55 protein-coding genes (1 of these 55 running past the window's edge) are annotated in these 55,147 nt (G+C 59.9%); 25 read left to right on the forward strand and 30 right to left on the reverse strand.

Annotated elements, in window-relative coordinates; genetic code table 11:
- The first annotated feature begins 33 nt into the window (after nucleotides 1-33).
- On the forward strand, nucleotides 34-372 hold the full coding sequence (locus FP026_RS14695) for a hypothetical protein (RefSeq protein ID WP_149635357.1): 339 nt from the start codon (nucleotides 34-36) through the stop codon (nucleotides 370-372).
- Nucleotides 373-476: 104 nt separating this feature from the next.
- Here FP026_RS14695 and FP026_RS14700 read toward each other — a convergent pair whose 3' ends face one another.
- Nucleotides 477-713, reverse strand: coding sequence for a DUF2934 domain-containing protein (locus FP026_RS14700; RefSeq protein ID WP_149635358.1), 237 nt, complete (start codon nucleotides 711-713; stop codon nucleotides 477-479).
- Between the two features lie 141 nt (nucleotides 714-854).
- On the opposite strand from FP026_RS14700, the gene FP026_RS14705 reads away from it, so the two are divergent.
- The gene (locus FP026_RS14705) at nucleotides 855-1,316 is read left to right on the forward strand and encodes a YbhB/YbcL family Raf kinase inhibitor-like protein (protein WP_149635359.1); all 462 of its coding nucleotides are present in this window, start codon (nucleotides 855-857) and stop codon (nucleotides 1,314-1,316) included.
- Nucleotides 1,317-1,634: 318 nt separating this feature from the next.
- Entirely contained in the window at nucleotides 1,635-1,823 is a 189-nt protein-coding gene (locus tag FP026_RS14710; protein WP_149635360.1) for a DUF3008 family protein, read from the forward strand.
- A gap of 39 nt (nucleotides 1,824-1,862) precedes the next feature.
- Here the strand turns inward: FP026_RS14710 and FP026_RS14715 are convergent, their stop codons facing one another.
- The 4 genes from FP026_RS14715 to FP026_RS14735 form a co-directional block, all read right to left on the reverse strand.
- Complete coding sequence (locus FP026_RS14715) at nucleotides 1,863-4,238, reverse strand: phosphoketolase family protein (RefSeq protein ID WP_149635361.1); 2,376 nt, start codon at nucleotides 4,236-4,238, stop codon at nucleotides 1,863-1,865.
- Nucleotides 4,239-4,257: 19 nt separating this feature from the next.
- Nucleotides 4,258-5,430 (reverse strand): acetate/propionate family kinase, encoded by a 1,173-nt coding sequence (locus tag FP026_RS14720; protein ID WP_149635362.1) that lies wholly within the window; start codon nucleotides 5,428-5,430, stop codon nucleotides 4,258-4,260.
- Nucleotides 5,431-5,915: 485 nt separating this feature from the next.
- A complete protein-coding gene (locus FP026_RS14730; RefSeq protein ID WP_149635363.1) occupies nucleotides 5,916-6,884 on the reverse strand; it encodes a DUF72 domain-containing protein in 969 nt (322 codons plus the stop codon).
- 74 nt (nucleotides 6,885-6,958) lie between these two features.
- The gene (locus FP026_RS14735; protein WP_246665347.1) at nucleotides 6,959-7,186 is read right to left on the reverse strand and encodes a hypothetical protein; all 228 of its coding nucleotides are present in this window, start codon (nucleotides 7,184-7,186) and stop codon (nucleotides 6,959-6,961) included.
- 133 nt (nucleotides 7,187-7,319) lie between these two features.
- Between FP026_RS14735 and FP026_RS14740 the strand changes: the two genes are divergently transcribed.
- Together FP026_RS14740 and FP026_RS14745 are read left to right on the forward strand one after the other, a co-directional pair.
- Entirely contained in the window at nucleotides 7,320-7,877 is a 558-nt protein-coding gene (locus FP026_RS14740) for a NuoB/complex I 20 kDa subunit family protein (RefSeq protein ID WP_149635364.1), read from the forward strand.
- Nucleotides 7,878-8,210: 333 nt separating this feature from the next.
- Nucleotides 8,211-8,714 (forward strand): sigma-70 family RNA polymerase sigma factor, encoded by a 504-nt coding sequence (locus FP026_RS14745; protein WP_149635365.1) that lies wholly within the window; start codon nucleotides 8,211-8,213, stop codon nucleotides 8,712-8,714.
- A gap of 39 nt (nucleotides 8,715-8,753) precedes the next feature.
- Here the strand turns inward: FP026_RS14745 and FP026_RS14750 are convergent, their stop codons facing one another.
- Entirely contained in the window at nucleotides 8,754-9,146 is a 393-nt protein-coding gene (locus tag FP026_RS14750) for a response regulator (RefSeq protein WP_149635366.1), read from the reverse strand.
- A 271-nt stretch (nucleotides 9,147-9,417) separates the two neighbouring features.
- Here FP026_RS14750 and FP026_RS14755 point away from each other — a divergent pair, with 271 nt between their 5' ends.
- Nucleotides 9,418-9,666, forward strand: coding sequence for a DUF982 domain-containing protein (locus FP026_RS14755; RefSeq protein ID WP_246665370.1), 249 nt, complete (start codon nucleotides 9,418-9,420; stop codon nucleotides 9,664-9,666).
- The gene (locus FP026_RS14760) at nucleotides 9,663-9,854 is read left to right on the forward strand and encodes a ribosome modulation factor (RefSeq protein ID WP_149635368.1); all 192 of its coding nucleotides are present in this window, start codon (nucleotides 9,663-9,665) and stop codon (nucleotides 9,852-9,854) included. The genes FP026_RS14755 and FP026_RS14760 overlap by 4 nt, the downstream gene beginning before the upstream one ends.
- Before the next feature lie 45 nt (nucleotides 9,855-9,899).
- Here FP026_RS14760 and FP026_RS14765 read toward each other — a convergent pair whose 3' ends face one another.
- A complete protein-coding gene (locus tag FP026_RS14765; RefSeq protein WP_149635369.1) occupies nucleotides 9,900-10,418 on the reverse strand; it encodes a ferritin-like domain-containing protein in 519 nt (172 codons plus the stop codon).
- Nucleotides 10,419-10,504: 86 nt separating this feature from the next.
- Complete coding sequence (locus tag FP026_RS14770; RefSeq protein ID WP_149635370.1) at nucleotides 10,505-10,858, reverse strand: hypothetical protein; 354 nt, start codon at nucleotides 10,856-10,858, stop codon at nucleotides 10,505-10,507.
- Between the two features lie 145 nt (nucleotides 10,859-11,003).
- Here FP026_RS14770 and FP026_RS14775 point away from each other — a divergent pair, with 145 nt between their 5' ends.
- The 3 genes from FP026_RS14775 (at nucleotide 11,004) to FP026_RS14785 (ending at nucleotide 14,468) form a co-directional block, all read left to right on the forward strand.
- Entirely contained in the window at nucleotides 11,004-11,654 is a 651-nt protein-coding gene (locus tag FP026_RS14775) for a UdgX family uracil-DNA binding protein (RefSeq protein WP_149635371.1), read from the forward strand.
- Nucleotides 11,655-11,716: 62 nt separating this feature from the next.
- The gene (locus tag FP026_RS14780; protein WP_149635372.1) at nucleotides 11,717-12,859 is read left to right on the forward strand and encodes an HlyD family secretion protein; all 1,143 of its coding nucleotides are present in this window, start codon (nucleotides 11,717-11,719) and stop codon (nucleotides 12,857-12,859) included.
- Between the two features lies 1 nt (nucleotide 12,860).
- On the forward strand, nucleotides 12,861-14,468 hold the full coding sequence (locus FP026_RS14785; RefSeq protein ID WP_149635373.1) for a DHA2 family efflux MFS transporter permease subunit: 1,608 nt from the start codon (nucleotides 12,861-12,863) through the stop codon (nucleotides 14,466-14,468).
- A 15-nt stretch (nucleotides 14,469-14,483) separates the two neighbouring features.
- Here the strand turns inward: FP026_RS14785 and FP026_RS14790 are convergent, their stop codons facing one another.
- Both FP026_RS14790 and FP026_RS14800 read right to left on the reverse strand, forming a co-directional pair.
- Nucleotides 14,484-15,356 (reverse strand): NAD(P)H-binding protein, encoded by an 873-nt coding sequence (locus FP026_RS14790; protein ID WP_149635374.1) that lies wholly within the window; start codon nucleotides 15,354-15,356, stop codon nucleotides 14,484-14,486.
- Nucleotides 15,357-15,556: 200 nt separating this feature from the next.
- Entirely contained in the window at nucleotides 15,557-16,414 is an 858-nt protein-coding gene (locus FP026_RS14800) for an AraC family transcriptional regulator (protein ID WP_149635376.1), read from the reverse strand.
- A 183-nt stretch (nucleotides 16,415-16,597) separates the two neighbouring features.
- On the opposite strand from FP026_RS14800, the gene FP026_RS14805 reads away from it, so the two are divergent.
- Complete coding sequence (locus tag FP026_RS14805) at nucleotides 16,598-17,404, forward strand: Ku protein (protein ID WP_149635377.1); 807 nt, start codon at nucleotides 16,598-16,600, stop codon at nucleotides 17,402-17,404.
- 40 nt (nucleotides 17,405-17,444) lie between these two features.
- Here the strand turns inward: FP026_RS14805 and ligD are convergent, their stop codons facing one another.
- From ligD to FP026_RS14835, 6 genes are all read right to left on the reverse strand, one after another.
- On the reverse strand, nucleotides 17,445-20,015 hold the full coding sequence (gene ligD / locus FP026_RS14810; RefSeq protein WP_149635378.1) for a DNA ligase D: 2,571 nt from the start codon (nucleotides 20,013-20,015) through the stop codon (nucleotides 17,445-17,447).
- A gap of 2 nt (nucleotides 20,016-20,017) precedes the next feature.
- Nucleotides 20,018-20,902, reverse strand: coding sequence for a Ku protein (locus tag FP026_RS14815; protein ID WP_149635379.1), 885 nt, complete (start codon nucleotides 20,900-20,902; stop codon nucleotides 20,018-20,020).
- 232 nt (nucleotides 20,903-21,134) lie between these two features.
- The gene (locus FP026_RS14820) at nucleotides 21,135-22,190 is read right to left on the reverse strand and encodes a hypothetical protein (protein ID WP_246665348.1); all 1,056 of its coding nucleotides are present in this window, start codon (nucleotides 22,188-22,190) and stop codon (nucleotides 21,135-21,137) included.
- A gap of 330 nt (nucleotides 22,191-22,520) precedes the next feature.
- Entirely contained in the window at nucleotides 22,521-24,149 is a 1,629-nt protein-coding gene (locus FP026_RS14825) for an MFS transporter (protein ID WP_149635381.1), read from the reverse strand.
- Between the two features lie 255 nt (nucleotides 24,150-24,404).
- On the reverse strand, nucleotides 24,405-25,757 hold the full coding sequence (guaD, locus tag FP026_RS14830; RefSeq protein WP_149635382.1) for a guanine deaminase: 1,353 nt from the start codon (nucleotides 25,755-25,757) through the stop codon (nucleotides 24,405-24,407).
- Entirely contained in the window at nucleotides 25,754-26,995 is a 1,242-nt protein-coding gene (locus FP026_RS14835) for a urate hydroxylase PuuD (protein WP_149635383.1), read from the reverse strand. The genes guaD and FP026_RS14835 overlap by 4 nt, the downstream gene beginning before the upstream one ends.
- 141 nt (nucleotides 26,996-27,136) lie before the next feature.
- On the opposite strand from FP026_RS14835, the gene FP026_RS14840 reads away from it, so the two are divergent.
- The 3 genes from FP026_RS14840 to FP026_RS14850 all read left to right on the forward strand — a co-directional run bounded on the left by FP026_RS14840 (nucleotide 27,137) and on the right by FP026_RS14850 (nucleotide 28,852).
- The gene (locus tag FP026_RS14840; protein WP_149635384.1) at nucleotides 27,137-28,075 is read left to right on the forward strand and encodes a LysR family transcriptional regulator; all 939 of its coding nucleotides are present in this window, start codon (nucleotides 27,137-27,139) and stop codon (nucleotides 28,073-28,075) included.
- Between the two features lie 82 nt (nucleotides 28,076-28,157).
- Entirely contained in the window at nucleotides 28,158-28,409 is a 252-nt protein-coding gene (locus FP026_RS14845; RefSeq protein WP_149635385.1) for a type II toxin-antitoxin system Phd/YefM family antitoxin, read from the forward strand.
- Nucleotides 28,410-28,411: 2 nt separating this feature from the next.
- Nucleotides 28,412-28,852, forward strand: a complete 441-nt coding sequence (locus tag FP026_RS14850; protein WP_149635386.1) for a PIN domain-containing protein — start codon at nucleotides 28,412-28,414, stop codon at nucleotides 28,850-28,852.
- Nucleotides 28,853-28,954: 102 nt separating this feature from the next.
- On the opposite strand, the gene xdhC is transcribed toward FP026_RS14850, so the two are convergent.
- Genes xdhC through uraH form a run of 4 tightly spaced genes read right to left on the reverse strand, consistent with a single transcriptional unit; the run spans nucleotide 28,955 to nucleotide 34,019 of the window.
- On the reverse strand, nucleotides 28,955-29,803 hold the full coding sequence (xdhC, locus tag FP026_RS14855; protein ID WP_149635387.1) for a xanthine dehydrogenase accessory protein XdhC: 849 nt from the start codon (nucleotides 29,801-29,803) through the stop codon (nucleotides 28,955-28,957).
- A 4-nt stretch (nucleotides 29,804-29,807) separates the two neighbouring features.
- Nucleotides 29,808-32,162, reverse strand: a complete 2,355-nt coding sequence (xdhB, locus tag FP026_RS14860; RefSeq protein WP_149635388.1) for a xanthine dehydrogenase molybdopterin binding subunit — start codon at nucleotides 32,160-32,162, stop codon at nucleotides 29,808-29,810.
- A 3-nt stretch (nucleotides 32,163-32,165) separates the two neighbouring features.
- The gene (gene xdhA / locus FP026_RS14865; RefSeq protein ID WP_149635389.1) at nucleotides 32,166-33,650 is read right to left on the reverse strand and encodes a xanthine dehydrogenase small subunit; all 1,485 of its coding nucleotides are present in this window, start codon (nucleotides 33,648-33,650) and stop codon (nucleotides 32,166-32,168) included.
- A 3-nt stretch (nucleotides 33,651-33,653) separates the two neighbouring features.
- Entirely contained in the window at nucleotides 33,654-34,019 is a 366-nt protein-coding gene (uraH, locus tag FP026_RS14870) for a hydroxyisourate hydrolase (RefSeq protein ID WP_149635390.1), read from the reverse strand.
- A 160-nt stretch (nucleotides 34,020-34,179) separates the two neighbouring features.
- Here uraH and puuE point away from each other — a divergent pair, with 160 nt between their 5' ends.
- Together puuE and FP026_RS14880 are read left to right on the forward strand one after the other, a co-directional pair.
- Nucleotides 34,180-35,637, forward strand: coding sequence for an allantoinase PuuE (puuE, locus tag FP026_RS14875; protein WP_149635391.1), 1,458 nt, complete (start codon nucleotides 34,180-34,182; stop codon nucleotides 35,635-35,637).
- A gap of 43 nt (nucleotides 35,638-35,680) precedes the next feature.
- Entirely contained in the window at nucleotides 35,681-36,166 is a 486-nt protein-coding gene (locus FP026_RS14880; RefSeq protein WP_149635392.1) for an ureidoglycolate lyase, read from the forward strand.
- Between the two features lie 253 nt (nucleotides 36,167-36,419).
- Here the strand turns inward: FP026_RS14880 and FP026_RS14885 are convergent, their stop codons facing one another.
- The 4 genes from FP026_RS14885 to bhcR form a co-directional block, all read right to left on the reverse strand.
- Nucleotides 36,420-37,712: an NCS2 family permease gene (locus tag FP026_RS14885; RefSeq protein ID WP_149635393.1), complete on the reverse strand. Its 1,293-nt coding sequence runs from the start codon at nucleotides 37,710-37,712 to the stop codon at nucleotides 36,420-36,422.
- Nucleotides 37,713-38,128: 416 nt separating this feature from the next.
- A complete protein-coding gene (locus tag FP026_RS14890; protein ID WP_149635394.1) occupies nucleotides 38,129-38,422 on the reverse strand; it encodes an addiction module antidote protein in 294 nt (97 codons plus the stop codon).
- Nucleotides 38,415-38,720, reverse strand: coding sequence for a type II toxin-antitoxin system RelE/ParE family toxin (locus tag FP026_RS14895; RefSeq protein WP_149635395.1), 306 nt, complete (start codon nucleotides 38,718-38,720; stop codon nucleotides 38,415-38,417). Before FP026_RS14895 ends, FP026_RS14890 begins: the two co-directional genes overlap by 8 nt.
- 137 nt (nucleotides 38,721-38,857) lie before the next feature.
- Nucleotides 38,858-39,667 (reverse strand): HTH-type transcriptional regulator BhcR, encoded by an 810-nt coding sequence (gene bhcR, locus FP026_RS14900; protein ID WP_149635396.1) that lies wholly within the window; start codon nucleotides 39,665-39,667, stop codon nucleotides 38,858-38,860.
- Between the two features lie 197 nt (nucleotides 39,668-39,864).
- On the opposite strand from bhcR, the gene bhcA reads away from it, so the two are divergent.
- The 5 genes from bhcA to FP026_RS14925 all read left to right on the forward strand — a co-directional run bounded on the left by bhcA (nucleotide 39,865) and on the right by FP026_RS14925 (nucleotide 45,276).
- Nucleotides 39,865-41,055, forward strand: coding sequence for an L-aspartate--glyoxylate aminotransferase BhcA (bhcA, locus tag FP026_RS14905; RefSeq protein WP_149635397.1), 1,191 nt, complete (start codon nucleotides 39,865-39,867; stop codon nucleotides 41,053-41,055).
- Between the two features lie 11 nt (nucleotides 41,056-41,066).
- Complete coding sequence (gene bhcB / locus FP026_RS14910; protein WP_149635398.1) at nucleotides 41,067-42,014, forward strand: beta-hydroxyaspartate dehydratase BhcB; 948 nt, start codon at nucleotides 41,067-41,069, stop codon at nucleotides 42,012-42,014.
- A gap of 13 nt (nucleotides 42,015-42,027) precedes the next feature.
- Nucleotides 42,028-43,191, forward strand: a complete 1,164-nt coding sequence (gene bhcC / locus FP026_RS14915; protein WP_149635399.1) for a 3-hydroxy-D-aspartate aldolase BhcC — start codon at nucleotides 42,028-42,030, stop codon at nucleotides 43,189-43,191.
- A gap of 44 nt (nucleotides 43,192-43,235) precedes the next feature.
- The gene (gene bhcD, locus FP026_RS14920) at nucleotides 43,236-44,201 is read left to right on the forward strand and encodes an iminosuccinate reductase BhcD (RefSeq protein ID WP_149635400.1); all 966 of its coding nucleotides are present in this window, start codon (nucleotides 43,236-43,238) and stop codon (nucleotides 44,199-44,201) included.
- A 76-nt stretch (nucleotides 44,202-44,277) separates the two neighbouring features.
- Nucleotides 44,278-45,276, forward strand: coding sequence for a type I glyceraldehyde-3-phosphate dehydrogenase (locus FP026_RS14925; protein ID WP_149635401.1), 999 nt, complete (start codon nucleotides 44,278-44,280; stop codon nucleotides 45,274-45,276).
- A 133-nt stretch (nucleotides 45,277-45,409) separates the two neighbouring features.
- Here the strand turns inward: FP026_RS14925 and FP026_RS14930 are convergent, their stop codons facing one another.
- The 6 genes from FP026_RS14930 to FP026_RS14955 form a co-directional block, all read right to left on the reverse strand.
- Entirely contained in the window at nucleotides 45,410-46,135 is a 726-nt protein-coding gene (locus tag FP026_RS14930; protein ID WP_149635402.1) for an SDR family oxidoreductase, read from the reverse strand.
- A gap of 12 nt (nucleotides 46,136-46,147) precedes the next feature.
- Nucleotides 46,148-47,209 carry an ABC transporter ATP-binding protein gene (locus FP026_RS14935; protein WP_149635403.1) on the reverse strand — a complete coding sequence of 354 codons (1,062 nt, stop codon included), beginning with the start codon at nucleotides 47,207-47,209 and terminating at the stop codon, nucleotides 46,148-46,150.
- A 63-nt stretch (nucleotides 47,210-47,272) separates the two neighbouring features.
- A complete protein-coding gene (locus FP026_RS14940; RefSeq protein ID WP_149635404.1) occupies nucleotides 47,273-47,479 on the reverse strand; it encodes a DUF2160 family membrane protein in 207 nt (68 codons plus the stop codon).
- Nucleotides 47,480-47,483: 4 nt separating this feature from the next.
- Nucleotides 47,484-48,320, reverse strand: coding sequence for a carbohydrate ABC transporter permease (locus tag FP026_RS14945; protein WP_149635405.1), 837 nt, complete (start codon nucleotides 48,318-48,320; stop codon nucleotides 47,484-47,486).
- 4 nt (nucleotides 48,321-48,324) lie between these two features.
- Nucleotides 48,325-49,200, reverse strand: coding sequence for a carbohydrate ABC transporter permease (locus FP026_RS14950; protein ID WP_149635406.1), 876 nt, complete (start codon nucleotides 49,198-49,200; stop codon nucleotides 48,325-48,327).
- 97 nt (nucleotides 49,201-49,297) lie between these two features.
- Nucleotides 49,298-50,731: an extracellular solute-binding protein gene (locus FP026_RS14955; protein WP_149635407.1), complete on the reverse strand. Its 1,434-nt coding sequence runs from the start codon at nucleotides 50,729-50,731 to the stop codon at nucleotides 49,298-49,300.
- 284 nt (nucleotides 50,732-51,015) lie between these two features.
- On the opposite strand from FP026_RS14955, the gene FP026_RS14960 reads away from it, so the two are divergent.
- The 4 genes from FP026_RS14960 to FP026_RS14975 all read left to right on the forward strand — a co-directional run.
- Nucleotides 51,016-51,900, forward strand: a complete 885-nt coding sequence (locus FP026_RS14960) for a sugar phosphate isomerase/epimerase family protein (protein ID WP_149635408.1) — start codon at nucleotides 51,016-51,018, stop codon at nucleotides 51,898-51,900.
- A 65-nt stretch (nucleotides 51,901-51,965) separates the two neighbouring features.
- Nucleotides 51,966-53,174: an ROK family transcriptional regulator gene (locus FP026_RS14965; protein WP_149635409.1), complete on the forward strand. Its 1,209-nt coding sequence runs from the start codon at nucleotides 51,966-51,968 to the stop codon at nucleotides 53,172-53,174.
- Nucleotides 53,175-53,203: 29 nt separating this feature from the next.
- On the forward strand, nucleotides 53,204-54,181 hold the full coding sequence (locus FP026_RS14970) for a tagatose kinase (RefSeq protein WP_149635765.1): 978 nt from the start codon (nucleotides 53,204-53,206) through the stop codon (nucleotides 54,179-54,181).
- A protein-coding gene (locus FP026_RS14975; RefSeq protein ID WP_149635410.1) for a D-tagatose-bisphosphate aldolase, class II, non-catalytic subunit crosses the window boundary here: on the forward strand, nucleotides 54,181-55,147 show its 5' portion. The gene runs 311 nt beyond the window's last position; the window shows 967 of its 1,278 coding nt (coding positions 1-967); it begins with the start codon at nucleotides 54,181-54,183; its stop codon lies off the right edge, out of view. The genes FP026_RS14970 and FP026_RS14975 overlap by 1 nt, the downstream gene beginning before the upstream one ends.

The raw sequence follows: 55,147 nt of genomic DNA on the forward strand, positions 1-55,147 counted from the left end.
CGCTATGGCAGTTGCAACGAACGAAGGCTTACAATGGCATCTGAGGAACCAAAGAGGCCGATATCCGCAACCGAGGCTCGTCAGGGCGTGCGCGGCGTGCGTCTTTTCACCGTGTTGGTCACGGCGTTGGTTCTGGCCGCAATCGTGTGGGCCGGCGTTGAACTATGGGGCCGTTACATCGAGCCGAATAAATCGGAGAATACGGCGCCGACCATAAGCTCCTCCGGTGGACAGCCGCAGGGTGGCACGATCGACAATACTACGCCTGCCGGACAAGCGGCCCAGCCTGCGCCAACCGACCGGCCGGAAAACAATCAGCAGGGCACCAAGAGCACGCCGGCCCAGCCGGGCCGCGACGGAACGCAGAATTAGGTGAAAAGCTTGCGAAGCGACGGTGATTGCGCTCTGCGCCAGCCGTTCGCCAACCAATACAAGCCAGGAAATTGCCTCTGCGGGAAATTTCCTGCGTATAGAAACTATCCGACGTTACGGTCCTTCGGAGAGGCATCATTCTCGGCTTCGAGCGTCGCAACTTTCCGCCGAAGCCTTATCAGCACTTCTTCGCCATCGGTGGATGCTCGCGTTCGCTCCATGTGCTCGCGTTCCGCGGCCGCCTGTTCCCAGTGGAGGTGGTTGCATCCCCAGGGGCGTCCCGCGGCCTCCCAAATGGCGTAGGCTCGCTTGCTGATCCATTCGAACCGTTCATCCGTCATTCTTTCTCCTCCGTTTTGGATGCACAGAACCGCGCTTGAGCATGAATGTTCCGCGCGGGGAACAAACATAGCGCTGATGGGTTGCACCTTATGTCCAGAACTTCACAAACGCATGAATCCACGACAGAAAGGAGCATCCTGATGGCTTTGACGTTGATCAGCAAGGCCTTTGCTGAAGACGAGCCGATGCCGAGCAAATACGCGCTAGAAGGCGAGAATCTATTTCCTCCGCTCTCTTGGGGCGGCGCTCCCGATAAAACCCAGAGCTTTGCTCTGATCGTCGAGGATCCGGACGCGCCGAGCGGCACGTTTTGCCATTGCGGCATTGCCAACATTCCGGCCGAATGGACTGGGCTGGCCGAAAGCGTCGATACGATGCAGGAGCAGGCGCTCCGCTTTTACAGGAACGATTTCGGCAATGCCCGCTATGACGGTCCGCGGCCGCCGCGCGGCGATCCCCCTCATCGCTATATTTTTCGGCTCGCCGCCCTTGATGTGCCGAGGGTTACGCTTCCGGATGCCGTCGGGGCAGAGGCAATGTGGCAGAAGGTGAAGAAACACACGCTGGCAGAGGCGAGTCTCGTCGGCACCTATCAATCATAGGCGCTGTCAGTCTTCCGCGGCCGGCGTTTCAGCGCCGGCCGTGCCCAGCACGAGATGAATGGGCACGAGACGAATGGCCGCCGAAATCAGGCGCCCGCCGGATGGTTGCTATGAACGGAAAAGACCAAGACGATTTGGATAAGGACGAACCGCGCACCTTCGCGCCGAGGATGTTCGCCAAGGCGAGATCATCCTGAAACGGCGGTGGCAGCGCGTCATATTCATCGGCGGCCTCGCCGCGGTGGTGCTGGTCATCCTGCTGGTGCGCTTCGCCGGATAGGAAAACGAGATCGGAAACAAGTCGAAGGAGGGCTCATCATGCCCGCAAAGTCGAAATCGCAACAAATGGCAGCCGGTGCGGCGCTCGCCGCCAAACGCGGCGAGAGGAAGAAGAGCGAGTTGAAAGGCGCATCGAAGAGCATGGTCGACTCCATGAGCGAAAAGGAACTTCGCGACATGGCATCGACCAAGCGAAAGGGAAAACCGGAGCACGCGGCCAAATCCTGATGGTCCGGTGGTTCCCTGAAACGCTGGGCCGTTCCAGCCTTACCGCTTCCACCGCCAGTCGCGAACTTCCGGCATATCCTCGCCATGACGCCGGACATAGTCGTGGTGCTTGATGAGCTTTGCCTTCAGGCCATCCACGACATCCGGAACTTTTTCGGCCAGACCCGGCACGCGGTTGATCGCTTCAAGCGCAAGATGATAGCGATCCAGCTCATTCAGCACTGTCATGTCGAAGGGCGTGGTCGTCGTGCCTTCCTCGATGAACCCGCGCACATGGATATTGTCGTGATTGGTCCGTCTGTAGGTCAGCCGATGGATCAGATAGGGGTAGCCGTGATAGGCGAAGATCACCGGCTTGTCGGTGGTGAAGATCTCGTCGAATGCCTGATGCTCGAGGCCATGTGGATGCTGTTCGGGATCCTGCAGGGCAAGAAGATCGACCACGTTGACGGTGCGGATCTTCAAGTCCGGGATCGCCTCATGCAATAGCATGACAGCGGCAAGCGTCTCCATGGTTGGCACATCGCCGGCACAGGCCATGACGAGGTCGGGAGCGATTGTATTATCCTCATAGCTCGCCCAATCCCAGACGCCGGCGCCGGCCTTACAGTGGGTGCTCGCCTCGTCCATGCTCAGCCATTGCGATTCAGGCTGCTTGCCGGCGACGATGACATTGATCCGGTCGTATGTATGCAGGCAATGATCGCCAACCCAGAGCAGCGTATTGGCATCCGGTGGCAGATAGATGCGCACCACGTCGGCCTTCTTGTTGGCGACGAGATCGACGAAGCCGGGATCCTGATGGGAAAAGCCGTTGTGATCCTGCCGCCAGACATGCGACGTCAGCAGGTAGTTCAGCGATGAGATCGGCTTGCGCCACGGCAGCTCGCGCGAGACCTTCAGCCATTTGGCATGCTGGTTGAACATGGAATCGACGATATGGATGAAGGCCTCGTAGCATGAGAAGAGCCCATGCCGGCCGGTCAGCAGGTATCCCTCCAGCCAGCCCTGGCAGAGATGCTCGCTCAGAACCTCCATCACCCGGCCATCCGGGGCGAGGTGGACGTCATAGTCTTCGATGGCCTCCATCCAGACACGATCGGTGGCTTCGAAGACGCTGCCGAGGCGGTTCGATTCCGTCTCGTCCGGGCCGAAGACGCGGAAGTTTTGCGAGGCGTCGTTGAGTTTCAGTATGTCGCGCAAGTAGTGGCCGAGGACCTCCGTCGATTGCACCTGCTTGCTGCCGCGCTCGCCGATCTTGATGGCGTAGTCCTCTATGGGGGGAACCAGAAGCTCCTTGCGAAGCAGCCCGCCATTGGCGTGAGGGTTGGCGCCCATGCGCCTTTCGCCTTCCGGCGCCAGCGCCTGCAGCTCGGCCTTCAGCCGCCCTTCGCGGTCGAAGAGATCGTCGGGATCATAGCCGCGCATCCAGTCTTCGAGGATTTTGCGATGGCCCTCGTCGCCGCGGCAATTGGCGACGGGCACCTGGTGCGCCCGCCAGAAGCCTTCGACCTTCTTGCCGTCGACTTCCTTGGGGCCTGTCCAGCCTTTCGGGCTGCGCAGCACGATCATCGGCCAACGCGGCATTCCTTCGGGCGATGCCTTTTCGCGCGCGTTTCTCTGTATGCCGCGGATGCGGTCGAACGCCTGATCGAATGTAGCGGCCATCGCCTGATGCATTGCAGCGGGCTCGTGCCCCTCGACGAAAAACGGCTGGTAACCATAACCTGAAAACAGGTCGCGCAGGTCCTTATCGCTTGCCCGGCCGAGGATCGTCGGATTGGCGATCTTGTAGCCGTTGAGATGGAGGATGGGCAGCACTGCACCATCGTGCGCCGGATTGAGGAATTTGTTGGAATGCCAGCTTGCCGCCAGCGGCCCGGTTTCGGCTTCGCCATCGCCGACGACACAGGCAACGACAAGGTCGGGATTGTCGAAAGCCGCGCCGTAGGCATGGACGAGCGCATAGCCGAGCTCGCCGCCTTCATGGATGGAGCCCGGCGTCTCCGGTGCCGCATGGCTTGGAATGCCGCCGGGGAAGGAGAACTGCTTGAACAGCTTTTGCATTCCATCCGCAGTCTCGGAGATATCCGGATATATCTCGCTGTAGGTGCCCTCAAGATAGGTATTGGCGACCATGCCGGGGCCGCCGTGACCCGGTCCGCATATGTAGATGACATCGAGATCACGCGCCTTGATGACGCGGTTCAGGTGGGCGTAGATGAAGTTCAGCCCAGGCGTCGTGCCCCAGTGGCCGAGCAGTCGCGGCTTGATGTGCTCGGGCCTCAGCGGCTCGCGCAGCAGCGGATTGTCCATCAGGTAGATCTGGCCGACGGAGAGATAGTTGGCGGCCCGCCAGTAGCGGTCGATCAGAGAAAGTTCTTTGGGCGAGAGCGGCGTGGTGACTGCATTCATTTCCGTCTCCTCGTTTTCGTCACGCGATAAGGGCGACGGCCTCATCGGCGATCACCTGTTCCTCATCGGTCGGGATCACGAATAGCTTCACTTGGCTGGAGGCCGTACTGATCGAGGTCGAGTTGCGCCGGTTCGCGTCGTCTTCGATCTCAATACCCAACCATTGCAACCTCCGTGCGACGCCGGCCCTGATCTGCGGCTGGTTTTCGCCGATGCCCGCGGTGAAGACGAGAGCATCGAGGCCGCCGATCGTCGCGCACATCCGGCCGACTTCGCCCGATATGCGCAAGCAGAACAGATCTATGGCTTCAGCGGCTTCCGGACCGTTGTCTTCGAGCAGAACGCGCGTGTCGCCGCTGATGCCGGAAACGCCGAGCAGGCCGCATTCATGGTAGAGAAAGTCCTCGATCCGTTCCGGCTGCCGCATCCCGCTCCTCATCAGATAGAGCAGGGCGCCCGGGTCGAGCCAGCCGGGACGTGTCGCCATCGGGATCCCGTCCAGTGCCGAAAACCCCATGCTGGTATCGCGGCTGATACCGTCCTCCATGGCGCAGAGGCTGGCACCGCTGCCGAGATGGCATGCGATGACCTTGCCCCCGGCGCGTGCCGGATCGATCTGCCGAAGCTGTGAAGCAATGTATTTGTAGGAAAGGCCGTGAAAGCCATACCGGCGCACGCCATTATCATGCATCGCGCGGGGGATTGCCAGCCGCCGGACAAGGTCGGCCTGCGACGAATGGAAGGCCGTGTCGAACGAAGCGACTTGTCGAACCTCCGGTCGAAGCTTTTCGATCGACCGGATGACACCGAGCGCCTGCGGTTGATGCAGGGGGGCAAGGGGGATGAGTTTCTCGATCCGGTCGATCGCGGCATCGTCGAGCAGCGTTGCCTCCCGAAACATCATGCCGCCATGGACGACGCGATGGGATACCGCGCGCAACCCGCCCGGAAGGTGAGCGAGCATATGCTCCAGGGTTTCGGCGACGACGGAGACGAAGTTTGCATCGTTATCGCCCTTGACCGGCTTCTCATATTTACCGTCTCCGATGGAATAGCGAAGCATCAATGAGCTTTGATCGAAGTCGATCTTTCCCCGGCCGACATTGCGCGCCTGCAGGCCCGCAAGCTCGAAGATCCCGATTTTCAAGGTCGAGGATCCGGCATTGAATGTCAGCAAGACATCGTCGGTCATGTCAGCCTCGGATGAAGGGTGTCGACTACCGCTAGTTAGGGCATTCGCGCCCGGAAGCAACCGGGCATACGGTCGCAGATCTGATCGGGCAAAGGCTTCGGGAACCAAGCCGAGGCCGGATAGTTCGGATCATGGTCAATTCGACAATTGCCCACCGATGTGAGGAGGTGCAAGATGGAAACCTACCGGCGATATCGCAAGAATGAGGTGCCGCCGGCTCCATTATCGTCAAATTCTATCATTCCGGCGATTAGATCAGGGGCTTCCTACCCAAGGAAACACTGCCCGGCGAAGACGATGTCGTTTTCCCCGGTGAAGAACTGGAACCCAATGACGCTTTTATGGCGGCGCGCAACAAGATGAGCGGCGAAACGCTCAGGCCCATTTATGTGGAACTGTCCGAGGGTGTGCAGTGGGACCCGGCATGGGGCCGACTGGAGTGATCCGAACCGAGCCGGCGCCTTTCTCCTGTGGTGAAGAGAACGTCATCGGCCCGGCCAATGCTGGCGGGGCCCTTCTGTAACCTCGGGCTTGCGCGGCCGCTTCCGTGTAAGGGGCGACATGGCTTCGACGGGTGAGGCAAGCCCGAGCCGCTCGCCCAGCCGTCGGGCATCGATCGGTGCCCTGACTTTCACGTCGTTGTCGAAATAGACATAGACGTCGCGACCCCTAGCAGACGGCTTCAGTGGCTTCAATACGCGGTTGGCATCGGCGGGCTCGCGCCCGTGCGCCCAGGCATTGATCCGTTTTGCCCATATATCCAAGGCTTTGTCATCGTAGCCGCTGACGTAGAGCTCTTTCGAGCCGTGGAGGCGGCAATAGACAAAGTCGGCCGTGAGATCCATCAGCAACGGCCATTCGACCGTATCGGCACAAACGAGTCCCATCTTGTTTTCCCTCAGCAGCCCGATGAAATCGGCATGCGCAAAGCTCTCGTTGCGGATTTCGAATGCATGGCGCAGCGGCCTGTTTTCGTCCGTCTCCAGCCAGTCGCGGCCGTCCATCCATGCATCGCGTCGCCTGGCAAGTCTGGCCGCGGCATGGGTGTCCTTCGGCAGCACTGCCATGAAGGCGGAAAAGAGGTCCGGGTCGAACCGCAGTCGCGGCGGAAACTGCCAGAGAATAGGGCCAAGCTTCGGTCCGAGGCGCAGCAAACCCGAGGCCATGAAATTGGCGAGCGGCGTCTCGACATCGCGCAGCTTGCGCATATGGGTTATGTAGCGAGAGCCCTTGACGGCAAAGACGAAGCCATCCGGCGTCTCGTCCCGCCATTTCGCAAAGGCCTCGGGACGTTGGAGCCCGTAGAATGTTCCATTGATTTCGATGGAAGGAAACTGCCGGGAGGCATAGGCCAATTCGCGCTTCTGCGTCGTGCCCTGCGGATAGAAAACGCCACGCCAGGGAGCGTAGGTCCAGCCTGAAATACCGATACGGATCGCACCTGTCTTTGTCATCTATTCATAGCCATGCCTGGGTCGACGTGTTTTCGTCTTCAGCGTCGGCTGTCGCAAAGCCGGTGAACCTTCCATTAGGTGACGTTGATGGAAGGGAGGAACGACATGACCTCGCTGCGCTGCCTTGGCTCGAGTATCTCGATCTCCCGTTTCCAGAAGGTCTCGGCCTCCGGGGGATCCGCTTCCCAGCTGTTGGTCGACAGGATATTGTCATCCATGACCAGAAGCCTGCGTCCGCCGAGCCGCAGATATTCCTTCGCAAGTTCCTGAGCACCGTTTCTCATGGAGTCTGGGCTTTTCATGGGCTCTGCTCCTCGATTGCTGCATTGTCGCCTTCAAACTCAACAGCAGCGCAATTGTTTCCAAGTTTTTGGATTTCTGCGCCCGGAACAAGCCGGCCCCAAGGAAGTTAGGGGTATCTATGGAGAACGGATCATGTCTTCCTTCAAAGACCGTCCTGTGATCAGCGATTTTCAATATCCCGGCGAGGCTCCAGGCGGCGATCCATTCCTGGGGACGATCAATAACGAGCTTGCCGACAAGGGCTTTCTTGTCACCAGCACGGACGAGTTCGTCACCTGGGCGCGCACGGGATCGCTGATGTGGATGACGTTCGGGCTCGCCTGCTGCGCGATCGAAATGATGCAGATGTCGATGCCGCGCTATGACGTCGAACGCATCGGTGCGGCGCCAAGGGCCAGTCCGAGACAGTCGGACTTAATGATTGTCGCAGGCACGCTTTGCAACAAGATGGCTCCGGCGCTGCGCAAGGTCTACGATCAGATGCCCGAGCCGCGCTACGTTATCTCGATGGGCTCCTGCGCCAATGGCGGCGGCTATTATCACTATTCCTACTCGGTCGTGCGCGGGTGCGATCGGGTTGTTCCCGTCGATATCTACGTGCCGGGCTGTCCACCGACCGCGGAAGCCTTGCTCTATGGCATCTTGCTTCTTCAACGCAAGATTCGCCGCAACGGGACAATCGAACGGTGATCGAATTCCGCATCGGCTCGCTTCTTTTCCGATCTCTTCCCTAGCGACATCCAGCGATTTTTTGAAATCGGATGGAACAAGCTCGGAATACAACCGTTTCCCAGCAAGATGCAAACGGCCTAAAGCCCGAGAGTCAATTCAAAGCATCCCGAAGACGCATCGCGACGTACAGCGAAAAGCAAAGACTATTCAAATCAAGACCAATGGCGATTGGGCCGGCACCCGCATGGATGCCGATTTTCGTCGCGCATGGCAGGCGTTGAACGAGATCGGGTGCTGCATGCAATGCGGGCGAGGAGGCGTTCTCATCGGAACCTGCCAAGGAGGAAAGTTGTGACCGACCTGTCTCGACCAACCGGTCTGCAAACCGAAATAGTCGAACTCATTCCAGCCCTTCGCGCGTTTGCGCGGACCTTTCACAGAAATACCAGTGATGCCGATGATCTGGTTCAGGAGACGCTGGCGAAGGCATTGGCCAATCTCAATCAGTTCGATCGCGGCACCCGACTGAAATCATGGCTGTTCACCATCATGCGCAATACGTTTTGCACGAAGTTCCGTATTGCGAAGCGGGAGGCTCCGGGTAGCAGGAAATGTGTTTCCGGCGATGGCATCGCCCCACCGTCACAAGAATGGACCATCCGGGCAAAGGAGCTGGAGGAGGCTTGCAATCACCTGCCTGAGCCTTATCGGGCGGTACTTGAATATGTTGTCATAGAAGGTCGATCCTATGATGCCGCGGCGGAAAAATTCGGCTGCGCGATCGGCACGGTGAAAAGCAGGATCAATCGGGCACGGCAGCAATTGGCCGCCCGCCTTGATGAGGATAGGCGCTAACGGCGTTCGCGCTCCCATCGCGTAATCCAGGGAATAGCGTTAGATGTCCCGTTTTCCGTTGCCGAACAGAGCCTTGGCGATGTGCTCCATGGCAACTGATTTCTTGCATAATACGAAGCCGGTAAAATCCGCCATTGCGCCCGCCGGCTCGTGGCCAAGGGCGAAGACATAGCGAAGCCTCTGTTTCTCAAGCCGCTCAACAAGAGAAAAGGCGCGTTCCGTAACCAGATGCAAATCCAGGATTGCCACATCCGCGGCGCCTACCTCAATGAGTTCGACGGCGTGTTCGATGTCATCGACCGGTCCGACTATGATCGCGCCGAGCTCTTGCAGTTTTTGCCGTGCCTCGTCGGCGAGGAAATAACTGTCCTCCACGATCAAAAGCCGTTTGCCCCTGAACATCTGGCTATAGGGGGCCGTCAAATTGTCCATCCATCAATCCAGAATGCGTTAATCGCTTATAGGTGGTTTCGCGTGAACCGCAAGGCGGGACAAGAACTGGCGTTCGCCTCACGGGACCTGGCGTCCAGAACATTCTAGGCCGATAAAAGTTTCCAAATCGCAGCGAAAGAATCTCGTGAAAGCATCCCGGATCGCGGCGGCCTTCAGGAACAAACGGCCGCGTCTGCGGTTCTTACAAAGGAGAGGGACCTCCGTGAAATGGGAGGATCAAATGCACGAAGTCATTGATGTCGAATTTAAAATGCTTTGGAACGCGCCAGTCCGCCTTGCTGCCGGAGATAAGGGTTGCCAGACCGTCCAAGGGCCGGAAGACGCAATCCATTTCCTGTCACGACGATGGCCGTGCGAAAGAGGCTCCTCCTACGCCCATGCGAGGGAGCGCTGCGTCGCAGCCGTTTCGCATCGGATTCCGGTCGAGGCATCCAGACCAGCCTTCGTGATCGCCTGCCTTGATGCGCGTTTGATGACAACTGGCGGATATCGGCCATGAGCAACGACGATAAGATTTCCGAAACGGACGCTTATGAACTCGGCAGGAAGGCCTTTCAAAAGGGCGCGACCGGCGACAATAACCCATTTCCGGAAGGCGACCACCGCCGAGACAAGTGGGCGCACGGGTTCATGGACGCGCAGAAGATCCCAAGCGATGAGCACCTGCCGGGCCGCCCGTCGAGTTGATAAGCAAGGCCTTGCAAATTCCTATGGGTTAAATTCGGCCGGAGATCACCTCTGCGTCCCAAGAGGCCCATCGCCTTCCCACATCAGCAGGAATTTCTGCGTGACCAAAGGCAGATTGTCGTCCAGCCATCTGGCCATCGACTGTTCTTCCGCGAGGCTTGCCTGCAATGCATCCTTCGCTTCACTGAAGTTTCCGGCATCCGCGATCGTCAGCAGCGATTTATATGCGGCGATTTCATAGTTTTCGAAGGCGAAATCGGCAAAGGCGTCTCTCAACACCGCGTCACCCAAGCCTGCATGGCTCATGACGGCTGTCGCACCGATGAACGAAAGGATCATGTCCTTGACGCTCAAGTAATTCTCATCCATTTCCTCAAGGATATGCTCAAGGCGGATGATCTGATCTTCGGTCTCGCCGATATGCTGTTCGAGCTTTGCCGCCACTGCGGGATAGCGCTCCATGCGCGGCAGCTGTGGCCTCATCATGCGCAAGGCTTCGTTTTCCATCGCATGGGCGTTTCGCAGGCCGATGACAAACATGTCGTGGATTTCTGTTTCCGTCATGGCTTTCTCCTTTGGCTTGCCGCCGTCTATAGGCGGTCGCGAACCGTAGCGGGTGCCGGTTGGTCCCGCACGGCGAGGTGGACGGATCAGCCGTCACCCTCTCGTTCGTTGAGGTTGATCTGACCCTTCTCGGCGAGGATCGGCAGGGCGATATTGTGCTGCGCCTCGTTCATTTCCTGCACGGTAACCAGCGTGCCGCCTTTTTCGAGAGCTGCCGCATAGGCGGCCCGCTGTTCCTCGTGGAAGAAGATGCCAGTCAGTGCGTCGAGAAAGCCCATGTGATCGATCGGCGATGTATCCGGTCGATTGCCCGGTGTCATAGTGATTGCGTCCTTGGGTATGCCGGCATCCATGAGTGCCTGGGCTGCTGCCTCCGCATCGTATTCGTCGTTGAAAAATGCGCTCAGCGCAAAGGAGCCTATTTTGCTGTCGCTGTTCATGACGAGTACCTCCGTTCTTTACGGTTTCATTGTCCTAACGAGCGGCGGAGACGTGGGTTCCCCTGCGGAGGACAGCTGGAGATGGAACAAAGAGAACGGCGATTAGTTGATCGTCGTAGAATCTGGAACCATTGCGAGCCCCCCAATGCTCGATAGATTTCCTTTGACCGGTACAGGTCCCTCGCTGGCATATGAACATGCGGACGCAGAAACTCTCGATGAACTGCGTGACGATGCTCGCTCATGCACGCGATGCGATCTCTATCGCAACGCCACCCATCTCGTCTTTGGCGAAGGCCCTGATACGGCCGATATCGTGCTTGTCGGTGAACAGCCCGGCGACAAGGAGGATCTGGCCGCGCGGCCTTTCGTCGGACCGGCGGGCCGGCTTCTCGATCAGTGCCTCGAGGAGGCGGGCGTGGACCGGGATCGCTGCTACGTCACCAACGCCGTCAAACATTTCAAATATCAGATGCGCGGCAAGAAGCGCCTGCATGCAAGGCCCAATGCCGGAGAGGTGCAGCGTTGCGCCTGGTGGCTCGGGGCCGAGCTCGAGCTCCTGAAGCCCAAACTGGTCGTCGCACTCGGTGCGACAGCGGTCTCCTCACTGCTCGGTTCGAAGGTCAAGGTCATGCGCGACCGTGGCCATATCCTGCATTCCCCGGGAAAGCCCGATGTTCTCGTGACCATTCATCCCTCGGCACTTTTGCGGATCAGGGAACAGGATGAAAAGGAAAAGAGCCGGCTCGCCTTCGTCCGGGATCTGAAAAAGATCCGACGCTTTTTGCGGCTTTGACCATCGTTTCAACCGATTGACCGGGAGCTGAACCCCGCACGACAACAAGCAAAGGTCATGTCATGGCTGACAATCAACCCAATATCATGGAAACCAAGCCGGATCGGCCAAAACAGCAGCCGGTTGACGATGCGGACCGTCGAAACGGTTCCTCGGAGGGAAAGCGGCCTTCATTCGTCCGTCGTCATCCTTTCTGGATTCTCTCCGGCATTGTGGTGCTGGCGGCTCTGATCGTTGGCGCATGGTTCGGCTGGAAGATCTATTTCTATCCTTACGAGTCGACGGACGACGCTTTCGTCGGCGCGCGCAGCTTTTCCGTGGCTGCCAAGGTTTCCGGTTATGTCGCGGAAGTTCCCGTGACCGACAACCAGCACGTCGAGGCCGGCGATGTCATTTTGCGGATCGAGCCGCGCGACTATCAGATCGCACTCGATCAGGCGAATGGCCAGGTGGAGGTGGCCAAGGCGGCCGTTGATAGCGCCGGTGCGCAGATCGAAGCGGCCAATGCTTCCGTCGACGTTGCCAGGGCGCAACAGAATTCCGCCACCGCTGCCCTCCAGTATGCGCAGCAGGAATCCAATCGCCAGCAGCAATTGGTCAAGACCGGTTCCGGCAGCGTGCAGGCCGTTCAACAGGCAACTTCGACCCTGCAGCAGGATCAAGCAAGCCTTGCGCAGATGCAGGCGAACGTGACCTCCGCATTGAAGAGCAAGACCGTGTCGGAAGCCCAGAAATCCAGCGCACTCGCCAGCCTGAAACAGGCGCAAGCGCAGGCGGAGGAGGCACAGCAGAACCTGAGCTATACGACGATCACCGCGGCCCAGCCGGGCCGCGTCGTGCGCCTCACCGGCGCCAAGGGCCAGTATATCGATGCGGGGCAGGCGATCTCGACATTCGTTCCCGACGAAATCTGGATTACGGCCAACTTCAAGGAGACGCAGCTGACGGACATGCGGCCGGGCCAGCCTGTGGAGCTTACGATCGATGCCTATCCGGATCATAAGCTCCACGGCAAGGTGGCATCCGTCCAGCCGGGCTCCGGAACGGCCTTCTCGTTGCTGCCGGCCGAGAATGCGACCGGCAACTATGTCAAGGTCACACAACGCGTGCCGGTCAAGATCATCGTCGACAAATGGCCCGCAGATGTCGCCATCGGCCCCGGCATGTCCGTGGTGCCGACGGTGACGGTGCGCCCGAGGAGCTGAGATGAGCGGCGCAAGCGCAACGGCAGGCGAGGCAGGGGCGTCTTCAGCGCGTGCCACGAATCCCTGGCTGATTGCCATCGTGGTATCGCTCGCGACCTTCATGGAGGTCCTCGATACCACGATCGCCAACGTCGCCTTGCGCTATATTTCCGGCGGTCTCGCCGTCAGCTCCGACGAGGCGTCCTGGGTTGTCACGACCTACCTCGTCTCGAACGCGATCGTGCTTGTCGCCAGCAGCTATTTTGCCGAGCGGTTCGGCCGTCGCAGGTTCTATCTCCTGTGCCTGGCGACCTTCACGATCGCTTCCGTCCTGTGCGGCCTATCCTGGAATCTGGAAACATTGCTGGTGTTCCGCATGATCCAGGGCTTTGCCGGCGGCGGCATGGTGCCGACCTCGCAGGCGATCCTTGCGGATGCCTTTCCGCCGGCAAAGCGCGGACAGGCATTCGCTCTCTTCGGCGTCGCGGTGGTCGTTGCACCGGTCATCGGGCCGACATTGGGCGGCTATCTCTCCGACAATCTTTCCTGGCACTGGTGTTTTCTCATCAACGGCCCCGTCGGCATCTTCGCCTTCGCCCTTGTCTATGCCCTGTTGAAGGAGACCCCTCAAACGCAGCGCATGCGCGAGGAGTTTCGCCGAAAAGGAGTCCGCTTCGATCTTGTCGGCTTTCTGCTGGTAGCGACCTTTCTCGGCTCGTTGGAACTCGTGCTGGATCGAGGCCAGACCGATGACTGGTTCGGCTCGGGCTTTATAATCGTGATGATTGCCATATGCGTTCTTGCGTTTCTCCTCGCGATCCCATGGGTTCTGACCAAGGCCAACCCGATCATCGATGGATGGTTGCTTGGCACCCGGCAATTCGGGTCCTGCTTCATCGTCATGATGGCGACCGGCGCCATACTGATCGCGACGACGCAGTTCATTCCTCAAGTCGTGCAGCAGAACTATGGGTATACGGCGACCTGGGCCGGGCTCGCTCTGTCGCCGGGCGGGCTTGTCACCATGGTCATGATGTTCGTCGCTGGGCGCGTGAATTCGCTGGTTCAGCCGAAATATCTGATTGCCATCGGCGCAGCGATCATTGCCGTGTCGATGTGGCAATTGACGCGGCTCTATCCCGGCCTGAACTTCGGTTTCTTCGTCTGGTCGCGCCTCTATATCGGACTTGGCCTGCCGCTGATCTTCATCCCGATCACCTCCGCCTCCTATTACGGCCTGAAGCCGGAGCAAACCAACCAGGCGTCCGCCATGATCAATGCAGCCCGCAATATCGGCGGTTCGATCGGTGTGTGCGTCGCGTCGAATGTGCTCGCTCATCGCGAGCAATGGCATCAGAGCCGCCTTGTGGAGCATGTCGTGCCATCCTCACCGGCTTATCAGGAGACGCTGCAGACCATGTCGCGCTATTTTGCCGAGAAGGGCGCGACAGTGGCGGATGCGCGGGCGCAGGCGACCGCCTGGATCGGGCAGCAGGTGCAGACCCAGGCGAGTTATCTCGCCTATATCGACGTGTTCCATGTGCTGATGCTGATTGTGCTTTGTGCCATTCCACTTGCATTGATCCTTAGCAATGTGGATCTGAAGGAGGGCAGCGGTGGCACGCATTGACAGCGATATGCGCTCTCAGCTCTTGAGAAGTCGCCGCAACACGTCGATCATTCCGGTCGTCCCTCGACGGATTTCGCCGACGCCGCTTTCCGCGTCGATCCGGCCGGCATTGTGGGCGATATAGAGTTCGGCCAGCAATCGTGCGTATTCCTCGGACAGGCCGGCTCTCTGCCAAACCATTTGCCAATCGGCCTCGGGTAGCGGTTGAGCGATAACGTCGCGGCCGGTCAAAGATGCTATGGCAGCGGCAACGCCCTCCGGCGTATAGCGTTGCGGCCCCTCGACATGAACAATTCTCTCAATTGCATCCGTCCGCTCCAGAAGAAGATCGGCAGCGATGGCGCCCACGTCGAAGGCGGAGACGGTCGGGAGAGCCTTGGTCAGCGGATGGTAGAAGCTCGGCAATCGGCCGCTCTCGGCCGCGGCCTTTGCCAGACGAGCCCAATTCTCCATATGCTCGGCCGAACGCAAGAGGATAAGCCTGGAATCCAGCTTTCGCAGACGCTTTTCCAAAGCGTGGAAGATCAAGGTGACGCCTGTTCCGGAATCGTGTTGTGCGCCGTAGTCGGAAATGGCGAGAACGGTTTGTGGTTTGGCTGTAGCCAAGGCCGTAGCGAGTGATCCGATCAATTGCATCATGCTCGTGCGGGGCTGCTCCGCGCGAACGTCGACGGGGCAGATGACCTGGACGGCGCTGGCGCCATGAAGCGCTCCGGTCAGAGCTTGATGATCGCTTATCTCGGCGATGGCGATCTCACAGCCGAGTTCGGCAAATTCCTTTGCTTTCGAGGGATCTCGCAGTATGGCCCGAACCGGAACGCCGGCCTCGCGCAGGGAGGCGATGGTCGTGCGGCCAACTTTTCCGCTGGCGCCTAGAATTGCATGCATGGGGTCTTCTCCTGTCGATACCTCTCCAGCCTATCCGTCTGTGCTCGTCGGATCGCACATGTTCGGATGGTCAGTTGCAGGTTCGGACGACAATCGAAGCATGTCGCGCAAAAGTGTGTCGCGGCTTTGCGAGGACGACATGCGCAAATTCAAGGACCTAAAGCGCGAGAAGCGAATCTGAAAGATCGCGACGGCACGCTTTAGGAATGCAGCCGGTTTATCATTCCCGGGGTGAGGCCTAGAATGCGCCGCATCCAATGGGTCATATGACTCTGATGGGCAAAGCCGCTCGCCGACGCGATCTGGGCAAGGGGCATGTCGCCGGACAGGATGAGCAATCTTGCACGCTCGACCCGGCGTGCCAGAACATATTGATGAACCGGCATTGCGAATGCGGCGCGAAAGAGCGGCTTCAGATGCGATACGCTCAGCCCGGCAACCTCTGCCAGGTCGGCAAGAGACAGCGACCGGTCGATATGCTCTTCGATGAACTCCGCCAAACAGCGTTTTTGCCTGTTCGTCAACACCGCGCCGGTCGCAGTGATGTCCGCCGCTTCCTGCCCGCTGCCTTCCACCAGGCGGATCGCCAAGGCCAGCCCTAACGCTTCGGCATAGGTCCGGTCTGACGGTACGGGTGCCTCGATTTCGGTCTTGATGGCCCAGGCGATCGATTCCAGCCGGGCATCTCGAAGCTGGAACTTTGGTGTCAGCGAAACCGTATCAGGGTTTCGGCCAAGCGTGAGAGCGGCGGATTGAAGAAGCTCCGGATGAATATTCAGACGCAGAATGGTGCAATCGCGGTCATCTTCCCACCAGCCATCCAGTTCCGCCGGAACGACGTCGATATCGCCATGTTTCTGCCGGCGGCGATGCTGCAGGCCGTCGCATTGACAAAAAGCACTCACGGCTCGCCCGAAGTGAATGCCCAGCCGATGCGTCTGCGATCCCGGCACATGGGTGCGCCCGGCCTGAAGATGAAGGAAATTCGCCTCCAATCCCGTCCAGCCGCGATCCCTGCTGGAAAAGAGCATCGTGGCGGTACTGTTGAGCTGATCCATGATTTGCTGTTCCCGCCAAATCCCTCGCTCGCGGTTTGAAGCGATCCGGAGCAGTCTCGGATTATAGGCAAACCTGCCGATCCGGTCGAGTTGCCTTTTGGACGCGGCGGGAGCCATGGACCGGCCGGGCGGAACCATGCGGGGCAAAGACCGTTCCTCCTTCTCGTATTGGAGGAAAAATTCATGGCTCCGCGCTCGTTCTGGAAGGGCTATCTCAAGCTGTCGCTCGTGACTTGCCCGGTCGCTATGGCGCCGGCAATCAGCGACAACGAGAAGGTTCGCTTCCATACGCTCAACAGGAAGACAGGCAATCGCATCGTCAGCCGATATGTGGATTCCGTCACCGGCACAGCAGTGGATGAGGACGACGAGGTCAAGGGATATGAGCGTGGCGAGGATGACTATGTTCTGCTCGAGGACGAGGAGCTCGATGCTGTCGCCCTGGAAAGCACGCGGACGATCGATATCGAGATGTTCGTGCCGCGCGACGGCATCGAATGGATATGGTTCGATACGCCGCATTATCTGACGCCGGACGATCCCGTCGGCGAGGAGGCCTACTGCGTCATCCGCGACGCGATGGCGGCGAGCGGCATGGTCGGCATATCCCGGCTCGTCATGTACCGCCGCGAACGCGCCGTCATGCTGGAGCCTCGAGACAAGGGCATCGTGCTTTGGACCCTGCGCTTCGGCGACGAGGTTCGCGACGATCGGGATTACTTCGGCGATATCGCATCAAAATCGGTGGACACCAAGTTGATGCCGCTGGTCGAGGAGCTCATAGAAGAGCGAATGAAGCCGTGGGATCCCGCCATGGTCTCAGACCCCGTCCAGGAAAAGTTGCTTGAGATTATCGCCTCCAAGAAGAAGGGCCGCAAGCGTCCCGCCAAGGCGAAGATGGAGGAGGAAGCCGCGCCGAGCAATGTCATCAGCATCATGGATGCGCTTCGAAAGAGCCTCTCGCAGGAGAAGGGCGCAAAGAAGCGATAGTCCGAGCAATTTCTCCCGTCCGCAGGACAAATGCCCTTCCTCATGAGGCACGTTTTGCCTGAGATTGGCGCAGCGGCTCGGCGGCCGCTCTGAAGTTTGCCCAGGGATCCGACCGAAGCGCGGCAAGCCGCGTTGCCACGTTGGGCACGGTGAAGTAGTCCGGACCGATGGCGGGACTTAGTTCCTCCCACAATAGAGGCATGGAGACGGCGGCTCCCGGGCGAGCGCGGGTCGAATAAGGTGCGACCGCCGTCGAACCGCGCTGGTTTCTGAGATAATCGACGAGGATCTTGCCGCGTCGTTTCGATTTGGTGATGGTCGAAACGTAGCGCTCGGGGCTGTCGGCCGCCATCGCATCGGCGATATCCTTTGTGAAGGCCTTGATGGCAGGCCATTCGGCCTTGGCGACCAGCGGGCAGACGATATGCAGCCCCTTGCCACCCGAAGTCTTGATGAAGGGGACCAAGCCGGCCCGCTTCAGCCGCTCGCCGGTTTCTTCCGCGGCGGCGATGACCTCAGTCCAGGCGACGCCCGGCCCCGGATCAAGGTCCATGATGATCGTATCCGGCTTTTCCCAGTTGCCGACCATCGATCCCCAGGGATGGATCTCGAGAACGGCCGCCTGCACGAGGCCGATCAGGCCGTTCAGATCGCTGATACTCACATAGGGCTCTTCATCCTGCGGATCCTTCGCCAGGGCGATGTTCCGGTTCATGCCCTTCCAGGCGTGCTTCTGGAAAAAGTGCTGGCCGCTGATGCCGTTCGGGCAGCGTACAAGTGCGAGAGGCCGGCCGACGACGAAGGGACCCATGTAACGCCAAACCTCGCTGTAATAATCCGCAAGTCCTGCCTTGGTCACGCCCTCGTCCGGCCAATAGAGGCGGTCGCCATGCGTCAAGGATACGCTGCTGCGGACAGGCTTTTCGGCTGAAGTTCCGGTGGTGGTTTTCGGTGTTTCCCGAACGATATCGAGCGGGTTCTTATCCTCTCTCAAGCCACGGAAGGAGGCGTGACGCAGATGGCCATCGGCCGTCCATGCACGGAACTCGATCTCCGCCACCAGTTCGGGCCGCACGAAGCGGACGCCGCGATTTTCTTCCGCCGTCAGCTTCGTTGCAAAGGGATTTTTCTCCGCTTTCAGGCGGCCGAGCGTTTTGAAAAGCTGCTCGGCAACGACGTGCGTGTAGCCCGTTCCGACGCGACCGACATGTTCGAGCCTGCCTTTGTCATAGACGCCGAGAACCAGTGAGCCGATCGCCTTTCTCAATATTGTGGAGGGAACCCAGCCGCCGATAACGAATTCCTGCTTCGACGAACATTTCGATTTGACCCAGGTCTTTCCGCGACCGGGGCGATAGGGATCGTTGGCGATCTTCGAGACGATCCCTTCCAGGCTCAGCCGGCAGGCGTGGCTCAGCAGCAACTCGCCATTTTCGTCAAAATGGCTGCTGAAGCGAAGTATGCCGGTCTCGGATGGAATGATCTTCTGCAGCAGTTCCTTGCGGCTGACCAATGGACAAGAGCCGAGATCATAGCCATCCAGATGGAGGAGATCGAAGGCATAGAAGACAAAGCGATCGCTGCGGCCTTCGCTGAGGTCCGCCTGAAGTGCTGAAAAGTCCGAGGCGCCGGCCGTCGGCTCGACGACCAGTTCGCCATCGACGATCGCCGTACCGACGGGCAGGTCCTTGAAGGCGGCGATGATCTCCTTGCCGAACCTCCCGGTCCAGTCGAGTCCGCTGCGGGTGAGCAGCTTGATGCGCCCGGCCTCTATGCGGACCTGGAGCCGATAGCCGTCGAATTTGATTTCGTGCAGCCAGCGCGCGCCCGAGGGTGGCTTTGCCACGAGCGTTGCCAGGGCCGGCTCGATGAAGGCCGGCAAGTGAGCCTTCCTGGCTCCCTTCAAGGACGATGGATCGACAGTCTTCGCATCCGCTTCCGGTTCGGCTTTGCCCGTTTTTTCCTCAGCGGCGCCATTCGCCGTCCGGCTCCTCCTGCGATCGATCTTGCCGGTCTTCGAGGACCAGCCCGGTTTTTCGCCTTGGACCTCGTCGATGACGCGCCCCGTTTTCGCCGATTCCGGCCGCTCATCGAGGATGTCGGGTGCCCCTTCCGGGCGAGCCGCATCGTCTTCCCCCTTGATCAGCAGCCAGTTTTCCCGCTTTTCGCGTGGCTTTCCCGCCATACGGATCAGGTGCCAGCGGCCGCCGAGCTTTTTTCCATGGAGCTCGAATTCGAGATGTCCCTTGTTCAGGCCCTTATGGGGATCGCCAAGCGGCGTCCAGGAGCCCTTGTCCCAGACGAGGACGGTGCCTCCGCCATATTCGCCTTTCGGGATCGTGCCTTCGAAATCGCCGTAATCCAGCGGATGGTCCTCGGTCTGCACGGCGAGCCGTTTCTCGCCCGGCACGAGGCTCGGCCCCTTGGTCACGGCCCAGCTCTTCAGGACGCCATCGAGTTCGAGGCGGAAATCATAATGGAGCCGGCGCGCATCATGTTTCTGGATGACGAAGCTGTCTCCTGAGGCTCTCCGCTTTCCCTTGTTTGCCAGCCCTTTCGGCTCGGTCGTTCTCGTGAAATCACGTTTGCGGTTATAGGTTTCCAATGCCATCGTCAGCCCGCCTTGCGTTGCGACCGGGACGAGGATGCGGTGTGCGATTTCTCTGCCTTGCGAGAGGTCGAGCCGGCCTTCTGTGAGGCGTGCTTCGGACTTGCCTTGCGGCTATCCGCACCGGCGCTCTGGCGCAGGGCCTCCATGAGGTCCGTGACTTTGGCGACCTTTGCCGGCTTGCGTTGCGGGATCGCCCTGCCTTCGATCTTGGCTTTGACGAGCTCCGTCAGAGCTGCTTCGTAACGATCGTCGAATTCGCTGGCGTCGAAGCTGCCTTCCTTCGTGGTAATGATATGCTTGGCAAGATCGAGCATCTCGCCCTTGATCTTCATGTCGGGCACATCCTCGAAAGCGTCTCTTGCCGAGCGAACCTCATAATCGAAGTTCAAGGTGGTAGCGATCAGCCCCTTGCCGTGCGGGCGGATCATGAGGGTTCGCAGGCGGCGAAACAGGACAGCCTGGGCAATGGCGGCTACTTTCTTTCTGCGCATGCCCTCGCGGATCAGCGCAAAGGCTTCCTCGCTGGCCGACGCGGAAGGAGCGAGGTAATAGGGCCGGTCAAAATAAACATCGTCGATATCCGAGCACGCCAGGAAAGCCTTGACGTGCAGGACCTTGTCGCTTTCCGGCACGGCGGCGGCGACCTCCTCTGGCTCCAGCACGATGAAATCGTCCTTGTTGAGCTCATAGCCCTTGACCTGGTCGTCACGCGGCACCGGCTTTTCGGTCTGGCTGTCGATAAACTCGCGCCTGACGCGATTGCCGGTTTCCCGGTTCAGCGTATGGAAGGAAATCCGCTCCGAGGTCGAGACCGCCGCGTAAAGGGCGACGGCGCAGCTGACCTCTCCGAATTTCAGATACCCTTTCCATTGCGCACGCGGGCTCATATGCGGCTCCAAGTCGTCTAAGTTCCAACTCGACAATGGAAGTCAAACGACATTCGCCGATCATTGTTCCCAGCCTGCCCGGAAGCGGCGCACCATCAGCATGCTTGAAGCCATCGAGTAACGCCCGAGGCACCGTGTATGGACGCGGCTCCTTAAGGAAACCGCATCCATCGATGCCGTCCCGATCGAAACCGGCCCATCGAGACCAGGCGCCATCGATATCGGCTCAACGTCACTTCCAGCTGGTATAGTCCGATGCGACGCAGCCGAAGGGTGCGCGTTGATCGCCGAAGCGCTTCTTCAGCTGATCGCAGCCCCAGCGGTTGAGGGGAGCAGGCATCATATTGTTGAGATCCATGGCTGGCGACGTGAATTGCGAACTGGCGCTGGTCACATACCAGAGCCAGTAGCCGAGCACGCCGCCGATGATCAGGAGTATGACGAGGAGGAACCTTGCGAGCCGCGCCAGGATGGACGGGCCTTTTTTCCTTTGTGCGATGAGCTCCGGCGGATGGCCGCCCAGCTCGTCCGCCAGTGGCGCGAGAGTGCTGGCGCGCTCGTCTGCCGTCATGTCAATTCGCTCCAGGCGCTGATCGAGAAGCACGGGGAGCGCCGCATTTCCATGCCAGACGGCCAGGCCCACGGCTTTGCCGCCCTTTTCGCCGACGAGAAGAGGTTCCTGTCCCGGTTCGAAACGTGTATGTGCCGCTCTTCCAGTCCGTCTATCGGCTACCTTATCCGCATAGGTCACCATCAATCGCTTGCCTTTGCGCTGAAACGTGGTGATCTCCACGGGAACCGGCACCAATTGAGCGGGTTGGCGCAACTGTCCGCGAACTCGCCAGAGGCGCAAGAGCTGGAAGATCATGGCGATGCAGGCGCCGCCGAGCAGGGCAACGAACACGGCTAGCGTGATGATCCGGTTCCAGAGCTTTTCAAGCCCGAGGCTGAGGGTCGCCAATTCCGGGTGATCCGCGGAGATCACCAGGTCCGTTTCATAGTCGCCGGCATGGATGTCGACGAACATGATCTCGACATCCTTGTTGTAGTTCTGGCCCTTATAAGCATAATTGAGATGCGCGGAACACCCGGTGAAGAAGCCCTTCTGGGTCGAGCATTTTCCATCGCGGATATCGCCACTATCGAGCACGACGGGATTTTGGTTGATCGTCCAATCCCTCAATATGCCGGGTGTTTCGGAAACCGCCATGAAAACGGTCAGGCCGATCAATATCGGCAGTGAGAAGTAGACGGCTCTCGGCATTGAAATCACGCCCTGAGCCAGCATGAGAGCTCTCTGGGGAAGCTTAATCGTCGGGAATGTCATTGTCTGCCTGAAACTCCGAATGGTTGCGTAGGCATCCGCAAACCAAGGGCGAGGCGGCGACCTCGCAAAATCCTGGGGTCCGACTTTGCGCCTACGATTGCAGCGCGGAAAAATAGACGATTTGCGTGACAGCTCAATATGCGGCTGTGGAACATCCGCAACTTAAAGGCGGCGTTGTCGGTAAACGCTCGCACGGTGTGACCTTTTTGTCCCGCAAGGTTGACCTACCCCGTCGATATTCCCGTCGACCGTGATGTCAACGATCGGGCTGGCGCCCAGCCGTAAGCGTCATCAAGTTGCGTCGAGATAGGGCTTCAAGGGCATGTCATCACGCCTCGGCACCGTCTGCCGTTCGATCATATGGTGGATGATCGGCGGCTGATCGCCGCGATGCAGAGCATCGAGGTGTTCGGCGACCTCGACATCGGCATGCGTCTGGCGCTGGCTGTGGCGGACATAGTCTATCCAGGTCGGCAGATGGTAGCTTTCCGTCCAGGTGTTCGGCTTTTCCAGATCGCGCAGCAGCGACCATTGCTTTGCCCCATCCCGGATTCTCATCCGGCGTCGTTGCGCCATGACGGCCAGAAATTCCGGCACGTCTTCCTGATCGATGCTGTAATCCACCATCACCAGAATAGGGCCGCTTCGGGAGCGCAGGTCGAGCTGGAGCTGCGGTTCGCTGAAGGTGTTGGTCGGATCGAGGTTCAAGGATTCGAAGTCCGGCTGGCGCAGCAGGATACCAAGCAGGCCGCCTACGGCAAGAGCGGCGCTGGCGATGAAGAGCGCGCCGGTAACACCATGGGCGTCGGCCAGTTCGCCCCAGAGCCAGCTTCCCATGGCCATGCCGCCGAAGGTGGCGGTCTGGTAGAGCGAAAGCGCACGGCCGACGACCCAGCGCGGGGTCGAAAGCTGGACGGTGACGTTGAACAGCGAGAAGGCCTGCACCCAGGCGACACCTGCCGGCATGAGGAGAAGGCAGCTCAGCCACACCTGATTGCTCAACGCCAGAAAGATGCAGCTGACTGCCAGCGTGAAGAAGGCGCCGCGGATCACCCATTCATTGCTCAGGAGATCGCGAATGCGGCCGATCAGCAATGCCCCGCAAATGGCACCGAAGCCGAAGAAGCCGAGCATGATGCCATAGGTGATGGCAGTACCATGCACATGGTCGCGCGCGACGAGCGGCAGCAGCGCGAGAATGACGATCGCCGTCAGGCCGAAGGCGAAGCCGCGGCACATCACCTTGAGCAGATTCGGCGACATCAGGACATAGCGAAATCCGGCCGACATAGCACTGCCGAAGGGTTCTCGCGGCAGGGCGTTGCGGTCAGGCGCCTTTTCCCAGCGCCACAATGTAAAGATCAGGGCGAAATAACAGAAGACATTGAAAAGAAATGCGAAAGCAGCACCTGCCGCCGCCACGATGACGCCGCCGATTGCCGGCCCGATGCTGCGCATCAGATTGTAACTCATGCTGTTGAGTGCGACAGCACCCGGCAGGTGGTCGCGCGGCACGACATCGCCCATGGAGGCCTGCCAGGACGGATTGTGCAAGGCGCCGCCGCAGCCGATCAGGAATGTGAGGCTAAGCAGCAGCCAGGGCGTCAAGGCATTGGTGTAGGAAAGTACGGCCAGCGTCGCGGATACGCACAGCATCAGCATCTGCGCGATCAGCATGATCCGTCTTCGGTCGTAATTATCGGCCAGCGCCCCGGCTGCGAGCGAAAAGATCATGACAGGCAGCGTGGTGGAGGACTGGACCAGCGCCACCATGCCGTGAGACGTCGCAAGGCTGGTCATGAGCCAGGCGGCGCCGACACCTTCGACCAGCCCGCCGAGATTGGAGATGAGCGTTGCCGACCAGAGCGAACGGAATGTCCTGGACTGGAACGCGACGAGCGGCGAGGTTCTGTTGGGCATGTCGGCTTTTCTTCATCGGATTGTCTTGCTCGGCGGCGCGGCAAACTCTCCCAAAGCGCATGCACAGCCGAGTCGAACCCAGCCTATAGTGATTTGCTAAATTCCGAAATGATTTTGGAATAATATTCTCACTGGTGAAAATGCGCGCCGCGCCGGGCTGATCCGCAGATCCGTGGCCAGGCGAAGGCGCGCTCTATTTATCCATCGGGCCTGATGCCCATTTTTCCCAGAGAGATTGAAGTCGCATGGAAATCCCTATGCGAACAGGGCGGCTTCCGATCTTTGACTCACCGTCGCCTGCTGCTTTGCATCTTTCGCTTTCATCGGCTTGCCGGCGACATAGACCTCTCTGATGTTGCGGTCGTCGCCCATCGTCTGAAGGATGAAGAGCTCCTCGGCCAGCGAGGTTGCGGTGCGCATGCGGAATTCCATGGCCGACTTGGCGCTGGAATCAAGCACGACGATATCGGCATCCGCGCCCGCCTGCAGCGAGCCGATCTGCTTTTCGAGGCCAAGCGCCAACGCATTGCCGCGCGTCATGCGGTAAAAGGAGTTGAACGGCGTCAACCGCTGTCCCTGCAGATGCAGCACCTTGTAGGCCTCGTCCATCGTCTCCAGCATGGAGAAGCTGGTGCCGGCGCCGACGTCGGTCGCAACCGACCAGCGCGCGCCACGCTTGTCGAACTGTGCGGCGTTGAAAAGCCCGGAGCCAAGGAAGAGGTTCGAGGTCGGGCAGAAGACACCGACCGCGCCGGTTTCCGCCAGCACGGTAACCTCCCGTTCGCTCATATGGATGCAGTGGCCGAGCAGCGTGCGGCTATTGAGCAGACCATAGCGGGCGTAGATATCCGTATAGTCCTTCGCCTCGGGATAAAGGGAGGTGGCAAAGGCGATCTCGTCGCGATTTTCGGAGAGATGCGTCTGAACATAGCAGTCCGGATGCTCGGTGACGAGGGCTCCGCTCATCTCCATCTGCTCGGGCGTCGAGGTGATGGCAAAGCGCGGGCTGATCGCATAATGCGCGCGGCCGCGGCCATGCCATTTCGCAATCAGCCGCTTCGTCTCGTCGTAGCCGCGCTGCGGCGTATCGCGCAGCGCATCCGGTGCGTTGCGGTCCATCATCACCTTGCCGCCGATCAGGCACATGCCGCGTGCTTCGGCAGCCGTGAAGTACGCATCAACGCTTTCCGGGTGTACCGAACAGTAGGCGACCGCCGTCGTCGTGCCATTCGACAGGAGCTCGTCCATGAAGCGGTCTGCCACTTCAGCCGCGTGGGCGGCGCGAGCGAACTTCTGCTCCTCGACGAAAATATAGGTATTCAGCCATTCGAGCAGCTGCGCGCCATAGGAAGCGATCGCCTGCGTCTGCGGGAAATGCAGATGCGTGTCGATGAAGCCGGGCAGGATAAGGTTCGGGCGATGGTCCGCGATCCTGATGCCGGCATCGGCCAGCTTGCGAATGTCGCCATAGGAGCCGACTTCCACGATCTTTCCATCACGAACGTAGACGGCGCCGTCCTCGATATAACGGTAGGAGGCGGCATCATCGATGCCTTGCGGCTCGGCAAGGAAGGTCAGCACACGGCCACGGATCAGGATTTCATTCATTGGGTCTTCTCCCCATTGATGGCACTTTCGTACCAGGAAACGAGCAGGCGGCGCTCCTCGTCGGTAATATGCGAGGCGTTGGCCGGCGGCATTGCGTGGCTGCGCCCGGCCTGCAGATAGATCTCGCGGGCGTGGGCGGCGATGTCGCGGTCGGTCTCGAAGACGACGCCCTTTGGCGGCGCGATGATGCCCTCCCAGCTCGGCTCCTTCGCATGGCACATGGAGCAGCGCCCCATGATCGTATCGCGAACTTTCGGGAAGGCCTCGGCCGTGACGAAGGGCTGCTGGGTAGCCGAAATCTTGATGGCGGTTCCTTCGCCCGTGAGTATCTTCGGCACCGTGGAGAGCCACATAATGATGATGAACAGGACAACGGTGACGATCCACGTCCAGGTCGGGTTGCCGGCATTGGCGTGACGGGTGTTGAACCAGTGGCGGATCGTGACGCCCATCAGGAAGACGAGCGAGGCGATGATCCAGTTGAACTGCGTGCCGAAAGCCAGCGGATAGTGGTTCGACAGCATGAGGAACAGCACCGGCAGCGTCAGGTAGTTGTTGTGCGTCGAGCGCTGCTTGGCGATGCGGCCATATTTCGGGTCGGGCGTGCGGCCGGCGATCAGGTCGGCGACGACGATCTTCTGGTTCGGGATGATGATGAAGAAGACGTTGGCCGACATGATCGTCGCCGTGAAGGCGCCGAGATGCAGGAAGGCCGCACGACCGGTGAACAGATGTGTGTAGCCCCATGCCACCCCAACCAGAATGAAATAGAGCGCCACCATCAGCCGCGTATTGTCGTTGCCGAAGGGCGACTTGCAGATCAGGTCGTATAGGAGCCAGCCGCCAGCAATCGAGCAGAGCGAAATGGCGATTGCTACCGGCTTCGAGACGTCGAGCACGGCAGGGTCGATCATGTAGAGGTCTGCGCCGGCATAGTAGACGAGACAGAGCATGCCGAAGCCCGAAAGCCAGGTGACGTAGCTCTCCCATTTGAACCAGACGAGATGGTTCGGCATATTGGCCGGCGCCACCAGATATTTCTGGATATGATAGAAGCCGCCGCCATGAACCTGCCATTCCTCGCCATAGGCTCCAGGCGGCAAGGCCGGATGCTTTTTCAGGCCGAGGTCGAGCGCGACGAAATAGAATGACGAGCCGATCCAGGCAATCGCGGTAATGACGTGCAACCAGCGGACGGCAAAGGTTAGCCAGTCCCAGGCGATGGCATATTCATACATGGGAACTCCTCCCGATCTTTACGGGACTGTTTGCCATCGCTCGATTTTCTCGAAAATCCCGGTTAATCCGCCAACACTTTCAAAAAAATCTATAAGATGACCCCTGCTTCGCTCCGCACGCCGATGTGGTAGAAAGGTGCCATGTCCTATCTTGATAATGTGCGTGTCTTCGTTCGCGTGGTCGAACTCGGTACCCTTTCAGCGGCAGGGCGCGACCAGCGCGTTACGCCTGCGGTCGCGAGCAATCGCATCAAGGAACTCGAGCGTCATCTCGGCGTGCGCCTGTTCAACCGCACGACGCGCAAACTGTCGCCGACCGAGCATGGCCGCGTCTTCTATGAAAAGGCCGTAAAGATCATCGAGGCTGTCAATGAGGCCGAGGCGGCAATCGCCGATCTCTCGCGCAATCCGAAGGGGTCGTTGAGGATCACCGCGCCGCTCGGCATCGGCCGGCGGCTGATCGCCTCAGGCATTCCGGAATTCCACGATAAGTACCCGGATATCGAGGTGCGCGTGCGCCTGTCGGACCATAATGTCGATATCCTGGCCGAAGGCGTCGACGTCGCCTTCAAGCTTGGCGTGCTGGAGGATTCGAACCTGCGCATGCGCGGCATCCTCAATTGCGAACGGGTGCTATGCGCGTCGCCGGCCTATCTCGCGCAGCGCGGCGTGCCGCCGACCGCCGATTCTCTGATTGCCGACAAGCATGACTGTCTTCTCCTGCGCTATCCCGGCTCGAAGGAGTATTATTGGACACTGGTGACAGCGGAAGGTCCCCGTAAATTCGAAATCGCTGGTCCTTATGATAGCGACGATGGCGACGTGCTTACCCAATGGGCGCTGGAAGACCGCGGCATCATCAACAAGCCGCTGTTCGAGGTGAAGGCCTATCTGAAGGAAGGTCGACTCGTCGAGATCCTGAAGGAGAGCCCTCCGGCTCCGGTTCAGCTCGCCGCCATCTACCCGCATAAGCGCTTTCAGGATCCGAAGGTGCGCCTGATGATCGATTTCATGGCGGAGCGCTGTCAGCGGCTCATTGGCAAGCTGCTCGAGGACGAGCCGGCGGCTGCGGCCTCCTGATCCGAAGGCGACAGATTGATCTCCGCTTGAATCAAACCAGCGAAATCATATATGACTACCAGTAGTCATATGGAGAAAGGCCATGAAGGAAATCCAGTTCAAGGATGCAAAGGCGACGCTTTCCGCTGTGGTCGATCAAGCCGTGGCCGGTGAGCCGATCGTTATTACCCGCCATGGCCGAAAGGAAGCAGTGCTGGTTTCCTTCGAAGAATGGCAGCGGGTTTCCAAGGTGCCTGATTTCGCCGATCTGCTTTTGGCCTTTCCCGGCGAGCCGGCAGATATTCCCGAGCGATCGCGAAAGCCCGCCCGCGCATTGCGTGAAAACGGCTTCTGATCTTGTATCTGCTGGACACCAATATCGTGTCGGCCAATGCGCCGAACAAGCGCAACGTAGGCGCTGACGCATTTGCGAGCTGGATGCGTGCCAATAGCGACCGGCTTTATCTTTCGGCAATCACCATCGCCGAGATCGAAGCCGGCATCGCTAGAGCGGTCAGAATCGGGGCGACGACGAAAGCGGAGCACCTGCGCCGCTGGCTCGCAGCGGTCGAACATTTCTATGCCGGCCGCATCTTGCCGTTCGGAGTTGAGGAAGCGAGACATGCTGGCCTGATGCTTGACCGGGCGCGTGCTCACGACCCCGGCTTCGAGGACATCGCCATTGCCGCAACTGCTGCTGCGCACGGCCTTACGGTTTTGACGGCCAATGAGCGCCATTTCGAACCGCTTGGCGCGCCGTTCGCGAATCCCTTGAAGCAGTTACCCATTATCCAATGATGGGCAATGCCTGGATTAGTTGCCCTCGACCAGCCCAAATTTGGGGAGCCACGTGGGTCTACGATACCGCACGCAAAGATATTGAGGTCATTTCGGAAATTTCTAGCGGCTGACGCTGCCCGCAAGCCTTGCGTGATCGGCGGCCCAGGTCAGCGCTGCCGTCATGATCTCGGCAGCGGCCAGCGTCGCGATGACCGTGGGACGCTTGTCCTTCACCGCCGTACCGCCGATCGGGCAGATGAGGCGATCGAAAAGTTCCGCCTGGCCGGTTTCGCGCGACAGCCAGTTGCGGAAGGTGGCGCGTTTCGTCTTCGAGCCGATCATGCCGACATAGGCGGCATCGTTACGTTTGAGCGCCTCGGCGGCAATCAGGAAATCGAGCGCGTGATCATGGGTGAGGATGACGAAGCTGCTGCCTGCAGGTGCGTCGCGCACCACGGCTTCCGGCATGGCCGTGAGACAAGTCTCAATGCGCGGCACGTTGGAGGCGGTCAGTTCATCTTCCCGCGTATCGACAAGCACGACACGCAGCGGCGCGAGTGAAAGTGCCGCGGCGAGGGCATCACCGACATGGCCGGCTCCGAAAACATAGACATGCGGACGCGCGGCCATTTCCCGGTCGCTGCGGGCGATAAGGTCGTTTGCAAGTTCAGGATTGAGCGCGGTGAAGGCAAGTCCAACCCGGCCGCCGCAGCATTGGCCGATCTCCGGGCCGAGCGGCACGTTTATCGGCTCGGCGGTAAGGCCGGAGCGCAAGGCTCGGCGCGCCTGGTCGATCGCCATATATTCGAGGGTCCCGCCGCCGATCGTCGCGAAGATCGCCCGTTCCGACACGAGCATCCAGGCATCGGTATCGCGCGGTGCCGAGCCCGCGACGCCAGTCACCTCGACCAGGATCGACGCCGATTCACGGCGCAGAAAATCCCGGATATCTTCGTAGGCGACGGACATTACCTCACTCCTTTTGCGCGGCCTTCAGACGCTCGATCGCCATCAGCACCCGCTCGGGCGTTGCCGGCGCATCGAGGCGCGGGCAGATCCTGTGGTCGGCCACACTCGCCACCGCGTCCGAAAGAGCATGCAACACCGACAGGCCGAGCGGCAGCGGCGGCTCGCCCACTGCCTTCGCCCGATGGATCGTCGGTTCATAGGCCTCCGACCAGTCGGTCAGTGCTACATTGAAAATCTTCGGGCGGTCGGATGCAAGCGGGATCTTATAGGTGGAGGGCGCATGGGTGCGTAGTCGGCCCTTGCCATCCCACCAGAGCTCCTCCGTCGTCAGCCAGCCCATGCCCTGGATGAAGCCACCCTCGACCTGGCCGATATCGATCGCCTTGTTCAGCGAGCGGCCGGTATCATGGAGAATATCGGTGCGTTCGACGACGTATTCGCCGGTCAGCGTGTCGATGGAAACCTCTGAGCAGGCCGCGCCATAGGCATAATAGTAGAAGGCATGGCCACGGCCGGCCTTGCGGTCCCAATGGATCTTCGGTGTCTTGTAGAAGCCAGCCGCCGAGAGCTGGACGCGGGCCATATAGGCCTTCTTGATAAGTTCGGGGAAGGATATCTCGATATCGCCGATCCGCACGCGATTGGGCAGAAACACCACCTGCTCGCGGGGCACTTGATGGCTTTCCGCCGCGAAGGCGATCAGCCGATCCTTGATCTGGCGCGCGGCGTTTTGCGCCGCCATGCCGTTCAGATCCGCGCCCGAGGAGGCGGCGGTCGGCGAGGTGTTCGGTACCTTGGCTGTCGTCGTCGCTGTGATCTTCACCCGGTCGAGATCGATCTGGAACTCTTCCGCCACGACCTGCGCCACCTTCAGGTGCAGGCCCTGTCCCATCTCCGTGCCGCCATGGTTCATGTGCACGGAACCGTCGCTGTAGACATGCACCAGCGCGCCGGCCTGGTTCGATTCCGTCTTGGTAAAGGAGATGCCGAATTTCACCGGGGTCAGCGCGATGCCGCGCTTGACGATGCGGCTCTTCGCATTGAATTCGGCGATGGCCTTACGGCGCCCGGCATAATCGGCACTTTCCTCCAGCTCCGCGACGATGCGCTGGACGATGCAATCCTCAACGGTCTGGTGATAGGGGGTTAGGTTGCGTTCGCCATCGACGCCCATCGCGTCATAGAAATTCAGCTTGCGGATGTCGAGCGGGTCCTTGTCGACGGCGAAGGCCACCTCGTCGATAACGCGCTCGGCTCCCACCATGCCCTGCGGGCCGCCGAAGCCGCGAAAGGCGGTGTTGGAGACGGTATTGGTATAAAGCGGCGCCGACTTCGCATGAACATGCGGGAAGAAATAGGCGTTGTCGCAGTGGAACAGTGCACGGTCGCCGACCGGGCCTGAGAGATCGGCGGAAAAGCCGGCCCGGAGCGCGAACGTATAATCGACGGCGAGGATGCGGCCGTCGTGGTCGAAGCCGACATCGTAGTCGATGGCAAAATCATGCCGCTTGCCGGTCGCCACCATGTCTTCGTCGCGGTCGAGCCGGACCTTGACGGCGCGCTTCAGCCTCTTGGCGGCGATTGCTGCAATCGCGGCGCATTGGTTTGCTTGCGTTTCCTTGCCGCCGAAGCCGCCGCCCATGCGGCGAACCTCGATCGTAACAGCATTGCTCGGGACGCCCAGCGCATGGGCGACCATATGCTGCGTCTCGCTCGGGCCTTGGGTGGAGCAATAGACGACGACTTCGTCATCTTCGCCAGGCACGGCAAGCGAGACCTGGCCTTCGAGATAGAAATGATCCTGGCCGCCGAGCCGCATGCGGCCCGTCACCCGCCTCGGTGCGCTTTCAAGCGCGGCTGCCGCATCGCCGCGCTTCAGCGTCAGCGGCGTGACGACCTGGCAGTGGGTCGAAACGTCGAGATCCCAAATATCGATATCGGCCGGCAGTTCCTCGTATTCGATCTTGGCCAGCCGCGGGGCGCGGCGGGCTTGCTCGCGCGTTTCCGCGATCACGCAGAAGATCGGCTGCCCGTGGAACTCGACCTTGCCGGTGGCAAGCACCGGGTCGTCGTTCATGTAGGAGGGCGAGATATCGTTGACGCCGGGCACGTCCTCATGGGTCAGTACGGCAACGACGCCGGGCGCTGCACGCACCGCGGAGAGATCGACCGATTTTAGGATGCCGTGCGCGACGGTTGACAGGCCAAGGCCGGCATGCAGCGTGCCTGTCGGTTCGGGAATGTCGTCGATATAGACGGCCGTACCGGAGACATGTTTGTGGGCGGAGTCGTGGCGCGGGCTGGTGTGAACCCCGCCGACGATGGTTTCGGCCTTGATATCGGAAGCATGCTTGTTCATGGCCTATGCAGCCTCATATCTGGACACCTGAGCCGGTGCCGCACGGGAGGTCGTTTCCAGGTAGAAACGCAATAGAAGATTCTTCGCCGCGAGCGACCGGTATTCCGCGGTGGCGCGCATATCGGTCAGCGGCGCGTAATCCTCGGCGTATTTTTCCATCGCCGCTTCCACCGTCGCCTCGTTCCAGGGCTGTCCGAGCAGTGCTTTCTCAACGGCGAAGGCCCGTTTCGGCGTCGCCGCCATGCCGCCATAGGCGATCCGGATTTCTGCGACCGTACCATCTTCGGCAAGCGCCAGGCGGAAGGCGCCGAGCGTTGCGGTAATGTCCTCATCTCGCCGCTTCGTCACCTTGTAAACCGCGAATTTTTCGTCCGCTGCCGGAACCGGAACATGCACGGCTTCGACGAATTCGCCCGGCTGGCGGTCCTGCTTGCCATAGGCGATGAAAAAGTCCTCGAGTGCTGTGGTGCGGCGGGTCTTGCCCCGACGCAAGGTCAGCGATGCGTTAAGTGCGATCAAGGCCGGCGGCGTGTCGCCGATCGGCGAGCCGTTGGCGATGTTGCCGCCGATCGTTCCCATATTGCGCACCTGCTGGCCGCCGATACGGGCGATCAGCGGACCGAGTGCAGGAATGTGCTGGGAGAGCGTCGCGATCGCTTCGGAATAGGTGACGCCCGCACCGATCGAGATGATGCCATCCTGCACGGTGATCGACTTCAATTCCTGAAGCCCGGCGATGAAGATCACGGGTGAAATATCGCGCATGTGCTTGGTGACCCAAAGGCCGACATCAGTGGAGCCGGCAATCACCGTCGCGGTCAGCGACGCTTCGAGAACCTCTGCGAAATCATCGAGGCCAGCCGGCACGATCAGCCGATGGCGGCCTTCGCCGATCTGGACACGCGCACCATCGGCAAGAGCCTTCAGCCGCGCGGTCATGGTTTCACGCTCGATAAGCAGGGGATCGTTCTCGGTCCCGCCATAACTGGAAACGGCCCGCGCGGCGCGCAGGATCGGCTCGTAGCCGGTGCAGCGACAGAGATTGCCTTGGAGTGCCGTTTCGATCTGCTGATCCGTCGGGTTCGGCGTCTGCATCCAGAGCCCGTAGAGCGACATGACGAAGCCCGGTGTGCAGAAGCCGCATTGCGAACCGTGAAAATCGACCATCGCCTGCTGCACCGGATGCAGATGGTCGTCGCTGGCTGCCAGATGCTCGATGGTGACGACATGGCAGCCGTCGAGCGAGCCAAGAAAGCGAATGCAGGCGTTGACGCTTTCATAGGCGAGGCCGCCCGCCGGCGTCAGCCGTCCCACAAGCACCGTGCAGGCGCCGCAGTCGCCCTCGGCGCAACCTTCCTTCGTGCCCTTCAGCGAGCGGGAAAGCCGCAGCCAGTCGAGCAGGGTCTGGTCCGGCGCAACGTTGTTAAGGGCAATGTCCTGGCCATTGAGGATGAAACGCAGTTCGGAACGGATTTTTGCTGCCGTCATCGTTCAGCTCCCGCGGTAGGTGGAATAGCTGTAGGGCGAAAGGAGCAGCGGCACATGGTAGTGCGCGCCTTCGTCTGCGAGACCGAAGCGGATCGGAATGACGTCCAGAAACATCGGGCCATCGGCAGAACGGCCAAGATAGTCACCGGCATGAAAGCGCAGCTCGTAGGTGCCAGCCTTCATGTTTTCGCCTGATAGCAAAGGCGCATCGCAGCGGCCATCATCATTGGTCTCGGCGGATTTGAGATGGCGATGCGTGTCGCCCTCGACCCGGTAGAGATCGATGCGTAGACCCATTGCGGGCCTGCCGAGCGCGGTATCCAGCACGTGGGTCGTGAGCTGGCCGGCTTCTGGCGAATGAGACTGCATGTTTTTCTCCCGAACGTAGCGCTCCTGCCTCCACTATCCGACAGGCCTATTCCCCTGAAAAGCAGCCGTAACGTTCGAGACTTTCAAAATTTCCAAGGGGAATAGCGCGTGCGATTTGCGGTTAGACATTTGCCGTCGACGACATTTGGAGGAGTGTTTCATGCGATATTGCCGTGACATGCACGGATATGGCCGGACGCCGCCGGCGGCTCAGTGGCCGGGCGAGGCGCGCATCGCCGTGCAGTTCGTCCTGAATTATGAAGAGGGCGGCGAGAACTGCGTGCTGCATGGCGATGCGGCGTCCGAAGCCTTTTTGTCTGAAATCGTCGGCGCTGCTCCATGGCCGGGACAGCGCCATTGGAACATGGAATCGATTTATGAATATGGCGCCCGCGCCGGCTTCTGGCGCCTGCATCGGCTTTTCATCGAGAAGCAGCTGCCCGTTACCGTCTACGGCGTTGCAACCGCGCTAAAGCGCTCGCCGGCGCAGGTCGCCGCCATGCAAGAGGCTGGCTGGGAAATCGCCTCGCATGGCCTCAAATGGGTCGAGCATAAGGATATGGGGCCTGAAGAGGAGCGTGCGGCGATCGCCGAGGCGATCCGCCAGCATACGATCGTTACCGGCGAGCGGCCGCGCGGCTGGTATACCGGCCGCTGCTCGGTCAACACTGTCGATCTGGTGACGGAAGCGGGCGGTTTCGATTACATCTCCGACACCTACGCCGATGACCTTCCCTATTGGCATGAGCATGGCGGTCGCTACCAGCTCATCATTCCCTATACGCTCGATGCCAACGACATGCGCTTTGCGACGCCGCAGGGCTTCAATAGCGGTGATCAGTTCTTCAACTACCTGAAGGATTCCTTCGACGCGCTGTACGCCGAAGGTGCTGCCGGTAGCCCGAAGATGATGAGCATCGGCTTGCATTGCCGTCTGATCGGGCGGCCCGGCCGCATCATGGCACTCGCTCGCTTCATCGACTACGTCCAGAGCCACGAAAAGGTCTGGATCGCGCGCCGCGTGGATATCGCCGAGCACTGGGCGAAGACGCATCCGCCAAGGCCGGTCTCGGAGCGGCCCTCGCAAATGCCGGAGGGCGCCTTCGTCGAGCGCTTCGGCGGCGTCTTCGAGCATTCGGCCTGGATCGCACGCCGCGCCTTCGCTGATGAACTTTCGCCGGCAAACGATACGGCGATCGGGCTCCATGCCGCGCTCGCCTTCCAGTTCCGGGCGGCAAGCGAGGAGGAACGGCTGGGCGTACTGGTCGCCCACCCGGATCTTGCCGGCAAGCTGGCGCAGGCGAAGCGTCTGACGACGAGCTCTACGGAAGAGCAGGCTTCCGCTGGGCTCGATGCGTTGACGGACGAGGAGCGGGCGCGTTTCACCGATCTCAATAACCGCTATGTCGCCAAGTTCGGGTTTCCATTCATCATCGCCGTGCGGGATCACACGAAATCCGGGATCCTCGCTGCGTTTGAAGCTCGGATCGAGAACGATCGCGACGCCGAATTCGCCGCCGCCTGCCGGCAAGTGGAGCGGATCGCGTTCCTGCGGCTTGTCGCCATGCTTCCCGATGGAGAAGGGCTGGATCGGAGCACGCAGCGGAGCGCCGCATGAGGTCGGCCATTGCACTTCAAGAGCACAAATGAGGAGAGCGTGTATGAAAGTGATCGAGATTCAGCCGTTAACGCGTGTCGCCTTCTTTCCCTTCGGCGAGGTGATAGAGATGGAAGGGGCCTATAACTACCCCATCAATGCCGGGAAATGTGTGCGATACCATGATCTGGCAAAAGTCGAGACGACCGGGGAGAAAGCGCGTGCGATGATCAGTCTGCTGCGTGGCGAGCCTTACAAGCTGCCGCTGGAACTGCAGATGGTGGAGCGGCATCCGCTCGGCAGCCAGGCCTTCATACCGCTGAGCGACAATCCCTTCCTGGTCGTCGTCGCGCGGGAAACCGCAAATGGACCGGGCGAGCCATTGGCCTTCCGGACGAAGCCGGGGCAGGGCGTCAATATCGGCCGCAATGTCTGGCATGGCATCCTCACACCTCTCGACGGCGTCTCGGATTTTGCCGTCGTCGACCGGGGCGGCGAGGGTGTCAATCTGGAAGAGCATTTCTTCGGGGAGCCGTTTCTGATCCGCTGATCGCGGAACGGGTTTAAATGAAGCAAGGGGCGCCGCAATTCCGGCGCCCCTTTACCATTTGAATATCTCGCTTCTCATCCTGCCTGCGACGTACAGCCGCCCGCCGGTCGTTTCAGGCAATTGCCCATCCGTGAGATGCGCGGCATTTCAGGCCCTAGCTATCTTGCCGGATAAGCAGGCAGATCTTGCAAACAGATTGGGAGCCGGACCATCGCAACGGGCGATCCGGCTCCCTTGACATGCACCGTTTTGGCTAGTTCGCGAAGAAGGCGAAGCGGACGATGAACAGGGCGGCAACGATCTGCGTCGCCAGATGAAGCGTCTTCCAACGCCCGGTGCAGACCTTCAGGACGACATAGCTGATGAACCCGAAGGCAAGGCCGTTGGCGATCGAGTAGGTGAACGGCATTGCGAGTGCCGTCAGCGCTGCCGGTGCCGCCTCGGTCAGGTCGTCCCATTCGATCTCGGTCAGCTCGCGCATCATCAGGCCGGCGACATAGAGCAGGGCCGGTGCGGTTGCATAGGCGGGAACGGAGCCAGCGAGCGGTGAGAAGAACAGCGACGCCAGGAAAAGCACGGCGATCGTGAATGCCGTCAGGCCGGTGCGGCCGCCCGCCTGGACGCCCGAGGCGCTTTCGACATAGGCTGTCGTACTGCTGGTGCCCATCAGCGAGCCGGCGACGATGGCCGCACTGTCGGCAAGCAGCGCCCTGCTCAAGCGGTTTGGTTTTCCTTCCTCGAGAAGCTTCGCGCGCTTGGCGACACCGATCAGCGTTCCGGTGGCGTCGAAGACCTCGACGAGCACGAAGACGAGGATGATGTGGATCAGGCCGCCATGGAGGGCGCCCACGATGTCGAGCTGCAGAAAGGTCGGCATCATCGATGGCGGAGCTGAAACGATGCCGTGGAACTGGCTGACGCCGAGGATCCAGGAGAGGACGGTGACGGCAAGAATGCCGATCAGGATCGAGCCTCTGACTCTCATCGCGTCGAGAACGGCAATGACGAAGAAGCCGAAGATCGCAAGAAGCGGGCCTGTCTGTTTCAGATCTCCAAGGCCGATGAGCGTCGCCTTGTTGGCAACGACGATGCCGGCGCTCTTGAGCGCGATGATCGCCAGGAAGAGACCGATACCGGCGGCGATCGCGCTTCTGAGCGAGCGAGGGATGCCGGCGATCAGCCAGCTGCGCACGCCGGTGACCGTCAGCAAGACGAAGATGGCGCCCGAGATGAAGACCGCGCCGAGTGCCTGCTGCCAGCTAAATCCGAGTGTGGCGACGACGGTAAAGGCAAAGAAGGCATTGAGCCCCATGCCCGGCGCCATGCCGATCGGCCAATTGGCAACAAGCCCCATGACGATGGAACCCAGTGCCGCGGCAAGACAGGTGGCGACGAATATCGCATTGCGGTCCATGCCGGTGGTCGACAGGATGTCCGGATTGACGAAGATGATATAGGACATCGTCAAGAACGTCGTCACGCCCGCGATGAGTTCGGTGCGCACGGACGTGCCGTGCTCACTCAATTTGAAAAGTCGTTCAAGCATCGTTCCTCCCTAAGCGTTTCAGGCGCTCATGAATGTCATGGGGCTTGCCCGCATCTCCTCCGATGCGGGCGCGAGAAGCGCCTGTGACCGGCGTTTCGTGGCGAGGGAGATTGTGCGCTTTTAAAGGCTCCGGGCGCTAGAGCCGGATTTCCCTGCAATTTGCGAAAGACATTCTAGTTTTTCAGACTATTTCCAAGCGAGTCGAGTTGCGCTCTGGAGATGGACTTGCGGAAAAGACTGCCAAATGTCCACAACGACATCGATCGGACAACATGACGTTGCATCCAATCTATAGCGCTCGCGGTGGCAAAGCCAACTTATTTTGCGCCGGGCCTTGATCTACAAGAGGCTCATCGTTGTCCCAAGCAGCCTTTAGCGCAAATGGGACAATGACGACCTGGGGCCATAGGATAAGGTCAATGTGCGGTATGGGCCTTGGCAGTGATGTCAACGCCAAGTGCGCGCATCACTGCAAGTGTTGTCTTGAGTGTTGGGTTTCCGCGTTCGCTAAACGAGCGGTAGAGCTGTTCTCGGGATAGCCCGGTTTTGCGTGATATTTCGGTCATGCCTTTGGCGCGGGCGACAACGCCAAGTGCCTTGGCAATGTAGGCCGCATCGCCAGTTTCAAAAGCATCCGCCATGAAAGCGGCGATTTCTTCGTCGTCCACCAGTGCGGCGGCAGGGTCGTAAGTGGATAGTTTTTCAGTCATTTTGTGCACTCCATTCTTTAGCCAGTTTCTTGGCGGTGGCAATGTCGCGGGCTTGCGATCCTTTGTTTCCGCCGCATAGCAACACGATCAGGAGATTTCCGCGTTGCTGGAAGTAGATGCGATATCCGGAACCGTAGTGAATCCGCAGTTCGCTAACGCCTTCACCTACCGGTTCGACGTCGCCCGGCAGGCCTTCGGCCAACCGCATCAGTCGCGCCGCGATGATGGTTTTTGCTCGCTTGTCCTTAAGGCGAGATTCCCATTTTGCGAAGGTCGCCGTTTGCTTTAACTCAATCATGAAGTGAGTTGTAGTCTAAAAACTACATCTGCACAACATCCTTCCTTTCGGGTCTAGCGATGGAACAGACGTCTCCACCCGGAACGGCTCACCCGCCAACTAGTTGCCTGTGGATTCCATGGTGGGGATGCTCGATCTTACGGAGCGCCGAGACGGCGGGATACCATTGCGGCAGCGCTCCTCACACGTTCGCCGATCCGGTGGATGTCTGCGTCCTGAAGGCGATGCTTCGGTCCGGAGATGGAAATGCCCGCTATGGCTTCTCCATGCACGTTCAGGATAGGCGCAGCGACGCAGCGCATTCCCTTGGTTCGCTCCTCGTCGTCGAAGGAGTAGCCGCGGTCCCGCGTCTTCTGCAGCTCCTCGCGCAGCTGCTCGAAGGAACGCATGGTGTTCTCGGTAAAGCGCTCCAGTTCCTTTTTTCTGAAAAGCGTGGCGAGGCGATCGTCGTCATAGGTGCTCAGCAACGCCTTGCCGATGCCGGAGGCATGCAGCGGCGACAGCGTTCCTGGGGGAAAAAACGCCCGGATCGACTCGTGGGTCTCCACCTGGCTGATGAACAGGACATTTCCGTCCTTCTCGATACCCAGATTGGAGGTCTCGCCCGTTTCCAGCATGAGCTCCCGCATGATCGGACGGCTTCGCTCGACGACGTTGGTGCGCCGGAGAAACGCGGAGCCGAGCCGATATGCCTCCGGGCCGATATACCATACCTGGCGATCGGGGCTGATCTCGACGAATTCGCGTCGCTCCAGGGTCGCGAGCACGCGATGCATGGTCGCTGCGGACTGGCCGAGCTTCCCGGCGAGCTCCGAGAGCGTCATCCCCTCGGGCGCCGAAAGCGCATCAAGCACGTCCAATGCGCGATCGAGCGCCTGGATCGTATTTTGTGTCTGAGGACCGTTGAAGGCCTTTGGACGTCCTCGCCGGCGCATTTCGGCTACCATCGGTCATCGTCTCCTTGAGAAGTCTCTTTGCAGAGAAAATTCTGCTCTGAAAAACTAAATTGGCCAATGGAAAAAGTCAAATTACTGTTTTTCATATATAATATCGATATTTAATGTGTTTTGAAAAATGATTTCAAAAAAATTTATCTCCTGTGTCGGACATGCTATCCATCTCTCAACGTTAGGAGGACACCCAGATGTATATGCAAAATCCGGTTTTCATCCCCGGTCCGACGAATATGCCCGAAGTCCTTCGCAAGGCTGCGGACATGCCCACGCTCGATCACCGTTCCCCGCTCTTCGGCGAAATTCTGCGGCCGGCGCTTGCCGGCGTAAAGAAAGTCATCAAAACCGAAAAGGCCTCCATATTCGTATTTCCGTCTACGGGAACCGGTGGATGGGAAACGGCCATCACCAATACGCTCAGCCCGGGTGACCGCGTATTGGCCGCACGCTACGGCATGTTCAGCCATCGCTGGATCGATATGTGCCAGCGTCATGGCCTCGAGGTCGATATCATCGAGGCCGAGTGGGGCGGCGGCGCTCCTACAGATCGCTATGAGGAAGTTCTCGCAGCCGATACCGCGCATGAAATCAAGGCTGTCCTGGTCACGCACAACGAGACGGCAACCGGCGTCAAATCCGATATCGCAGCCATCCGCCGAGCGATCGACGCCGCCGGCCATCCCGCCTTATTATTCGTCGATGGTGTCAGCTCCATCGCCTCGATGGATTTCCGCATGGACGAATGGTCCGTCGACATCGCCGTGACCGGTTCGCAAAAGGGCTTCATGCTGCCCGCCGGCCTGGCGATCACGGCTTTTTCCCCGAAGGCCCTGGCAGCCGTCGACCATGCAAAACTTCCGCGCACCTTCTTCGACATTCGCGATATGGCGAAGAGCTATGCGAACAACGCCTATCCCTATACTCCGGCGGTCGGCCTTCTGAACGGGCTGAAACTGTCGACGGAACTATTGCTCGCCGAAGGACTGGAGAATGTATTTGCAAGACACCGGCGTATTGCCGGCGGTATTCGAGCCGCCGTTCGGGCATGGGGTCTCGATCTGTGCGCCAGAAGCGAAGAACTCTATTCCGACACAGTGAGTGCGATCCGCACGCCGCAGGGTTTCGACGCCACCTCGATCGTTGCCCATGCTGCGAAAAGGTACGATGTCGCTTTCGGAACCGGGTTGGGCGAGGTCGCCGGCAAGGTATTCCGCATCGGACATCTCGGCAGTTTGACTGACGTCATGGCTCTGGCGGGCATAGCGGCGGCTGAGATGGCCATGGTCGATCTTGGTCTTGACGTCAAACTCGGCTCGGGCGTTGCGGCCGCTCAGGAACATTATCGCAACGACCACCAATCCAAGATTCAGGCTGCAGCCTGAGGAGCTATATGATGTACATACCGACATTGGCCGATGTGGTGACTGCACATACGCGCATCAAGCCCCACATCCATCGCACACCGGTCCTCACCTCGAGCTTCATCAACTCGCTCGTTGGCGCCGAACTGTTCTTCAAATGCGAGAACTTCCAGAAAGCCGGCGCATTCAAAGCCCGTGGCGCATCCAACGCCGTCTTCGGCCTGAGTGATGAGCAGGCGGCCCGCGGCGTGGCAACGCATTCATCTGGCAACCACGGAACGTGCCTTTCCTACGCCGCCGGGCGGCGGGGCATTCCCTGCACCGTTGTCATGCCGCGCACAGCGCCGCAGGCAAAGAAGGATGCCGTCAGGGGATATGGCGGCAGGGTGGTCGAATGCGAACCTTCGACGTCCTCGCGCGAGGCTGTTTTTGCTGAGGTCGTCGCTGAGACCGGTGCCGAATTCGTGCATCCTTACAACGATCCTCGCGTCATTGCAGGCCAGGCGACCTGCTCGATGGAGCTGATCGAGCAGGTGGACGGGCTCGATGCGGTGGTGGCGCCGATCGGCGGCGGCGGCATGGTGTCGGGGACCTGCCTCACTTTGTCGAACCTCGCGCCGAACATCAGGATCTATGCGGCCGAACCCGAGCAGGCCGATGATGCCTGCCGCAGCTTCAAAGCAGGCTACATCATTGCCGACGACGCGCCGAATACAGTGGCCGACGGTCTGAAGGTGCCGCTCAAGGAGCTGACTTGGCATTTCGTCAGAAACCACGTGGCCGATATCCTGACGGAATCCGAAGAGGACATCGTCGACGCCATGAAGCTCATCTGGAAGCGGATGAAGATCGTCATGGAACCCTCAAGCGCTGTCCCGCTAGCGACGATCATCACGAACAGGAAGATTTTCGCCGGTCAGCGCATTGGCGTCATCATCACCGGCGGAAACGTCGACCTCGACACATTGCCTTGGCAGTAAGGGAGAAAGAGCAATGAACATGGAACCGAAATTCGCCGGCATGGACGTCGGCTACGACGTACCGGCTCTTCCCGGCATGAGCGTCGACGAAATCCAGACGCCATGCCTAATCCTCGATCTCGATGCGCTCGAGCACAACATCCGCAAAATGGGCGACTATGCCAAGGCACACAACATGCGGCACAGGGCGCATGGCAAGATGCATAAATCCGTCGACGTCCTCAGGCTCCAGCAGGAGCTTGGCGGTGCAATCGGCGTCTGCTGCCAGAAGGTTTCCGAAGCTGAAGTCTTCGTGCGCGGCGGCATCAAGGATGTCCTGGTCTCGAACCAGGTTCGCGATCCGGCAAAGATCGACCGTCTTGCGCTTCTGCCCCAGCACGGCGCACGCATCATCGTCTGCCTCGATGACCTCGCGAATGTCGAGGAGCTATCGAGCGCGACGCAGAAATACGGTACAACGCTGGAATGTTTCGTGGAGATCGATTGCGGCGCCGGACGCTGCGGCGTCACGACGACGTCGGCCGTCGTCGAGCTCGCCAATGCCATCCATGCGGCGCCAGGTCTCAAGTTCACCGGCATCCAGGCCTATCAGGGCGCGATGCAGCACATCGACAAATATGAAGACCGAAAGGCGAAGCTCGATGCGGCCATTGCTCAGGTCAAGGATGCTGTCGAAGCGCTGAAGGCCGAGGGCTTAGAACCCGAATTGGTCAGCGGCGGTGGCACGGGAAGCTACTATTTCGAGAGCAATTCGGGCGTCTACAATGAGCTGCAGTGCGGCAGCTATGCGTTCATGGATGCCGATTACGGCCGCATTCAGGACAAGGATGGCAAGAGGATCGACCACGGCGAATGGGAAAATGCCCTCTTCATCCTGACGAGCATCATGAGCCATGCAAAGCCCGACAAGGCAATCTGCGATGCCGGTCTCAAGGCGCAATCGGTCGACTCAGGCCTGCCCTTTGTCTACGGCCGCAATGACGTGAAATACATCAAATGCTCCGACGAGCACGGCGTTATCGAAGATCCGGACGGCGTTCTCAAGATCAACGAAAAGCTCCGCCTGGTTCCGGGCCATTGCGATCCGACCTGCAATGTTCACGACTGGTATGTCGGCGTGCGCAACGGCAAGGTGGAAACGCTTTGGCCGGTGTCGGCCCGCGGCAAGGCTTACTGATGCAATAGGGGGCTTCGGCCCCCGACAAACCAAGCGGAAGCGCCATGATCATCATTCCCGAAAGTGCCATTGCCGAACTGGTCACGCCCTCCGATTGCCTCAAGGCGGTCGAAGAAGTCTTCGCCTCGATGGCGAACAGATCTGCCTATAATTTCCCTGTGATCCGGGAGGCGATCGGGCACGCCGATGCGCTATATGGCTTCAAGTCCGGCTTCGATCGCAAGAGCCTGGCGCTTGGCCTCAAGTCCGGCGGGTTCTGGCCAAACAATGCAAGCAGAGGCCTCACCAATCATCAGTCCACCATCCTCCTGTTCGACGCCGATACCGGAAAATGCCGTGCCGTGGTGGGCGGCAACTTGCTGACTGCGCTGCGGACGGCTGCCGCATCGGCAATCTCGATCAAATATCTCGCCCGAAAAGACGCGAAGGTCCTCGGCATGATCGGTGCGGGTCACCAGTCGACGTTTCAGTTACGCGCAGCCCTCGAGCAGCGCGCATTCGAGAAGATCCTCGCCTGGAACCCGCATCCCGACATGCTGAGCCGTCTGGAGGAGGTTGCCAAGGAGGAGGGCCTTCCCTTCGAGGCAGTCGATCGTGATCGGCTGGGAGCTGAATCGGATGTCATCATCTCGATCACCTCGTCCTTCGCTCCGCTTCTCAAAGCTTCGCAGGTCCGCGCCGGCACGCATCTCGCCTGTATGGGCACGGACACGAAAGGCAAGCAGGAGGTCGAGGCTGAGCTCCTCGCTGCTGCAACCGTCTTCACCGATGAAGTCGCTCAGGCCATAACGATCGGCGAGACGCAGCACGCGATCGAAAGGGGGTTGATCCGGAAAGAGGCCATCGTCGAAATCGGCGCCGTGATCAACGGAACGCATCCCGGTCGAACCTCCGAGGATCAGGTCACGCTGTTCGATGGTACGGGTGTCGGCCTTCAGGATCTTGCCGTTGCTTCAGCCGCCGTCGAGCTCGCTTTGGCGAAAGGCGTGGCAATCGAAGTCGACTTCTGACTTGGCGCATTTGGGGGAGGCCTGAGGCGGTGATGTCGTCTACACTTTCCGCTCGATCGAGTAGGTGGAGATTCGCATGTCAGGCCGACCATTAAGAATTGCAATCAACGGATTTGGCAGGATCGGGCGTTCCGTCCTGCGCCTTCTCCTGCGGGATCGTCGCGATATCGAAGTCGCGCTGATCAACGACATCGCCGATTTGGAGACATGCGCTTATCTCTTTGAATTTGACAGCGTGTACGGCCCGTGGACCGAGCCGATCTCCTTCGAAGACCAGCTTCTTGTCGTCGGCGGGGTGTCGATACCGTTTCACAATGCTCCCGACATCAGCAAACTCGATCTTCGCGGCATCGACGTTGTTCTGGAGTGTACCGGTCATGCCAAATCACGGGTGGTGACACAGCGAGGAATTACAGCCGGAGCAAGGAAAGTTCTCATTTCCGGCCCTTCCGCAGCAGCCGATGTGACGCTGGTGCTGGGGGCGAATGAGGAAGCCTTCCGCGACCAGGCCGTGATTTCAAACGCATCATGCACGACGAATGCGCTTGCGCCGCTTCTGCGCGTCATCGACCGGGAATTCGGTATCATCGGTGGTCAGATGACCACGGTCCATTGCTACACGGCAAGCCAGCCGACAATCGATCAGCCGCGCTCGGAGCTGTCGCGCAGTCGCGCGGCCGCCCTTTCGATGGTGCCCACCACCACGAGTGCACATGCGATCGTCGGCGACGTGCTGCCTCACCTCGCCGGTCTCATCGAAGCCCGCGCCCTTCGCGTGCCGACCGCCAGCGTCTCGGCGATCGATCTGACGGTTGCTGTTCGGAACGTGTCGGACCTGGACACCATGCGCGTAAGGTTGAAGCATGTCGCCCAGGGATCGCCGGTGCTGGGCTGGATCGAGAAGCCATTGGTTTCGGTCGATCTGCGCGGCCGCCCGGAATCCTTCGTCATAAGCGGACCGGAAATGTCGCTTTCCGCCGGCGGCCTCCTCAGGGTGTTCGGCTGGTACGACAACGAATGGGGTTTTTCCAACCGCTTGATCGAGATGGCTCAATATATCGGGCGCGTGCAGTAAGAAGACCGCGATCGCTTGACCGTGCAGAAAGATGCGACGCGTGTCGGGCTGACCTTGCAGCATGAGGATCGTCGTTGATGGTGAGCCGAAACATTCCCTCGTGAATGTTTGCTGCTGTCCGCGGCACGCGATCTCAGGCGATCATATAGCCGCCGTCGACCGGCATCGAAATGCCGTTGACCATGGCCGCCTCATCCGAAAGCAGGAACAGGATCACCTCGGCGACATCAGCAGGTTCGGCAAATCGGCCGAGCGGGATCCGTTCGCGCATCGGCGCTGCCTTTTCGGGGTCGCTCCATGCCTTGATGGCCATCGGTGTCAGCGTGACTGTCGGATGGACGCCATTGACGCGAATGCCCTTTGGCGCCAGCTCTTTCGCCATCACACGCGTCAGGCCGTCCAGCCCACCTTTCGAGGCGCAATAGGCCGCATGGTCCGGTATGCCGACGAAGGCGGCGACGGAGGATACATTGACGATTGCGCCGGAAAGGCCTCTTTCGATCAACGAGCGGGCGAATTCCTGCGCCACGATCATCGGGGCGCGGGTATTGACCGCAAACAGGTGGTCGAAGGCTTCGACCGTGGTGTCGAGAAATGACTGCAGCTCGGTCGTCCCAGCGCAGTTGACCAGATAATCCGCCGGAAGTGCAGCCAGTGCCGCCTGCCGCGTCTTTTCGGCGTCGGCAAGATCGATCTGGATCGCCTCGCAGCCCAGTTCGTCGCGCAGCGAGGCGACATCAGCCGCACTTCTGGTCAAGGCCACGACGCGAGCCCCGCGCTTCACAAGTATTTCCGCCGTCACGCGGCCAATGCCCTTGCCTGCGCCGGTGACAATCACCCTCTTCCCTTCGAAATTCATCAGAACGTCCTCTTACAATCTCTTGCCGTTTTCCTGATCGAAGATATGAACATGGCGCGGGTCAATACGGAAATGCATTGTTCGCCCCGGCGCGATTTCGATCCGCTCGCGAATGAGTGCATCGATCGGCACTCCGCCGACGCGGCCGAAGATCAGCGTCTCGGAGCCGGTGGGTTCGAATACGGACACCTCGACCGGGATTCCGCCATCGCCGATAGTAATGTGTTCGGGCCGAATTCCATAGGTCACCGGCCTGCCGTCCTCGGCGTTGACCGTTTCCACCGGCAGAATGACGCCTTGCTCCGTAATGACGACCTGCCGGCCGTCGCGATTGCCGATCCGGCCTTTCAGGAAGTTCATCGAGGGGCTGCCGATAAAGCCTGCAACGAAAATATTCGCGGGAAAATCATATAGCTCCAGCGGCTTGCCGACCTGCTCCACCCGCCCGTCGCGCATCACGACGATCTTGCTGGCCATCGTCATGGCCTCGATCTGGTCGTGCGTGACGTAGATGGTGGTTGTTTTCAGCCGCTGATGCAATTCCTTGATCTCGACCCGCATGGTCACGCGAAGTTTGGCATCGAGGTTCGAAAGAGGCTCGTCGAAGAGGAAGACCTGCGGATCGCGGACGATGGCGCGGCCCATGGCGACGCGCTGGCGCTGGCCGCCGGACAGCTGCTTCGGATAACGATCGAGGTAACGGGAGAGATCGAGGATTTCGGCGGCGCGGCGCACCTTCTCGTCGATTTCCGCCTTGGGGCGTTTCGCCATCTTCAGGGGAAAGCCCATGTTCTCGGCGACCGTCTTGTGCGGATAGAGCGCGTAGGATTGAAAAACCATGGCGATGTCGCGCTCCTTCGGCGGAGCGTTGGTGACGATACGGCCTCCAATCCTGATATCGCCGCCGCTCACCGTCTCAAGGCCCGCGACCATGCGCAGCAGCGTCGATTTTCCGCATCCGGAGGGGCCTACAAGAACGACGAATTCGCCATCATCGATATCGACGCTGACGCCGTGCATGACCTGAAGGGCGCCATATTTCTTCGTGACGTCGCTAATCTGTACGTTTGCCAATGTCTTCCTCCCGGATGCCGCAGTGCATGCCGTGTTTCGTCGCCGTTGCCGGCATTCATTGCCTCACCCGCGCCGGATGATGTAGGCGCCGAGCACGGCGGAAATCGCCGTCGCTATCCAGACCGAAAGTCCCAATGGTTCAATAAAGCGCATCCAGAGCAGCGACAACGCCACCCAGATGACGACCGAGATGAACAGCCGGTCGAACCAATTCGTCTCAATCGGCAGGAACCCCGCCTTGCGCTCGTCGCTTCCGGATTCCGAAGACATGGCGTTATCCTTTCACGGCACCGAAGGTCAGGCCCGCAACGATGTGGCGCTGCACGACAGTGAAGACGATGAGAGCGGGAATGAGGGTGAAGACCGATATTGCCGCCATGATCCCCCATTGGGTGCCCGTCGTCGTGACATATTCCGAAAGGCCGGTCGTCAAGGTGCGCGCCCTGAAATTGGTCAGGGTCGCCGCGAGCAGATACTCGTTCCATGCGAATACCCAGGTCAGGATCAGCGTCACCGCCAGGCCCGGCCGTGCCAGCGGGAATATGATGTCCGATAGAACGGTCCATGTGCTTGCGCCGTCGACATAGGCTGCCTCGTCAAGCTCTTTCGGAATGCCTTCAACGGTCGGGCGAAGCGTCCAGATCGCGAAGGGAAGGTTGAACGAGCAATAGACGAGGATCATGCCGATCCGCGAATCCGCAAAGGAAAAGCTGCCGATCTTGTAGACCTGCGTCAGCAGCAGGAAGAGCGGCAGCAGGAATACGGCAGGCGGCGCCATTCTGTTGGTGATCGTCCAGAAGAAGATGCTTTCCTTGCCGGCAAGGTCGAACCGCGAAAGCGCGTAGCAGGCCAGAAAGCCGAGCGTCGTCACCAGCAGCGCATTGCCCGAGGAAATGAGCAGCGAATTCAGCATATAGCCGCGCAGCGTCGGATTGTTCAGCACGTCTGTATAGTTCTTCCAGAACAGGCTTCTCAGGATGACTTCTGGCGTCGAGAACAGCTCGACTGTCGGCTTTACCGAGATGACGAAGAGCCAGTAGATCGGAAAGAGGGTCGCAAAGCTGATAGCGATCCACATGATGACCAGAAGCCAGGGATTGCGGGTCTTCATCGCTTCAACCTTTCCTGGCGCGCGGCGCAATCAGGCTGACATAGAGCAGCCAGCAGACGACGATGGTCAGATACAGCACGACGACCGAGATGGCCGAACCATAGCCGTAGTTCGTCTTGGGAAAGACTTCCCTGAAGATGTGCACGCCGATGTAGCGCGTCGCGGAGCCGGGGCCGCCGCCGGTCAGCATCAGCACCTCGTCCACGGTTCGCAGCGCATCCATGAGCCGGATGAAGACGGTGGCAATCAGGGCCGGTCGGATCATCGGAAGCGTGATGTGCCAGAAGATCTGGCTCTTGCCCGCGCCGTCGATCTGCGCCTGCTCGAACGGGTCCGGCGGCAATGAAACCAGAGCGGCGATCAGCGAAAGCGTCACCAGGGGCGTCCAATGCCAGATGTCCATGATCACCGTAACGATGAAAGCCGCAAGCGCGCTTTGGCCGATGTTGAGATCGAAGCCGAACCAGCTGTGCAGCAAATATGGGATGATGCCGATGGAGGGTGTCGTCATCAGCTTCCAAACCGATCCGACGATGATCGGCGCCATGATCAACGGCAGGGTATGGATGGTGCGGAACACCGCTTTGCCGGGGAAATCCTTCAGGAGTGCCTGCGCGAGCACATAGCCGAGCACGATTTCCGAGGTTACGGCGAAGAAAACGAACGCCGCCGTGATGCCCAGGGACGCCAGGAATTGCTGATCGAAAACGACCTTGCGGTAATTTTCCGCCCAGTTGAAGACCATGTGGGGATTGGCTGCAAAGGGATTCCACGCATGAAAGGAAACCCAGACGACATAGACGAACGGAAAAATGCCGAAGAGCCCGAGGATCACTATGGTTGGTGACAGCAAGAGCCAGCCGAGCTTCTGTGAATGCATCGCCCTATCCCCCTGTGGCGGTTGCTAAGGTGCCCGTTTTGCAGCGACGGGAAGACAGGCCGCTATCCACCGCGGCCTGCTCGTTCGGAAGGGAAGGCTATTTGCGATAGCCGAGCGAGGTCAGCTCTTCCTCCGTCTTTGCCGCCATCTTGTCGAGGCCCTCGTCCGGGCCGATCTTGCCGGTCAGGATGTCGAAGAAAATCGGGGCGGTCGCTTCGCGCACCTGGGCGTGGAACGGATAGGGCGGAGCGCCGGCGAAGAGCTTGCCCTGATCTTTCAGCATCGTATAGAAGCCGCCAAGCTTGATATCCATGGCCTTGACCTTGGGGTCGTCGAAGGTTGCGGTATTGGTGACGCGCGGCGCGGCAATCGCCCAGTCAGGCTGCACATCGTTCTGGCCGATGAATTGCAGGAAGAGCAGGGCGGCCTCCTGGTTCTTGGAGGTGACAGGCAGGCCGAAGGCGCCGCCGTCATAATAGCCGACATAACCCTTGCCGGCTTCGGCGGCCTCGAGCACGCCCGGCTTGAGCGGAGGCAGGGCGAAGCCGACCTTGCCCGTGACCTTCGACTGCGAGGAATCGGTCGCGATCCAGGCCGCGTTCTCGCCATAGACCAGACCCTGCGCCACCCGACCGGCGGCGAAGGTCGTGGCGACTTCCGTCCATGTGGATTGTGAGGATTCCGGCGGCGCGATGTCGCGCAGATGCAGCCACCATTTCAGCGCGGCTTTCGCCTTGTCGCTGTTCATCTGGCCGCCATGCTCGACGGTCGCGGCATAGTCCTTCTGCGCATCGATGCCCCAATTGTAGACGCCGAAGGTCGGCGCAACGGTTTCGAAGAACTCGTACCAGGAGGCCGGATGGCCCGTATGGGCCTGCGCCGTCGAGCCCCACAGCTGCATATTGTGATCCTTGCCCCACTGGGTAAAGAAATCAGCGATTTCCGTATATTGCTCGTGGGTCGTCGCGGGCTTCAGGTCATGACCTGTCTTCTGCTTGAAAGCTGCCTGAATTTCCGGATCTTCAAACAGATCCTTCCGATAGAGATAGGTCTTGAGGAAAGCCTCCATCGGAACGCCGTAAAGATCTCCGTTCGCGTCCTTGAAGTAGTTGGAGAAGCTGGTGAAATTGGCGGCATCGTAGGTCGGTGCCTTCAGATCCGGCTGATCTTTCAGCGCCTTGGTGATATCGGTCAGGAAGTTCCGCGCCATATAGGAGTAGACGATGTCCTGCTCGATATAGACGACGTCATAGATGCCGGTGCCGGCTTCCATGTCCTTGATCGCCTTGTCGTACATCTGATCCCAGGACGTCGTTTCGATTTCGACCTTGATGCCCGTTTTCTTCTCGAATTCGGGTGCCAGCACATCCTTGATGAAGTTGGAAGGTGGCGTGGACTCGGTCACTCCATGCAGCGTCACGCCCTTGAATTTCGCTCCGGCGTCGGACCAGAAGTCTGCCCGGGCCGGCGAAGCGGCGGCAGCAAGGCTAAGCGTCAGCGCGATGGCGCCGGCTTTCATAGCGTATCTCATTTCAATCCTCCCAGATTACAGCGAGATCATTCGCCGTGGGCATTCTTAGCTCGAAATTTCGTCGTTTGCAATATTTGTTGCTTTAACATGCAAATTATGGGGCTATCTCGTTGTTTTGGTTGTCGATAATGGTCGATGGAGAAACGTAAGAATATTCATCCTGGCATAAGCGGAGATTTTCTCGCTAAATCAAACTTCGCTTCGCCGAATTTATTTGTTGCTTCGCCATACTAAGTAACTTAATTCTGGATGAGGCTTGGACGAAAAATCACGAGGTTACGACGATGCGACGCTTGGGAATCCATTCATTTGTATGGACGGGCGGCCAAACCCAGGAAGGGCTTGAAACGGCCCTGCAAAAGACGGCCGAGCATGGTTACGGAACCATCGAGTTCGCCTATCTTCGCCCCGAAAAATTCAACCTGGACCGGCTCGCAAGGCTCGCGCAGTCGCTTGACGTGGAGATCGGCGTGACGATGGGGTTGCCGCTCGACAAGGATGTGTCGAGCGAGGATGCTTCGGCCGTCGCGGATGGCAAGCGGATGCTGGCCGACGCGGTGCGGGCAGTCAGAGACATCGGTGGCAACAAGCTGGGTGGGATCCTTTATTCCGCGCATACCAAGTACAATCGCCAGCCAACAAGGAAGGGCTGGGACAACAGCGTCGCCGCCATTGCGGCGACGGCTGAAGTGGCCAGGGAAGCAAAGGTCGATCTTGTCCTCGAAATCGTGAATCGGTTCGAGACCAATCTGTTGAATACGACCGCGCAAGGGCTGAAATTCATCTCCGAGACCGGCTCCGATCATGTTCGCCTGCATCTCGATACGTTCCACATGAACATCGAGGAAGCCAATCCCGCCGCGGCAATCCGCCTGGCCGGCGACAAGATCGGCTATTTCCACATCGGCGAAAGCAATCGAGGCTATCTCGGCGACGGCGTTATCGATTTCGACCTGATTTTCGATGCCCTGCTTGATATCGACTACAAGCGCGACATCGTATTCGAAAGCTTTTCGACCGCTGTCGTCGATGAGGGGTTGTCGCTCGCCTGCGCGATCTGGCGCGACACATGGACCGACAACGATCCTCTTGCCGCCCATGCGAAGCGTTATATCGAGCTCAAATATGACGAGGCCAGGCGCCGGCGTGCCACAAGCGCTCGTCCCTGATAATCCTTCGTGTGACCCGCTCCGGCCGTGTAAGTTGGCGTGGGTCGATTTGAAGGGATTGGAACATGAACGACACCGTCTCCATCGGAAGCTCGCCGCGTAGAATTCGCCAGAGCAATCTCGTCGCGGCCCTGCAGGCGATCTACAGCCATCGCGGCATGAGCCGCGCCGATCTGGCGCGAAAGCTCGGCATGAACCGCTCGTCCTCTGGTGAGATCGTCGCCGAGTTGACGGAAGGCGGGTTTGTTCATGAGCTGGAGGCAGGCAGCAGGCGTGGCGAGCAATCGCGCGCGGGGCGGCCGGGGATCATGCTGGAACTCATCCCCGATGCCGCGTTTTTTGTCGGCATCGAGATCGGCGTGGAACATATATCCGCTGTCGTTATCGATCTTGCCGCCGAAGTCAGGGTTTGCCGCAAGGTTGCCTTCGATACGCTGTCTTCGACGGTCGAGAGGGCTGTCGAACATGGCGTAGCCCTTATCGTTGGCGATACGACAAAGGAGATGATGGCGCTGTGCAGGGGGCTGGGCATTTCGACGCCGGCTCATATCCGGCCCGATGGCTCGGTAAGCCTTGCGCCAATTCTCGGATGGCGAGACGTCCCGTTGAAGGAAATCTGCCGGTCTGCATTTCCGGTCAAGGTTCCGATCGCGATAGAGAATGATGCGAATGCCTTTGCGATAGGGGACAGCTACCGCAGCCGCATCGCAGGCGTGACGCTCTTCCTGCTCATGGAGACCGGCGTCGGCGGCGGGATCGTCATCGACGGCAAGCTGTTTCGCGGCGGCCATGGCCTGGCCGGCGAGATCGGCCATACTCTCGTGTCCGGAAGCGGCGGGCAAAAATTCGAACAGCTGATCGGGCGCGAAGTGCTGATCAGGCACTATCGCGAGGCCGTCGGACGAAATGACGCCGACCTGCAGGACTTTTTGGTCGGCGTTCGCGATCGCGTTCCGGCGGCCGTCAATATTGCGGAGACATGGTCACGTCATCTGGCATATGCGCTGTTGCAGGCCTGTCGGCTGATCGACCCCGGCAGGATCGTGCTCGGCGGCTCGGTGGCATCTCTCTATCCGATGGTTGCCGCCCGCGTGGCGGTCCATATGTCCGAAGGCCAGAATATTCCCTTTCCCAATCCCGAAATCGTCGTTGACCAAGACGCTGAATTCGGGTCCGCATTCGGAGCGGCATGCATGCTTCACCAGCGCTTCCTTTCGTTGGAAAACGAGGAGTTCAGCGGTGACGATGGCATGCAGCAGCGCGCGGCGGTTTGACAATAACAGGTATCGAAAGCATGACTGCGATGACTTCAGCACTGGCTCCTGACCAGCTCGGCCCCACGGTATGCGTCGGGGAAATTCTTGTGGAGATCGTCGCCACGACCGTCGGCGATGGGTTCGTCGAAGCCCAGCCGCTCATCGGGCCTTTCCCCAGCGGTGCGCCGGCGATTTTCATTTCGCAATGCGGGCGGCTCGGTGGCAGCGCGGCCATGATCGGCGCTGTCGGTGCCGACGATTTTGGCCGGGTGAATATCGAAAGGCTCAAGCGCGATGGCGTCGATATCTCGGCAATATCCATTGATCCGGATTACCCGACAGGCAGCGCCTTTGTTCGCTACCGCGGAGATGGCTCCCGCGATTTCGTCTACAACATCGCCAAGTCCGCCGCCGCGCGTTTCGGATGGAGCGAAGGTGTCCGCGATCTCATCGGTCGCAGCGGCCATCTGCATGTCATGGGCTCGGCGCTGTCGGTTCCGAGCGCATGCGAGGTGATCGACAAGGCCGTCGATATCGTCAAGGCTCGTGGCGGCACGCTCTCCGTCGATCCGAACATCCGCAAGGAACTCAAGCTGGACGAGGACACCGAACGACGTTTTGCCAGGCTCGTCGCCGCTGCCGATCTACTGCTGCCATCCGGAGAGGAATTGGAGCGGGCGGCCGGGGTCGAGGGCGAGGCGAATGCCATCCGCCGCCTGTTCGACATGGGGGTCAAGGAGATCGTGCTGAAACGGGGAGCGGATGGGGCGACCTATTTCAACTGCAAAAGCGAGCGCATCGATGCTCCGGCCTTTATCGTCAAGGAAATCGATCCGACTGGGGCCGGCGATTGCTTCGGCGGCGCCTATCTCACCTGCCGCCGCCTGGGCATGTCGGCAGAAGATGCCCTGACCTATGCGGCGGCTGCCGGCGCTCGCAATGTCACCGTCGTCGGCCCGATGGAAGGTGCCGGCACCCGCGCGGAACTCGATGCGTTCATAGCCACCACCGCGAGGCACTCCTGATGCAGGTCCATCTCAATCAACTGGCAATGCTGAGAGCCGAAGGCCGGCCGAAGGGCATCACCTCTGTCTGCTCCGCGCACCCGCTTGTGCTTAGAGCTGCGCTCCGGCACGGACGAGTGCATGCGAGCACCGTGCTGATCGAGGCGACCTGCAACCAGGTCAATCATCTGGGCGGTTATACAGGCATGACGCCGGGCGACTTCGCCGCCCTTGTCCAGCGGATCGCCAAGGAGGAGGACTGCCCGGAACAGCTCATCGTTCTGGGTGGCGATCATCTTGGCCCAAATCCATGGCGGGATCGCCCTGCCGAAGAAGCCATGGCCGAGGCGGAGAAAATGGTCGCCGCCTATGTCGATGCCGGGTTCCGAAAGATCCATCTCGACGCCTCGATGGGCTGCAAGGGCGAGCCTGCGGCGCTCGACGACGAAACCACTGCCCATCGCGCGGCACGCCTTGCTGATGTGGCTGAAGCTTCGGCACGGAGGAGCGGCGGTGCCATGCCCCTCTATGTGATCGGCACGGAGGTCCCGCCGCCGGGCGGCGCCGATCATGCTTTAACGGCCATCGAGCCGACGGCCGCCTCGGCGGCTCGCAAGACGATCGATGTCCATCGTCGCGTGTTTGACGAAGCGGGTTTGCACGAGGCGTTTGGACGTGCCATCGGATTGGTCGTCCAGCCCGGCGTCGAGTTCGGCAATCACAATGTCATTGTCTACGACCGCAGCAAGATAGCCGAGCTGAAGTCGGTACTGACCGACGAGCCGCAATTCGTTTTCGAAGCCCACTCGACCGACTACCAGGGTACTGCGCCGCTGTCGGCTCTCGTGGAGGATGGATTTCCCATCCTGAAGGTCGGTCCCGAACTGACTTTCGTGCTGCGTGAGGCCCTCTACGGGCTGGATCTGATCGCTTCCGATCTCTTGCCCGATTATGGCGAGCGGCCGCTCCATGCCGCAATCGAAGCAT

The organism is Martinezella tropici (assembly GCF_008370325.1).
GTDB lineage: Bacteria > Pseudomonadota > Alphaproteobacteria > Rhizobiales > Rhizobiaceae > Rhizobium > Rhizobium tropici_B.

What these genes read in the sequence shown, in the direction of transcription:
- FP026_RS14835 (WP_149635383.1), bottom strand. Translation starts at nt 26,995, where the DNA reads ATGTATGAATATGCCATCGCCTGGGACTGGCTAACCTTTGCCGTCCGC.
- bhcA (WP_149635397.1), top strand. Translation starts at nt 39,865, where the DNA reads ATGTATATGCAAAATCCGGTTTTCATCCCCGGTCCGACGAATATGCCC.
- bhcB (WP_149635398.1), top strand. Translation starts at nt 41,067, where the DNA reads ATGTACATACCGACATTGGCCGATGTGGTGACTGCACATACGCGCATC.
- FP026_RS14965 (WP_149635409.1), top strand. Translation starts at nt 51,966, where the DNA reads ATGAACGACACCGTCTCCATCGGAAGCTCGCCGCGTAGAATTCGCCAG.
- FP026_RS14925 (WP_149635401.1), top strand. Translation starts at nt 44,278, where the DNA reads ATGTCAGGCCGACCATTAAGAATTGCAATCAACGGATTTGGCAGGATC.
- bhcC (WP_149635399.1), top strand. Translation starts at nt 42,028, where the DNA reads ATGAACATGGAACCGAAATTCGCCGGCATGGACGTCGGCTACGACGTA.
- FP026_RS14770 (WP_149635370.1), bottom strand. Translation starts at nt 10,858, where the DNA reads ATGAACAGCGACAGCAAAATAGGCTCCTTTGCGCTGAGCGCATTTTTC.
- FP026_RS14955 (WP_149635407.1), bottom strand. Translation starts at nt 50,731, where the DNA reads ATGAGATACGCTATGAAAGCCGGCGCCATCGCGCTGACGCTTAGCCTT.
- FP026_RS14700 (WP_149635358.1), bottom strand. Translation starts at nt 713, where the DNA reads ATGACGGATGAACGGTTCGAATGGATCAGCAAGCGAGCCTACGCCATT.
- FP026_RS14880 (WP_149635392.1), top strand. Translation starts at nt 35,681, where the DNA reads ATGAAAGTGATCGAGATTCAGCCGTTAACGCGTGTCGCCTTCTTTCCC.
- FP026_RS14765 (WP_149635369.1), bottom strand. Translation starts at nt 10,418, where the DNA reads ATGACGGAAACAGAAATCCACGACATGTTTGTCATCGGCCTGCGAAAC.
- FP026_RS14825 (WP_149635381.1), bottom strand. Translation starts at nt 24,149, where the DNA reads ATGCCCAACAGAACCTCGCCGCTCGTCGCGTTCCAGTCCAGGACATTC.
- FP026_RS14960 (WP_149635408.1), top strand. Translation starts at nt 51,016, where the DNA reads ATGCGACGCTTGGGAATCCATTCATTTGTATGGACGGGCGGCCAAACC.
- xdhA (WP_149635389.1), bottom strand. Translation starts at nt 33,650, where the DNA reads ATGACGGCAGCAAAAATCCGTTCCGAACTGCGTTTCATCCTCAATGGC.
- FP026_RS14800 (WP_149635376.1), bottom strand. Translation starts at nt 16,414, where the DNA reads ATGGATCAGCTCAACAGTACCGCCACGATGCTCTTTTCCAGCAGGGAT.
- xdhB (WP_149635388.1), bottom strand. Translation starts at nt 32,162, where the DNA reads ATGAACAAGCATGCTTCCGATATCAAGGCCGAAACCATCGTCGGCGGG.
- FP026_RS14805 (WP_149635377.1), top strand. Translation starts at nt 16,598, where the DNA reads ATGGCTCCGCGCTCGTTCTGGAAGGGCTATCTCAAGCTGTCGCTCGTG.
- FP026_RS14890 (WP_149635394.1), bottom strand. Translation starts at nt 38,422, where the DNA reads ATGACTGAAAAACTATCCACTTACGACCCTGCCGCCGCACTGGTGGAC.
- FP026_RS14695 (WP_149635357.1), top strand. Translation starts at nt 34, where the DNA reads ATGGCATCTGAGGAACCAAAGAGGCCGATATCCGCAACCGAGGCTCGT.
- FP026_RS14720 (WP_149635362.1), bottom strand. Translation starts at nt 5,430, where the DNA reads ATGACCGACGATGTCTTGCTGACATTCAATGCCGGATCCTCGACCTTG.
- guaD (WP_149635382.1), bottom strand. Translation starts at nt 25,757, where the DNA reads ATGAATGAAATCCTGATCCGTGGCCGTGTGCTGACCTTCCTTGCCGAG.
- FP026_RS14710 (WP_149635360.1), top strand. Translation starts at nt 1,635, where the DNA reads ATGCCCGCAAAGTCGAAATCGCAACAAATGGCAGCCGGTGCGGCGCTC.
- bhcR (WP_149635396.1), bottom strand. Translation starts at nt 39,667, where the DNA reads ATGGTAGCCGAAATGCGCCGGCGAGGACGTCCAAAGGCCTTCAACGGT.
- FP026_RS14940 (WP_149635404.1), bottom strand. Translation starts at nt 47,479, where the DNA reads ATGTCTTCGGAATCCGGAAGCGACGAGCGCAAGGCGGGGTTCCTGCCG.
- FP026_RS14790 (WP_149635374.1), bottom strand. Translation starts at nt 15,356, where the DNA reads ATGCATGCAATTCTAGGCGCCAGCGGAAAAGTTGGCCGCACGACCATC.
- FP026_RS14715 (WP_149635361.1), bottom strand. Translation starts at nt 4,238, where the DNA reads ATGAATGCAGTCACCACGCCGCTCTCGCCCAAAGAACTTTCTCTGATC.
- FP026_RS14820 (WP_246665348.1), bottom strand. Translation starts at nt 22,190, where the DNA reads ATGCTGGCTCAGGGCGTGATTTCAATGCCGAGAGCCGTCTACTTCTCA.
- FP026_RS14740 (WP_149635364.1), top strand. Translation starts at nt 7,320, where the DNA reads ATGTCTTCCTTCAAAGACCGTCCTGTGATCAGCGATTTTCAATATCCC.
- FP026_RS14755 (WP_246665370.1), top strand. Translation starts at nt 9,418, where the DNA reads ATGCTTTGGAACGCGCCAGTCCGCCTTGCTGCCGGAGATAAGGGTTGC.
- FP026_RS14895 (WP_149635395.1), bottom strand. Translation starts at nt 38,720, where the DNA reads ATGATTGAGTTAAAGCAAACGGCGACCTTCGCAAAATGGGAATCTCGC.
- xdhC (WP_149635387.1), bottom strand. Translation starts at nt 29,803, where the DNA reads ATGTCCGTCGCCTACGAAGATATCCGGGATTTTCTGCGCCGTGAATCG.
- ligD (WP_149635378.1), bottom strand. Translation starts at nt 20,015, where the DNA reads ATGGCATTGGAAACCTATAACCGCAAACGTGATTTCACGAGAACGACC.
- FP026_RS14730 (WP_149635363.1), bottom strand. Translation starts at nt 6,884, where the DNA reads ATGACAAAGACAGGTGCGATCCGTATCGGTATTTCAGGCTGGACCTAC.
- FP026_RS14950 (WP_149635406.1), bottom strand. Translation starts at nt 49,200, where the DNA reads ATGCATTCACAGAAGCTCGGCTGGCTCTTGCTGTCACCAACCATAGTG.
- uraH (WP_149635390.1), bottom strand. Translation starts at nt 34,019, where the DNA reads ATGCAGTCTCATTCGCCAGAAGCCGGCCAGCTCACGACCCACGTGCTG.
- FP026_RS14750 (WP_149635366.1), bottom strand. Translation starts at nt 9,146, where the DNA reads ATGGACAATTTGACGGCCCCCTATAGCCAGATGTTCAGGGGCAAACGG.
- FP026_RS14840 (WP_149635384.1), top strand. Translation starts at nt 27,137, where the DNA reads ATGTCCTATCTTGATAATGTGCGTGTCTTCGTTCGCGTGGTCGAACTC.
- bhcD (WP_149635400.1), top strand. Translation starts at nt 43,236, where the DNA reads ATGATCATCATTCCCGAAAGTGCCATTGCCGAACTGGTCACGCCCTCC.
- FP026_RS14775 (WP_149635371.1), top strand. Translation starts at nt 11,004, where the DNA reads ATGCTCGATAGATTTCCTTTGACCGGTACAGGTCCCTCGCTGGCATAT.
- FP026_RS14815 (WP_149635379.1), bottom strand. Translation starts at nt 20,902, where the DNA reads ATGAGCCCGCGTGCGCAATGGAAAGGGTATCTGAAATTCGGAGAGGTC.
- FP026_RS14735 (WP_246665347.1), bottom strand. Translation starts at nt 7,186, where the DNA reads ATGAAAAGCCCAGACTCCATGAGAAACGGTGCTCAGGAACTTGCGAAG.
- FP026_RS14970 (WP_149635765.1), top strand. Translation starts at nt 53,204, where the DNA reads ATGACTTCAGCACTGGCTCCTGACCAGCTCGGCCCCACGGTATGCGTC.
- FP026_RS14845 (WP_149635385.1), top strand. Translation starts at nt 28,158, where the DNA reads ATGAAGGAAATCCAGTTCAAGGATGCAAAGGCGACGCTTTCCGCTGTG.
- FP026_RS14930 (WP_149635402.1), bottom strand. Translation starts at nt 46,135, where the DNA reads ATGAATTTCGAAGGGAAGAGGGTGATTGTCACCGGCGCAGGCAAGGGC.
- puuE (WP_149635391.1), top strand. Translation starts at nt 34,180, where the DNA reads ATGCGATATTGCCGTGACATGCACGGATATGGCCGGACGCCGCCGGCG.
- FP026_RS14705 (WP_149635359.1), top strand. Translation starts at nt 855, where the DNA reads ATGGCTTTGACGTTGATCAGCAAGGCCTTTGCTGAAGACGAGCCGATG.
- FP026_RS14785 (WP_149635373.1), top strand. Translation starts at nt 12,861, where the DNA reads ATGAGCGGCGCAAGCGCAACGGCAGGCGAGGCAGGGGCGTCTTCAGCG.
- FP026_RS14760 (WP_149635368.1), top strand. Translation starts at nt 9,663, where the DNA reads ATGAGCAACGACGATAAGATTTCCGAAACGGACGCTTATGAACTCGGC.
- FP026_RS14945 (WP_149635405.1), bottom strand. Translation starts at nt 48,320, where the DNA reads ATGAAGACCCGCAATCCCTGGCTTCTGGTCATCATGTGGATCGCTATC.
- FP026_RS14885 (WP_149635393.1), bottom strand. Translation starts at nt 37,712, where the DNA reads ATGCTTGAACGACTTTTCAAATTGAGTGAGCACGGCACGTCCGTGCGC.
- FP026_RS14780 (WP_149635372.1), top strand. Translation starts at nt 11,717, where the DNA reads ATGGCTGACAATCAACCCAATATCATGGAAACCAAGCCGGATCGGCCA.